At 68.3% G+C, this 55485-nt stretch carries 56 protein-coding genes, 1 pseudogene and 1 CRISPR repeat array (2 of these 58 only partly in view); of the genes and pseudogenes, 31 read left to right on the top strand and 26 right to left on the bottom strand.

Translation table 11 applies throughout. From position 1 onward, the window contains the following. Positions 1–275: direct repeats of the CRISPR family, unit length 28 nt; unit sequence GGACCAACCCCGCTTGCGCGGGGACGAC; it reaches 1337 nt to the left of the window's first position. A 95-nt stretch (positions 276–370) separates the two neighbouring features. The 3 genes from ACZ1DY_RS33420 to ACZ1DY_RS33410 form a co-directional block, all read right to left on the bottom strand. Continuing rightward, complete coding sequence (locus ACZ1DY_RS33420; protein WP_465482044.1) at positions 371–1156, bottom strand: DUF2637 domain-containing protein; 786 nt, start codon at positions 1154–1156, stop codon at positions 371–373. 177 nt (positions 1157–1333) lie between these two features. Further along, a complete protein-coding gene (locus ACZ1DY_RS33415) occupies positions 1334–1495 on the bottom strand; it encodes a hypothetical protein (RefSeq protein WP_465482043.1) in 162 nt (53 codons plus the stop codon). Between the two features lie 220 nt (positions 1496–1715). Then, the gene (locus tag ACZ1DY_RS33410; RefSeq protein ID WP_257484954.1) at positions 1716–2495 is read right to left on the bottom strand and encodes a hypothetical protein; all 780 of its coding nucleotides are present in this window, start codon (positions 2493–2495) and stop codon (positions 1716–1718) included. A 221-nt stretch (positions 2496–2716) separates the two neighbouring features. Here ACZ1DY_RS33410 and ACZ1DY_RS33405 point away from each other — a divergent pair, with 221 nt between their 5' ends. The 3 genes from ACZ1DY_RS33405 to ACZ1DY_RS33395 all read left to right on the top strand — a co-directional run bounded on the left by ACZ1DY_RS33405 (position 2717) and on the right by ACZ1DY_RS33395 (position 5162). Further along, the gene (locus ACZ1DY_RS33405; RefSeq protein ID WP_465482042.1) at positions 2717–4090 is read left to right on the top strand and encodes an MFS transporter; all 1374 of its coding nucleotides are present in this window, start codon (positions 2717–2719) and stop codon (positions 4088–4090) included. 641 nt (positions 4091–4731) lie between these two features. Beyond that, complete coding sequence (locus ACZ1DY_RS33400; protein WP_465482041.1) at positions 4732–4938, top strand: heavy-metal-associated domain-containing protein; 207 nt, start codon at positions 4732–4734, stop codon at positions 4936–4938. Between the two features lie 5 nt (positions 4939–4943). Beyond that, the gene (locus tag ACZ1DY_RS33395; protein WP_465482040.1) at positions 4944–5162 is read left to right on the top strand and encodes a CDGSH iron-sulfur domain-containing protein; all 219 of its coding nucleotides are present in this window, start codon (positions 4944–4946) and stop codon (positions 5160–5162) included. 51 nt (positions 5163–5213) lie between these two features. Here the strand turns inward: ACZ1DY_RS33395 and ACZ1DY_RS33390 are convergent, their stop codons facing one another. Beyond that, positions 5214–5495 (bottom strand): metal-sensitive transcriptional regulator, encoded by a 282-nt coding sequence (locus ACZ1DY_RS33390; RefSeq protein WP_465482039.1) that lies wholly within the window; start codon positions 5493–5495, stop codon positions 5214–5216. Between the two features lie 185 nt (positions 5496–5680). On the opposite strand from ACZ1DY_RS33390, the gene ACZ1DY_RS33385 reads away from it, so the two are divergent. From ACZ1DY_RS33385 to ACZ1DY_RS33365, 5 genes are all read left to right on the top strand, one after another. Beyond that, positions 5681–5962 (top strand): metal-sensitive transcriptional regulator, encoded by a 282-nt coding sequence (locus ACZ1DY_RS33385; protein ID WP_257484959.1) that lies wholly within the window; start codon positions 5681–5683, stop codon positions 5960–5962. A gap of 31 nt (positions 5963–5993) precedes the next feature. Next, entirely contained in the window at positions 5994–6200 is a 207-nt protein-coding gene (locus ACZ1DY_RS33380) for a heavy-metal-associated domain-containing protein (RefSeq protein WP_257484960.1), read from the top strand. Between the two features lie 54 nt (positions 6201–6254). Then, positions 6255–7214, top strand: coding sequence for a hypothetical protein (locus ACZ1DY_RS33375; RefSeq protein WP_465482038.1), 960 nt, complete (start codon positions 6255–6257; stop codon positions 7212–7214). A gap of 26 nt (positions 7215–7240) precedes the next feature. Then, complete coding sequence (locus ACZ1DY_RS33370; protein ID WP_465482037.1) at positions 7241–9496, top strand: heavy metal translocating P-type ATPase; 2256 nt, start codon at positions 7241–7243, stop codon at positions 9494–9496. A 531-nt stretch (positions 9497–10027) separates the two neighbouring features. Continuing rightward, the gene (locus ACZ1DY_RS33365; protein WP_465482036.1) at positions 10028–10993 is read left to right on the top strand and encodes a hypothetical protein; all 966 of its coding nucleotides are present in this window, start codon (positions 10028–10030) and stop codon (positions 10991–10993) included. 516 nt (positions 10994–11509) lie between these two features. Here ACZ1DY_RS33365 and ACZ1DY_RS33360 read toward each other — a convergent pair. Beyond that, positions 11510–12502: a class II aldolase/adducin family protein gene (locus ACZ1DY_RS33360; protein WP_465482035.1), complete on the bottom strand. Its 993-nt coding sequence runs from the start codon at positions 12500–12502 to the stop codon at positions 11510–11512. On the opposite strand from ACZ1DY_RS33360, the gene ACZ1DY_RS33355 reads away from it, so the two are divergent. After that, positions 12501–13763 carry an MFS transporter gene (locus tag ACZ1DY_RS33355; RefSeq protein WP_465482034.1) on the top strand — a complete coding sequence of 421 codons (1263 nt, stop codon included), beginning with the start codon at positions 12501–12503 and terminating at the stop codon, positions 13761–13763. The genes ACZ1DY_RS33360 and ACZ1DY_RS33355 overlap by 2 nt on opposite strands. Before the next feature lie 9 nt (positions 13764–13772). On the opposite strand, the gene ACZ1DY_RS33350 is transcribed toward ACZ1DY_RS33355, so the two are convergent. Both ACZ1DY_RS33350 and ACZ1DY_RS33345 read right to left on the bottom strand, forming a co-directional pair. Then, a complete protein-coding gene (locus ACZ1DY_RS33350) occupies positions 13773–14423 on the bottom strand; it encodes a TetR/AcrR family transcriptional regulator (protein WP_465482033.1) in 651 nt (216 codons plus the stop codon). Positions 14424–14497: 74 nt separating this feature from the next. Beyond that, the gene (locus tag ACZ1DY_RS33345) at positions 14498–15901 is read right to left on the bottom strand and encodes an amidase (protein ID WP_465482032.1); all 1404 of its coding nucleotides are present in this window, start codon (positions 15899–15901) and stop codon (positions 14498–14500) included. A 190-nt stretch (positions 15902–16091) separates the two neighbouring features. On the opposite strand from ACZ1DY_RS33345, the gene ACZ1DY_RS33340 reads away from it, so the two are divergent. Together ACZ1DY_RS33340 and ACZ1DY_RS33335 are read left to right on the top strand one after the other, a co-directional pair. Further along, on the top strand, positions 16092–16976 hold the full coding sequence (locus ACZ1DY_RS33340) for an SGNH/GDSL hydrolase family protein (protein WP_465482031.1): 885 nt from the start codon (positions 16092–16094) through the stop codon (positions 16974–16976). Between the two features lie 23 nt (positions 16977–16999). Then, a complete protein-coding gene (locus tag ACZ1DY_RS33335) occupies positions 17000–18019 on the top strand; it encodes an SGNH/GDSL hydrolase family protein (protein WP_465482030.1) in 1020 nt (339 codons plus the stop codon). A gap of 69 nt (positions 18020–18088) precedes the next feature. Here ACZ1DY_RS33335 and ACZ1DY_RS33330 read toward each other — a convergent pair whose 3' ends face one another. Next, positions 18089–19054: an Lrp/AsnC family transcriptional regulator gene (locus ACZ1DY_RS33330; protein ID WP_465482029.1), complete on the bottom strand. Its 966-nt coding sequence runs from the start codon at positions 19052–19054 to the stop codon at positions 18089–18091. Positions 19055–19138: 84 nt separating this feature from the next. On the opposite strand from ACZ1DY_RS33330, the gene ACZ1DY_RS33325 reads away from it, so the two are divergent. The 11 genes from ACZ1DY_RS33325 to ACZ1DY_RS33275 all read left to right on the top strand — a co-directional run bounded on the left by ACZ1DY_RS33325 (position 19139) and on the right by ACZ1DY_RS33275 (position 32858). Next, complete coding sequence (locus ACZ1DY_RS33325) at positions 19139–20032, top strand: haloalkane dehalogenase (RefSeq protein ID WP_465482028.1); 894 nt, start codon at positions 19139–19141, stop codon at positions 20030–20032. Positions 20033–20143: 111 nt separating this feature from the next. Beyond that, positions 20144–21019: an SGNH/GDSL hydrolase family protein gene (locus ACZ1DY_RS33320; protein ID WP_465482027.1), complete on the top strand. Its 876-nt coding sequence runs from the start codon at positions 20144–20146 to the stop codon at positions 21017–21019. Between the two features lie 81 nt (positions 21020–21100). After that, positions 21101–21712: an HAD family acid phosphatase gene (locus ACZ1DY_RS33315; protein WP_465482026.1), complete on the top strand. Its 612-nt coding sequence runs from the start codon at positions 21101–21103 to the stop codon at positions 21710–21712. 42 nt (positions 21713–21754) lie between these two features. Then, positions 21755–22804, top strand: a complete 1050-nt coding sequence (locus tag ACZ1DY_RS33310; RefSeq protein WP_465482025.1) for a phosphatidylinositol-specific phospholipase C domain-containing protein — start codon at positions 21755–21757, stop codon at positions 22802–22804. Between the two features lie 244 nt (positions 22805–23048). Continuing rightward, complete coding sequence (locus tag ACZ1DY_RS33305) at positions 23049–24587, top strand: ABC transporter substrate-binding protein (protein ID WP_465482024.1); 1539 nt, start codon at positions 23049–23051, stop codon at positions 24585–24587. Further along, on the top strand, positions 24584–25522 hold the full coding sequence (locus tag ACZ1DY_RS33300) for an ABC transporter permease (RefSeq protein ID WP_465482023.1): 939 nt from the start codon (positions 24584–24586) through the stop codon (positions 25520–25522). The genes ACZ1DY_RS33305 and ACZ1DY_RS33300 overlap by 4 nt, the downstream gene beginning before the upstream one ends. Next, positions 25519–27360: a dipeptide/oligopeptide/nickel ABC transporter permease/ATP-binding protein gene (locus ACZ1DY_RS33295; protein ID WP_465482022.1), complete on the top strand. Its 1842-nt coding sequence runs from the start codon at positions 25519–25521 to the stop codon at positions 27358–27360. The genes ACZ1DY_RS33300 and ACZ1DY_RS33295 overlap by 4 nt, the downstream gene beginning before the upstream one ends. Further along, positions 27357–29126: an alpha/beta hydrolase fold domain-containing protein gene (locus ACZ1DY_RS33290; protein WP_465482021.1), complete on the top strand. Its 1770-nt coding sequence runs from the start codon at positions 27357–27359 to the stop codon at positions 29124–29126. Before ACZ1DY_RS33295 ends, ACZ1DY_RS33290 begins: the two co-directional genes overlap by 4 nt. 37 nt (positions 29127–29163) lie before the next feature. Further along, positions 29164–30171: a LacI family DNA-binding transcriptional regulator gene (locus ACZ1DY_RS33285; protein WP_465482020.1), complete on the top strand. Its 1008-nt coding sequence runs from the start codon at positions 29164–29166 to the stop codon at positions 30169–30171. Between the two features lie 90 nt (positions 30172–30261). Next, a complete protein-coding gene (locus tag ACZ1DY_RS33280) occupies positions 30262–31719 on the top strand; it encodes a carboxylesterase/lipase family protein (RefSeq protein WP_465482019.1) in 1458 nt (485 codons plus the stop codon). A 50-nt stretch (positions 31720–31769) separates the two neighbouring features. After that, positions 31770–32858, top strand: coding sequence for an alpha/beta hydrolase fold domain-containing protein (locus ACZ1DY_RS33275; protein WP_465482018.1), 1089 nt, complete (start codon positions 31770–31772; stop codon positions 32856–32858). Positions 32859–32940: 82 nt separating this feature from the next. Here the strand turns inward: ACZ1DY_RS33275 and ACZ1DY_RS33270 are convergent, their stop codons facing one another. Next, positions 32941–33312: a DoxX family protein gene (locus ACZ1DY_RS33270; RefSeq protein WP_465482017.1), complete on the bottom strand. Its 372-nt coding sequence runs from the start codon at positions 33310–33312 to the stop codon at positions 32941–32943. A gap of 134 nt (positions 33313–33446) precedes the next feature. Between ACZ1DY_RS33270 and ACZ1DY_RS33265 the strand changes: the two genes are divergently transcribed. Then, the gene (locus ACZ1DY_RS33265) at positions 33447–34094 is read left to right on the top strand and encodes a helix-turn-helix domain-containing protein (RefSeq protein ID WP_465482016.1); all 648 of its coding nucleotides are present in this window, start codon (positions 33447–33449) and stop codon (positions 34092–34094) included. On the opposite strand, the gene ACZ1DY_RS33260 is transcribed toward ACZ1DY_RS33265, so the two are convergent. Then, positions 33999–34352 carry a DoxX family protein gene (locus ACZ1DY_RS33260; RefSeq protein WP_465482015.1) on the bottom strand — a complete coding sequence of 118 codons (354 nt, stop codon included), beginning with the start codon at positions 34350–34352 and terminating at the stop codon, positions 33999–34001. The genes ACZ1DY_RS33265 and ACZ1DY_RS33260 overlap by 96 nt on opposite strands. A 542-nt stretch (positions 34353–34894) precedes the next feature. Between ACZ1DY_RS33260 and ACZ1DY_RS33255 the strand changes: the two genes are divergently transcribed. Then, positions 34895–35020: a hypothetical protein gene (locus tag ACZ1DY_RS33255; protein WP_465482014.1), complete on the top strand. Its 126-nt coding sequence runs from the start codon at positions 34895–34897 to the stop codon at positions 35018–35020. Between the two features lie 60 nt (positions 35021–35080). On the opposite strand, the gene ACZ1DY_RS33250 is transcribed toward ACZ1DY_RS33255, so the two are convergent. The 3 genes from ACZ1DY_RS33250 to ACZ1DY_RS33240 form a co-directional block, all read right to left on the bottom strand. Further along, entirely contained in the window at positions 35081–36667 is a 1587-nt protein-coding gene (locus tag ACZ1DY_RS33250; RefSeq protein ID WP_465482013.1) for a succinic semialdehyde dehydrogenase, read from the bottom strand. A 7-nt stretch (positions 36668–36674) separates the two neighbouring features. Beyond that, entirely contained in the window at positions 36675–37604 is a 930-nt protein-coding gene (locus tag ACZ1DY_RS33245) for an acetoacetate decarboxylase family protein (protein ID WP_465482012.1), read from the bottom strand. Between the two features lie 106 nt (positions 37605–37710). After that, a complete protein-coding gene (locus tag ACZ1DY_RS33240) occupies positions 37711–38220 on the bottom strand; it encodes a TetR/AcrR family transcriptional regulator (RefSeq protein WP_465482011.1) in 510 nt (169 codons plus the stop codon). Positions 38221–38354: 134 nt separating this feature from the next. Between ACZ1DY_RS33240 and ACZ1DY_RS33235 the strand changes: the two genes are divergently transcribed. Together ACZ1DY_RS33235 and ACZ1DY_RS33230 are read left to right on the top strand one after the other, a co-directional pair. Further along, positions 38355–39536: a saccharopine dehydrogenase family protein gene (locus ACZ1DY_RS33235; RefSeq protein ID WP_465482010.1), complete on the top strand. Its 1182-nt coding sequence runs from the start codon at positions 38355–38357 to the stop codon at positions 39534–39536. A 41-nt stretch (positions 39537–39577) separates the two neighbouring features. Next, complete coding sequence (locus tag ACZ1DY_RS33230; protein ID WP_465482009.1) at positions 39578–40498, top strand: NAD-dependent epimerase/dehydratase family protein; 921 nt, start codon at positions 39578–39580, stop codon at positions 40496–40498. Here ACZ1DY_RS33230 and ACZ1DY_RS33225 read toward each other — a convergent pair. From ACZ1DY_RS33225 to ACZ1DY_RS33185, 9 genes and pseudogenes are all read right to left on the bottom strand, one after another. Next, positions 40462–40644 (bottom strand): annotated as a pseudogene (locus ACZ1DY_RS33225) (AraC family transcriptional regulator); the annotation flags it as partial. The gene ACZ1DY_RS33230 and the pseudogene ACZ1DY_RS33225 sit on opposite strands and share 37 nt — an antisense overlap. 348 nt (positions 40645–40992) lie before the next feature. After that, positions 40993–41277: a DnaJ domain-containing protein gene (locus ACZ1DY_RS33220; protein WP_465482008.1), complete on the bottom strand. Its 285-nt coding sequence runs from the start codon at positions 41275–41277 to the stop codon at positions 40993–40995. Between the two features lie 27 nt (positions 41278–41304). After that, the gene (locus ACZ1DY_RS33215; RefSeq protein ID WP_465482007.1) at positions 41305–41508 is read right to left on the bottom strand and encodes a hypothetical protein; all 204 of its coding nucleotides are present in this window, start codon (positions 41506–41508) and stop codon (positions 41305–41307) included. An 81-nt stretch (positions 41509–41589) separates the two neighbouring features. Beyond that, positions 41590–42021, bottom strand: coding sequence for an Hsp20/alpha crystallin family protein (locus ACZ1DY_RS33210; RefSeq protein ID WP_257484966.1), 432 nt, complete (start codon positions 42019–42021; stop codon positions 41590–41592). A 63-nt stretch (positions 42022–42084) separates the two neighbouring features. After that, the gene (locus ACZ1DY_RS33205; protein WP_465482006.1) at positions 42085–42498 is read right to left on the bottom strand and encodes a hypothetical protein; all 414 of its coding nucleotides are present in this window, start codon (positions 42496–42498) and stop codon (positions 42085–42087) included. A gap of 1177 nt (positions 42499–43675) precedes the next feature. After that, positions 43676–43810 carry a hypothetical protein gene (locus ACZ1DY_RS33200; protein WP_257489994.1) on the bottom strand — a complete coding sequence of 45 codons (135 nt, stop codon included), beginning with the start codon at positions 43808–43810 and terminating at the stop codon, positions 43676–43678. A gap of 21 nt (positions 43811–43831) precedes the next feature. After that, positions 43832–44404, bottom strand: coding sequence for a TetR/AcrR family transcriptional regulator (locus ACZ1DY_RS33195; RefSeq protein ID WP_257484968.1), 573 nt, complete (start codon positions 44402–44404; stop codon positions 43832–43834). A 10-nt stretch (positions 44405–44414) separates the two neighbouring features. Beyond that, positions 44415–45773, bottom strand: a complete 1359-nt coding sequence (locus ACZ1DY_RS33190; protein ID WP_257484969.1) for an amidase — start codon at positions 45771–45773, stop codon at positions 44415–44417. Next, entirely contained in the window at positions 45760–45948 is a 189-nt protein-coding gene (locus ACZ1DY_RS33185) for a hypothetical protein (RefSeq protein WP_465482005.1), read from the bottom strand. Before ACZ1DY_RS33185 ends, ACZ1DY_RS33190 begins: the two co-directional genes overlap by 14 nt. 89 nt (positions 45949–46037) lie before the next feature. On the opposite strand from ACZ1DY_RS33185, the gene ACZ1DY_RS33180 reads away from it, so the two are divergent. From ACZ1DY_RS33180 to ACZ1DY_RS33170, 3 genes are all read left to right on the top strand, one after another. After that, a complete protein-coding gene (locus ACZ1DY_RS33180; protein WP_465482004.1) occupies positions 46038–46934 on the top strand; it encodes an MBL fold metallo-hydrolase in 897 nt (298 codons plus the stop codon). A gap of 179 nt (positions 46935–47113) precedes the next feature. Beyond that, positions 47114–47353 carry a hypothetical protein gene (locus ACZ1DY_RS33175; protein ID WP_257484972.1) on the top strand — a complete coding sequence of 80 codons (240 nt, stop codon included), beginning with the start codon at positions 47114–47116 and terminating at the stop codon, positions 47351–47353. 107 nt (positions 47354–47460) lie between these two features. Beyond that, on the top strand, positions 47461–48687 hold the full coding sequence (locus ACZ1DY_RS33170) for a PucR family transcriptional regulator (protein ID WP_465482003.1): 1227 nt from the start codon (positions 47461–47463) through the stop codon (positions 48685–48687). Here ACZ1DY_RS33170 and ACZ1DY_RS33165 read toward each other — a convergent pair. The 4 genes from ACZ1DY_RS33165 to ACZ1DY_RS33150 form a co-directional block, all read right to left on the bottom strand. Further along, a complete protein-coding gene (locus ACZ1DY_RS33165) occupies positions 48649–49713 on the bottom strand; it encodes an FUSC family protein (RefSeq protein WP_257484974.1) in 1065 nt (354 codons plus the stop codon). The two genes, ACZ1DY_RS33170 and ACZ1DY_RS33165, sit on opposite strands and share 39 nt — an antisense overlap. A gap of 234 nt (positions 49714–49947) precedes the next feature. Further along, the gene (locus ACZ1DY_RS33160; RefSeq protein WP_257484975.1) at positions 49948–50535 is read right to left on the bottom strand and encodes a hypothetical protein; all 588 of its coding nucleotides are present in this window, start codon (positions 50533–50535) and stop codon (positions 49948–49950) included. Positions 50536–50669: 134 nt separating this feature from the next. After that, positions 50670–50930: a hypothetical protein gene (locus ACZ1DY_RS33155; RefSeq protein WP_465482002.1), complete on the bottom strand. Its 261-nt coding sequence runs from the start codon at positions 50928–50930 to the stop codon at positions 50670–50672. Further along, a complete protein-coding gene (locus ACZ1DY_RS33150; RefSeq protein ID WP_465482001.1) occupies positions 50927–53212 on the bottom strand; it encodes an FdhF/YdeP family oxidoreductase in 2286 nt (761 codons plus the stop codon). Before ACZ1DY_RS33150 ends, ACZ1DY_RS33155 begins: the two co-directional genes overlap by 4 nt. A 272-nt stretch (positions 53213–53484) precedes the next feature. On the opposite strand from ACZ1DY_RS33150, the gene dnaK reads away from it, so the two are divergent. Both dnaK and ACZ1DY_RS33140 read left to right on the top strand, forming a co-directional pair. Next, entirely contained in the window at positions 53485–55350 is a 1866-nt protein-coding gene (dnaK, locus tag ACZ1DY_RS33145) for a molecular chaperone DnaK (protein ID WP_465482000.1), read from the top strand. A 5-nt stretch (positions 55351–55355) separates the two neighbouring features. Continuing rightward, a protein-coding gene (locus ACZ1DY_RS33140) for a nucleotide exchange factor GrpE (RefSeq protein WP_257484979.1) crosses the window boundary here: on the top strand, positions 55356–55485 show its beginning. Its footprint extends 353 nt past the window's final position; 130 of the gene's 483 nt are visible here — the first part of the coding sequence; it begins with the start codon at positions 55356–55358; its stop codon lies off the right edge, out of view.

Here is a 55485-nt window from a genome sequence, read left to right as displayed (position 1 = left end):
CTCGGAGGACCAACCCCGCTTGCGCGGGGACGACGACGAAGCCCGCCAGCGCGAGAACGCCGCGGGACCAACCCCGCTTGCGCGGGGACGACGTGGAGTGGCCGACCAAGCTCTACGAGAAGCACGGACCAACCCCGCTTGCGCGGGGACGACCAGTTGCGGACCGAGCCGTGTGCCTGCGGGTAGGGACCAACCCCGCTTGCGCGGGGACGACCACCTGGTCAGGCCTCAGCTTCGCGTTGAAGGGGGACCAACCCCGCTTGCGCGGGGACGACACTAACTGACCTGGTCCTTTGAAGATCATACTGCTGGTTTTTGTTCAGTTTGGTTGTCGAATGCCCTCATGCTGATCATGACGTTGGCTCGATTCTCAGGGCATCGATTCGGCGAGTTCTCGCTCCAGGGTCTCTGCTTGTGGACGTGGGTTCGTTGGTGTCGTCGTTTGGGGCCCTGACGGTGTTTCGTACGGCGGGTGCGGTTCGGAGTTGGCTGGGGTGGTATGCGGGAGAGTGCCTTCTTTGCGCCATTTTCGGAGGACGCGGCGACCGTAGTTGTGGGTGCCGGCGACGCGGTCGAGTTCGGCGCCGGTGGGTGTTCGGCCTTGGGTCTGCTCGCGCTGGTAATGGTTCCACATCAGTTGTTCGGCGGTGGGCTTAGCCGGGTGGTCTTTCGGGTTTGGTGTAGTAGGCCGAAGGATGACCGGCGTTGGGGCGAGGGGTTCGGATTCCTCGTGAATGCGGTCGGAGGGTGATGGCATTGGTGGTTCGGTGCGGTGGCGTTCGAGCGCTCGGTTGAGGAGTTCGACGGCCAGCAGCAGAGCAAGCGGTGGGCAAGCGGCGACGGCGACACCGAACGCACTGGTCACGGGCGCCGAGGCGATGTTCGCGCAGAGCGATAGCGAGATGCCGAAGACGAAAGCGGACCAGGCTGGCCATCGAATCGAGTTGTCGCGGCTGGGTTTCCAAAGTTCGACGGTGGCAGTGGTGAGGAGGCCGTCCACGATAAGGGGCCAGATGGAGGCGGTCATCGTGTCGGCGCCGAACCGGAGCGCGAACTGACGTCCGTGGATGTAGGAGGCGTAGGCCGCGCCGAGGGCAACCAGGGCAGTGCAGCCGCATTGGATCCAGAGGGAGAGGTCCCGGCGGACGCTATTCATGACGCGGCTCCGCCGCGGTCTCGGCGGAGCCGGTTGATCCTCAGCGTGGCGGAAAGCCGCAGCTCAGAGGGGTACGACGACGCGTGGTTGCTGTCCGTACCTCGTCGGGGGTACGTACAGCTTCCACCCAAAAAGTCTCGACCGTAGCGGTCGGGACTTTTTGCATTTCGGTGGAAGTCATCGCTTGGTGATCCTTTCTGCTGTTACAGCTGTTTCCGGTACCTGATCGACCGGCAGTTCGATGGTGATGGTCACGTGGTCACCCACGCCATGCGCCTCGACGGTGAGCTGGGTGATCTCGAAGAGGCTGCGGAGCAGTGCCTGAGGTGCCTTGGCCAAGTCGAGCTGGAGATGCGGAAGCGCTTCGAGACAGTTCAGGCACCGTCTTGCGCTTGTCGCAGAACCGAGTCCTGCCGCCGGGCCACATCGACCAGTTGGCGTTCTCGCCCGGCTCGACGCTCTTGGGCGGCGCTGTCGTCCACTGTGGCCAGGTCGGCTTCGAGTAGTTCGTCCCGCGGTCGGTGTCCGGGTGCGGTTCAGTACCTGCCGTACCCCCGGGCTACTCGGCGACGACGGTGAACTGGGCGGTGCGGACCACGTCCTCGTGTTTGAAGTCCAGGAACAGCCGGTAGGTTCCCGGGCCGGGAACGTGGGCCTGGAAGGCGATCTCCGGGCCCGGCCGCGTTTCGCCGTCGCCGGGGGCACCGTCCGGGTGGACGTGGACGTATGCGAGGTCTCCCAGCCGCAGCGTGACAAGGTGCCCGTAGGCGCCGAGGTAGGGCTGCAGATCCGTGACCGGTTCACCGTCGCGGTGCACCGCGAGCACCAGCTGGCTGGTTTCCTCGGGCCGCACTTCGCCCTTGATGCCGACCTCGTAGCCGTCGATCTCGAACACGTCGGCCGGCTGGGGCACCGGGCGCGGCTCGTAGGCACCCGCCACGGCCAGGTCCGCGCCGAGCGTGAGTCCCTTTTCCGCCCCGTCCGGCCAGAAGTCCGCGAACACCCGGTACTCGCCCGCCTCCGGCAAGTGCAGCCGGACCGTCCAAACACCGTCGCCCAGCTCGGCGGGGTGCAGGTGCCAGAACCCGGTGAGGTCCCGGCGGGCGACGATCAGATGGATCTTCTTCTCGTGGGTCTCGGCGAAGGCGGTCAGCGGAGCGCCGTCCTTCCCGAGAATCCGGAATCGGTAGTCGACCTCCTCCCCGGCCGTCAGCCGCAGTGTTTCCGGAACGAGGACGTAGCCGTCCTTGGCGATCTGCAACCCCTCGGCGACGGCTCCCGCACCGCCGTGTCCGTGGTGGCCGTGTGCGTGGTGAGTGTGGTGCGTTCCCGTGTTCATCGCGATCCCCTTCCGTATACCCCTAGGGGGTGTCTTTCCCGATGTCAGGAACAGTGCCACCGACGCGGCCGGAGATCAATGTGTTCTAGCCCTCGCTACCCCCTGGGGGTATAGAGGCCGAGCGTCGATCATCTCTTGACTCATACGCCGTGCCTGTATATAACAGTGCGATCAGATACCCGTGGGGGGTATCTAGGGGAGCTGTCTGGAAGGAGGCGGACATGGGATTGTTCGCGATTCGCGACTACCGGCGGCTGTTCGGCGCGCAGATCATCGCGTTGTTCGGTACTGGCTTGGCCACCGTCGCGCTGGGGCTGCTCGGCTACGGGCTCGCGGGTCCGCGTGCCGGTGCGGTTCTCGCCACCGCGCTGACGATCAAGATGGTCGCCTATGTCGTCGTCGCACCGCTTGCGGCCGCCTACGTCGATCGGCTGCCCAGACGCTTGTTCCTCACGATCCTCGACGCGGTGCGCGCGCTGGTGGTGATCGCGCTGCCGTTCGTCACCGAGGTGTGGCACATCTATGTCCTCATCGGGGTGCTCCAGACCGCGTCAGCGGCCTTCACCCCGACTTTTCAGGCGGTCATCCCCGACATCGTGACCAAGGAGGCCGACTACACCCGCGCCCTGTCGGCATCACAGGTGGCCTCCACCATGGAGAGCCTGTTGAGCCCCGTGCTCGCGGCTGTGGCGCTGACCTTCATGTCGTTCAACCTGCTGTTCCTCGGCACCTCCGTCGGGTTCGCGGTGTCCGCGCTGCTGGTCCTGTCCACGCGCATCCCCAACGCGCGCCCCAGCTCGCACACGAACGCCTGGGATCGGGCCATGGCCGGGATCCGCACGTTCGCGGCCACCCCGAGTCTGCGCGGCGTCATGGCACTGAACCTCGTGGTCGCCGCAGCCGGCTCCATCGTGGTCGTCAACACCGTGAACTACGTCCGCGACGTGCTCGACGGAACCCAATCCGACGTAGCCTGGATGCTGGCCGCGTCCGGTACGGGGACGCTGCTGGTCGCCGTCGTCCTCCCGCGTGTCCTGGACCGGGTGGCGGACCGGTCCGTGATGCTCACCGGTGCCGCGGTGCTGGTGCTCGCGGCAAGCGCGGTGGTGACGATGTCCGCGGCGGGCGTCGCCGCGACGCTTCCGACCGGGGTGATCTGGGTGGCGATCGGCGGCGGGATGGCGCTGATCATCACGCCGACCGGCCGGGTGCTTCGCCGGACGGTCGATCCCGCCGGCATTCCCGAGGTCTTCGCCGCCCAGTTCTCGCTGTCCCATCTGGCCTGGCTGGTCACCTATCCCATCGCCGGCTGGGTCGCCACGAACGCGGGCTTCACGACCACCTGGACCGTGCTGGCGGGCCTCGCGGCGATCGGAGCGGTCACCGCACTGGCGGTCTGGCGGCGCGAGGTGAAGGCCGAGAGCGGGGAACGTACGGCGGTGCCGGTCCAGCCAGACGCCACGAAGGCCGAGTCCCGAGGTCGCGCCGCGACGGCTGTCGCTTCCGGCGGGACCGAAATGGCCACGCGGCAAGCCGCGAAGGTCGCGGTGGGCACGCTCGCGGCGGGCCAGTGCGCCTGCGTCCGCACTGTCTGAGGCTGCCGTCCCGGTAGCGCGGATTGTGGGGTAAGCAAAAAGGTGGCCTGGTGATTTGAGTGAGGGGTGTGTGGAAACAGGGGAGGCGAGCGCCCCATTTCCACGCCCCCCCCTTCGCTTCAGAACGTTCTGTGAACGTCGCCCCACGGGCCCCGTTCGTGGTCGATGCGGGCGCGCGGGCCGCTCGCCGGTACCGCAATCTCTTGCTGGACAGTGGGTTCGCCGACCCGGCCCGTCCTGTCGGCGCTCTCGATCGCGGCCGAGCCGACACCTGGATCGCCGGCCGAACTCGACGGGCCGAGGTCGGACGCCTGTTCGTGGCCAGTCCGCTGTTCCTTGCCGCGGCAACGCGTCCTTGACGGACAGGAGTTCGTTCCGTGGGACGAAGTGAACCGCTGCCGAAGTGAACCGCTGCGGGCCGCGATCTGCCAGAACTCCTCGATCCGGCAGTTCGTCATGGCCTGAGAACCCGTGCGACCGAGGCATTGTCCACCGTCGGTGCGCAATCAGCGAAGTCAATCCTCGTTGTGGGGCAAAGTCGACAGCTACTTTAAATACCCTAGGGGGGTAATGTATCGTGGTGACGTGACGGCGATCGGATCGCCGCGGAACGAAGTTGTCGAACCGAAGGGTGAGAGCTGATGGACACCACCGTGTACACGGTCAAGGGAATGACCTGCTCGGGCTGCATGAGCAAGGTGACGACGGCGGTGAACGGTGTCACCGGGGTCAGCGAGGTCGACGCGGACATCGCGACCGGCGAGGTGACCGTCGTGAGCGAGGGGCCGGTCGACGCGGAACTGGTGCGATCCGCGGTCGAAGAGGCGGGCTACGAGGTGGTCGGCTGAAGGCGATGGCCGAGAACGAAGGTGAACCGGCTGTCGTCGTCAAGGTCGTGAACAATGGGCCGTATCAGGTGAAAGGGCCCATTCGGCTGGTCGACCACGATGGCGGGGAATACGAACCGGCCGGACGCACCCATCTGCTGTGTCGGTGCGGGCATTCGGCGAAGAAGCCGTTCTGTGACGGCGCCCATGTCCGGACCGGGTTCACGGCGACCAGGGCGGAATGAGAAGCGGGCGGGTGACGTGATGTCACCCGCCCGCTCGCTGTGTCGAAGGGGTCAGGAGCGCACCAGGCGTGCGATCGCTTCGGAGGCTTCGCGGATCTTCCTGTCCGCCTCGGCGCCGCCTTTCGCGGCGGCTTCGACGACGCAGCCTGCCATGTGCCGCTCGAGGAGTTCGAGGGAGAACGACTGCAGGGCGCGGGTGGCCGCGGATACCTGGGTGAGGACGTCGATGCAGTACTTGTCTTCCTCGACCATCTTCTGCAGGCCCCGGATCTGCCCCTCGATGCGTCGCAGGCGTTTGAGCTGGCTCGCCTTGTCGTCGCCGTGATCGACCACGCTCACTCCTCGAGTCGGGATTCCGCGTACGCCCCAATCATGCCCGGCCGGGAGCCGCACTCGCAGGCGGGTTTCGGGGCTTCGTAGCGGTGGATGTGGTCAAGGCGGGGTGGCATACGTCACGGGGGTATGTCAGTTGCCCTACCCCCCTAGGGTATGTAAAGTCGGTTCCAGGAGGACGAGAGATGCACGGATACACGCAAGGCAAGGACGAATACGTGACCCGGCTGCGGCGGATCGAGGGGCAGATCCGGGGCCTGCAGAAGATGGTCGAAGAGGACAAGTACTGCATCGACATCCTGACGCAGGTGTCCGCGGCCACGAAGGCGTTGCAGTCGGTGTCGCTGGGGCTGATGGACGAACACCTCAGGCACTGCGTTTCCGACGCCATCGCCAAGGGTGGCACCGAGGCCGACGAAAAGATCCAGGAGGCGAGCGACGTCATCGCCCGCCTGGTTCGTTCCTGAGACCACGTACCGAAATCGGAGGAGAACCACGATGAGCGAGACCACCTACACCGTCACCGGCATGACCTGCGACCACTGCGTCCGTTCCGTCACCGAAGAGGTCGGCAAGATCAACGGTGTCACCGGCGTCCGGGTGGATCTGCCCACCGGCGCGGTGACCGTGACCAGCTCGCAGGAACCCGAGGTCGCGGATGTCCGTGCGGCCGTCGAAGAAGCCGGATACGAGCTGACCGCCTGATCCGCGGCCCGGCTCCCGATCGCGGGGGATCGCCCCCGCACTAAGGACTTCACGATGAACACAGTTGCGAAGCTCTCCGCCTACGGTGTGGCGCTCGCCCTGGTCGCCGGTGGCGCCTGGGGCGCAGGCACCGCTGTCGGTCCTTTCGCCGGCGCTGCCGGCCTGCCCGGTGGCGAGGACACCGGGCATGGGGACGCTCACAGCGGCACCGTCGCGGAGGCGGCGCCGACCGACGAGCCCGGCGGGCTCGCGTCGTCCAGGGGCGGCTACACCCTCACGCCCACCACCACGACGCTCACCGCGGGCACGACCCAACCCTTCTCCTTCACGATTCTCGGCCCTGGCGGCACGCCGGTCACCGCTTACGACGTCGAGCACGAGAAGCGGATGCACCTGATCGTCGTCCGCCGTGACACCGCCGGTTTCCAGCACGTGCATCCCGAACTCGCGCCCGACGGCGTGTGGAGTGTCCCGCTGGCCCTGCCTCAGGCGGGCAGCTACCGCGTTTTCGCCGATTTCAAGCCGGCGGGCGGTTCGGCCACGACACTCGGTGCCGACGTCGCGGTGGCCGGCGATTTCACCCCCGCCGAATATCAGCCGTCGCGCGTCGCGGACGTCGATGGCTACCAGGTCCGCCTGGACGGCGACCTGGCACCGGGCAAGTCGTCGAAGGTGACCTTGACGGTGGCCAAGGACGGCCGTGAGGTGACCGATCTGCAGCCGTACCTGGGCGCTTACGGGCACCTGGTGGCGCTGCGCGGTGGCGACCTCGCGTATCTGCACGTCCACCCGGACGGCGAACCCGGAGATGGCCGCACGAAGCCCGGCCCGACGGTGACCTTCTTCGCCGAAGTCCCCTCGGCGGGGACGTACCGGCTGTTCCTCGACTTCCAGCACCAAGGCAAGGTCCGCACCGCGGAGTTCACCGTCGCCACCGCCGGCACACCTGCTTCGGCGCCCCAGAACCAGACCCCACCCCCGGCGGCCGACGACGGCCACGGCGGACACGGCTGACCGCGAGCCGGAAAGGAGTGACCACGATGACTTCCGATCTGGACCAGGCCACCACGGCCGAGGTCGAACTCGCGATCACCGGGATGACCTGCGCGTCGTGCGCGATGCGCATCGAGAAGAAGCTGAACAAGCTGGACGGCGTCACCGCCACCGTCAATTACGCCACGGAAAAGGCGAAGGTCACCTACAGCGGGGACATCGAACCCCAGCGGCTGATCGAGCAGGTGGAGGCGGCCGGATACGCGGCCGCCCTGCCCGCTCCGCCGAAGCAGGAGCAGGCGGACGGGCCCGCCGAGGAGGCCGATCCGATCGCGCCGTTGCGGCAGCGGCTGATCGGTTCGGCGGTGCTGTCGGTGCCGGTGATCCTGCTGGCGATGGTGCCCGCGTTCCAGTTCACCTACTGGCAATGGATTTCGCTGACACTGGCCGCGCCGGTGCTGGTGTGGGCGGCGTGGCCGTTCCACAAGGCGGCGTGGGCGAACCTGCGCCACGGCGCGGCCACCATGGACACGCTGATCTCGATGGGCACGCTGGCGGCGTTCCTGTGGTCGCTGTACGCCCTGCTGTTCGGCAGCGCGGGAACGCCGGGGATGACGCACGCCTTCGAGCTGACCGTGGAGCGGATGGCCGGTGACGGCAACATCTACCTCGAGGTCGCCGCCGGGGTGACGACGTTCATCCTCGCCGGACGGTACTTCGAGGCGCGGTCCAAGCGCCGGGCCGGTGCCGCGCTGCGGGCGCTGCTGGAGCTGGGTGCGAAGGACGTCGCCGTCCTCCGGAACGGCAAGGAAGAACGCGTCCCGGTCGATCGGCTGACTGTCGGCGACCTGTTCATCGTGCGGCCGGGGGAGAAGATCGCCACCGACGGCGTCATCACCGAAGGCAGTTCCGCCGTCGACGCGAGCATGCTGACCGGGGAGAGCGTCCCGGTCGAGGTCGGGCCCGGTGACGCCGTGGTCGGCGCGACGGTCAACGCGGGCGGCAGGCTCGTCGTCCGTGCGACCCGGGTCGGCGCGGACACGCAGCTGGCGCAGATGGCGAAGCTCGTCGAAGACGCGCAGACCGGCAAGGCGCAGGTCCAGCGGCTGGCCGACCGGGTGTCGGGCGTGTTCGTGCCGATCGTGATCGCGCTCGCCGTCGGCACCTTGATGTTCTGGCTCGGAGCCGGTGGTTCGGTCGCGGCGGCGTTCACCGCGGCGGTCGCCGTGCTGATCATCGCCTGCCCGTGCGCCCTCGGCCTGGCCACCCCGACCGCGTTGCTGGTCGGCACCGGACGGGGCGCGCAGCTCGGGATCCTGATCAAGGGACCGGAAATGCTGGAGTCCACCCGGTCGGTCGACACGGTCGTCCTCGACAAGACGGGCACCGTGACCACCGGACGGATGGCGCTCGTCGAGGTCCACGTCGCCGACGGCGTCGATGCCGGCGAGGCGTTGAGGCTCGCGGGTGCGCTGGAGAACGCTTCCGAACACCCGATCGCGCAGGCCGTCGTGGCAGGCGCGCGGGATCGGGTCGGCGAACTCCCAGCCGTCGATGACTTCACGAACGTCGAAGGCCTTGGTGTGCAAGGGATCGTAGACGGCAAGGCGGTGCTGGCCGGACGCAGCGCGCTGCTGGAGGAATGGGCGCACCATCTGCCGGAGGCTCTCGCCGAGGCGAAGGCCGCCGAAGAGAAGGCGGGCCGGACCGCGATCGTCGTCGGCTGGGACGGGAAGGCCCGCGCGGTCCTCGTCGTCGCCGACACGGTCAAGCCGACTTCCGCCGAGGCCATCACCCAGCTGCGGGCGCTCGGGCTCACGCCGGTCCTGCTGACCGGGGACAACGAGGCCGTGGCCCGTGCGGTGGCGGCGGAGGTGGGGATCACCGAGGTGATCGCGGAGGTCCTGCCCAAGGACAAGGTCGACGTCGTCAAGCGGCTCCAGGGCGAGGGCAAGGTGGTCGCGATGGTCGGTGACGGCGTCAACGACGCGGCCGCGCTGGCACAGGCCGACCTCGGACTGGCCATGGGCACCGGGACGGACGTCGCCATCGAGGCGTCGGACCTCACCCTCGTCCGCGGCGACCTGCGGGCGGCGGTGGACGCGATCCGGCTCTCGCGGCGGACCCTGCGCACCATCAAGGGCAACCTGTTCTGGGCCTTCGCCTACAACGTCGCGGCATTGCCACTGGCCGCGGCGGGGCTGCTCAACCCGATGATCGCCGGCGCCGCGATGGCGTTCAGCTCGGTCTTCGTGGTGACGAACAGCCTGCGGCTCAAGGGATTCCGTAGCACGGCGAGCTGACGCTCGCTCGATTCGAGGCGCTCGCACGGCACTTTCGGGGCCGCGCGAGCGCCTCTTTGTTGTGCGGCGCTGATCCTCTTGTCCTCAGTGGACGGTCCTGGCCATGCCGCTCGGCCGATGGGACGAGGCTGCTACGGCAAAGGCCACCCCTCGTGCGGAAGCACAAGGGGGCCAGAATCGAGGGAGAACGCGTAGCGCGATACGTGGATATTTCAGTGGTGGTAGGCGTGCGCCACCGCGTGCCCGGAGCCGCGGCCGATGAGCCCCTTGCTCACCGCACGCTGCACGCGCGGCTGGGCGAGGCCGCGGCCGCGCACGTCTCGCGCACCATCTCCGAGGTGTCCTGAACGACCCGGTGTTTGAAGGAAGAACACCGGGCATCCGTGCTCGACGGGCGGCCTGGACGATGCCGGACCGCCGGAGAGGGGGGAACCGGAAGCATCCCGCACGCTCGTCGGTCCGCCAAGGCAACCACAGCGACCAGTCGTGCGTGCTCCGGAAGACCGCTTCCCGTGTTCCAAGGGGTATTCCATGCGTAAGGCCGTACTAAGCGCCGTACTCGGTGCGTCGCTCGCGTTCGCCGTCACCACCGCCCTCCCCGCCACCTCGGCGGCCACACCCTCGGCCGCGTCTTGTACCTGGGTCGCCTCCGACCTGCCGGTCCCCGCCGGAGCCAGCGGTGGCTCGGTGGCCGTCGCCGGGCCGAACGGGTACCTGGCAGGGGTGGTGTGGAAGGAGAACAAGCGGGTGAATGTGCTGTGGCACCACCGCGAGGTCGCCGAAATGCCGCCGCCGCCGAACGGTGCGGTGGTCCAGTTCTCCGCCATCAGCGGCCGCGGCGAGATCGTGGGATACCAGTCCTCGGCCGGCGCCGGCACGGGGTTCCGTTACCGCGACGGCGTTTACGAGACCCTGCCGAGCCCGCCCGGGGTGCGGGCCACGGCCACCGCCATCAACGAGTCCGGTGACATCGTGGGGTACGTCGGCGATGGACGAGTGCCCTACCAGGTCATCCTCTGGCCGGCGAATGCTCCCGGCAGCTACCGGATCATCGCCGACGGCCGAGCTGTCGGCATCGACGACGCGGGCCGGGTGGTGACCGAGCCAGGGCTGGTGTGGTCGCCCGACGGCTCCAGCCGGAAACTGGCCGGGTACGGCGATCTCGTCATCCAGCGATACCAGGGCGAGCGGATCGTCGGGTTGTCATGGGCCCATGGTGAGCAGCTCATCGAGTGGGACGTGAACACCGGTGCCGTCCTTGGCAAGACGCCGGGGACCACCGCGATGGGCATCAACGCGAACGGCCTGCTCGCGGCGTGGTATTTCAACGACGGCGGCTCGCACACACTCGGCATCTGGCGGAATCGGGCCTTCCTCGGCGACTTCGCCCCCGCCAGCAGGATCTCCGCAGTCACCGACGACGACCAGCTCGCCGGTTCGCACGGCCCGGCGTCCCCATGGGTGCCCGCTACGTGGAGCTGCGTTTCCGCGCCATGAGGTGACAGTTCTGGCGACGGCGACGGTCGTTCACGTCGAGGTTGGGGAAGATCCGTGGCGGGCGGTCCATCTGCCGAGTCTCCGCGCAGAGGCGGGAACGCGAACCTCTAGTAGGTGAGACGTTTCCCGCCTCACTTCACCGTGGGTCCCCCGTGCCCGCGACAGGGCGACTGTCGCCGATCGAATGAAGGCAGAGCAGCAAGATCGATCCCTTCAGATGCTTCGCCGGAAGGGTGCGAAAGCCACTTTCGCAACGTTGAAGGTTGCGAAAGTGGCTTTCGCAACCTCGGCCGCGCCCGTCCTCGCGACCGCCCAGCTGTCCTGACGCGAGGCCCCACCTGCTCACCCCGGGCCGCCCTCCACCGGAGGCCTCCTGGTCGGGCGCGTCGCTCCCGAATCCTGTGCCTCGCTTCGCGAAAGTCCGCCAGGTGAGTTGGTGGACTACCGCGCCGGAACCCCAGCCGAGGCTGCTGCTGACACACCGGGTTCCCAGGCGGCCGGGGTGATGGCGGTGACTCAATCGAAGAGGTCTGGCTGCTCGGCGATGATCTGGTCCCAGAGCGGGCGCAGCTGGAACCAGCCGGACAGCGGGCCGCCTGTCTGTTCACGAACCTGAGTGGCGGTTTCGTGGTCGATCGACCGCGGGGTTCCCGCGGCCATGGCGATCAGTTGTGCCTGGCAGGATCGTTCCATCGTGATGAACCACCACGCGGCCTCGGCGACGGTGTGCCCGACGGTCAGCACGCCGTGATTCGCGAGGATGACGGCCTTGTGCGGGCCGAGCGCCTTGCCGATCCGTTCGCCTTCTTCGGTTTCGTTGACCACGCCGCGGAAGTCCTCGTACAGGCCGTGGTCTTCATAGAAGGCGCAAGCGTCCTGGGTGATCGGGTCCAGCGGGCGGACCAGGCTGGCGAAAGCCTTGCCGTGCAAGGAATGCGCATGCGCCGCCGCGACCACCTCCGGCCGGGCCTTGTGCACTTCGGAATGAATGCAGAACGCGGCGCGGTTCACCGGACGCTTGCCCTCGACGACGGTGCCGTCGTGGCCGACGAGGATGAGGTCCGAGACGGAGATCTGATTGAAGCTCATGCCGAACGGGTTGACCCAGAAGCAGTCCGGGTGCTCCGGGTCTCGTGCGGTGATATGCCCGGCGACGCCTTCGGAGAAGCCGAACTTGCCGAACAGGCGGAAGGCGGCGGCCAGTTCTTGTTTGCGGTGCAGCCGTTCTTCCTCGAGCGTGGCGAAGGTGGGGAGACGGGGAGGCTCGACGCCGTCCGGTGTCGGGCCGATCGCCGTTTGAGCGGGGCCGGGAACTGTCGCGGTCACGGGAATCGCCTCCGGTTCGATGCACGAATGTATCGGATGCAGATATGTATCGTGAACCGGCGGCGGCGCGCGTGTCAACCACGCCTTGACAATCGAGTGGCGGGCGCTGACGATACATTTTCGTATCGGATACAGGGTCGTATCACTCGCCGGGGCTGGATCGAGACACCGGGAAGGTGCCATGGATACCCATGACGTGCGGTCCTTGCCGACCGCCCGGCCGGACCGTCGCAGCGGACTCGTTCCCCTCTTCATCTTCCTGTTCCTGGGAAACGTCGCCGTCTATGGGTTTCTCAACGGCACCGGCACGTTGGCCGCCTTCGAGGTCGGCAGGCTCGGCGGCGCCGGTGCCTGGGGAGTGGTGGCGACGTTCGCCGGGCTCAGCGCGGCGCTGGGGCCACCACTGAGCGGTGCGCTGTCCGACCGGACCCGCTCGCGGTTCGGACGGCGTAACCCGTGGCTGATCGGTACTTCGTCGGCCGCGTTGCTCTCGGTGCTGGTCCTGACCGGTGCGCCGACGAGTGTGCTGGTGATCGGCCTCGCGTACTGCGTGGCGCAAACGTTCGCCTATGGCTTTCATGCGATCCTGGCCGTCCTTGTCCCCGACAGGGTGTCGCGTGACAGACGCGGCACGGCGTCGGCCGTGTCCGCGGCCGGGCTGGCCGTGGGGACGGTCGCGGGAACGCAGGTGGCCGCGGCGCTCTCCGCCGGTTCCGCGTATCTCGCGCTCGGTGTCGCGCTCGTCGTGGGCGCGGTCCTGCTGGTCGCGTTCACCAGGGACCCGGTGCCCGTGACAGCGCCCGCCGAGCATCTTGCGGCAACGGGGGAGCGGCGCAGTCCCGCCCGGTGGGCGGCCGGCTTCTTCGCCGCGTTGGCCGGGCACGACTTCCGGTGGGTGTTCATCGGCCGGATGCTGATGTCGCTGTGCTATTTCCTGGTCGCCGCGTTCATCGTCTTCATCCTCGGCGAGTACATCGAATTGCCACCAGGAATGCCGGTACTGTCGGCGGTCGCGGCCGTCAGCCTGATCAACACCGGCGCGGCGGCGGTGGCGGCGCTCGCCGGCGGGTGGCTGTCGGACCGGTTTCGGCGGTACAAGGTGTTCGTCTTCGCGTCCAGCGCGTTGTTCGGGCTGAGCCTGGTCATTCCGGTGGTGTCCCGTAGCTGGCAGATGTATCTCGTGACCGCGTTCCTGCACGGGATCGCGTACGGCACCTACCTCGCGGTGGATACTTCCCTGGCGACGCTGGTGCTGGCCGAGGCGCGGGATTTCGGCCGGGATCTCGGCATCGTCAACCTCGCCCAGGCGATCCCGCAAATCGCCGCGCCCGCCATCGCGGCCGCCGTCGTGGCCCTCGGCGGCTACCAGGTCCTGTTCGGCGTCGCCATCGTGCTCGGGCTACTCGCGGCGATGTCGGTGCTGCCCATTCGATCGGTCCGCTGAGAGCACGGACTACTTGCGGGTTCGTGACGACGTGCCGCGCCGGGCACGCTGTGGCTTCTCGTGCGACACCGCCGCGAACAGGGGCGCCAGAAAGGTCCGCTCCAGAGTGCCGAGTGGCAGCTCCGACGGCTCGACCAGACTTTGCATCATCCCGCCCTCGTGCACGGCGGTCAGCATCCTGGCGAGCAGGTCGAGGTCGATGTCGGGTTTCCGGCCCGCCCGCCGGAAGAAGTCCTGCAGGAACGGGACGATCTGCTCGCGCAGCCTGCGGTCGTATTCGGCCAGCTTCTCGGCGGTCGCCGGATTGCGAATCGCGTAGAGCGAGAATTCCGCCGAGATCAGGAACCAGTGTTGTTCGTCCTTCTCCTGCTGGAACATTCCCTCGAACAAGGTCGCCAAGGGATCTTCCGCGGCCTCGGAGCCCGCCAGCGTGTCGGTCCAGAACGCGACGACCCGATCGGCGTGCTGGTCGAAGAGCCGGAAGAACAGCTCTTCCTTGTTCGCGAAGTTCGAGTAGAACGCGCCCCGCGTCAGGCCCGCACGTTCACAGATGTCCTCGATCGAGGCTCCGTGGAAACCGCGTTCGGCGAAGACCTCGTACGCGGCGTCGATCAGCGCGGCGGTGGTCCGCGGTCGCCGTTTCGTCGGGCCTATGGGCATGGAAGAACCTCAATCGGGTAGCGGTGCCGCGCTGGTCATCCGTCGCCCACTATATCGGATACGGTTCTGTATCTTCACCAGCAAGCGGGTTTGCGGCCCGACCACGGCCGGGCGTCCTCCAGTTGTGCGGCGAGAGCGAGAATGGTCGCTTCGTCCCACGGCCTGCCTGCCAGCGACATGCCGATCGGCAACCCCGCCGAGGGCCAGCAGACCGGCACCGTGATCACCGGCTGGCCGGTGATGTTGTACAACGCCGTCCACGGGGCGAAAGCGGCTTGGCCGGCGAAGTCCTCGGCGGGGTCGTCCTCACGGGCGGCCCCGATCGGCCGCGGCGGGAGGGCGACGGTCGGGACCAGGACGGCGTCGAAGGGCTCGCCGGCCAGCATCATCTTCCGCCCCAGCGCCCGCACGGAATCGACCGCGCGCAAATACGTTGTGGCGGACGTCTTCGCTCCTCGCTCCCGCAACCAGCGCGTGTACGGCCGGAGTACGGCGTCGGCCTCCGGTGGCAGGTCCACGGCGGCGGGCGCGGCGGACCAAACCGTCAGGAAGTCCTCCATGGAGGCCGCGATCGGGGGTGGCGTCAGCTCCTCGACCTGATGGCCGAGCGAGATCAGCAACTCCGTCGCCGCTTCGTAGGCGGCGCGCACGGAGGGGTCGAGTGTTCCGCCGGTCGTGTCGGTCGCGCAGTAGCGTCCGATGCGCAACGTGCCAGGTGTCCGCCCGGCGAGGTCGAGGAAGGTGTGTCCCCGCGGCAGCCGCGCCGACCCGCCCGTGCCGTCCGCCATCGCGTCGAGCAGTGCCGCCGCGTCACGCACCGTCCGTGCCAGCGGACCCTGGTGGACGAACGAGCCGGGATCCAAGGTCGCGGGCCCGTTGCTGACCCGGCCACGGGTGGGCTTGATGCCGACGAGCCCGCAGACCGCGGCGGGGATGCGGACCGATCCGCCACCGTCGTTGCCGTGCGCGAACGGTAGAAGCCCGCCTGCCACGGCCGCGGCCGCGCCTCCGCTGGAACCGCCCGCGGAGCGGGTGAGATCCCACGGCGTCCGCGCCGGTGGCCCGATCGCCGACTCCGTGTAGTTGGGCAAGCCGAACTCGGGGACGTTGGTCTTCCCGAGGCTGATCGTGCCCGCGGCGCGCAGGGACACGACGACGTCGTCGTCGAAATCGGGCACCAGGCCCAGGCCGGCGACGCTGCCGAAAGTGGTCCGGACACCCTTGGTGTTGTTCAGATCCTTGATCGCGAGGGGAACGCCGTGCAGCGGGGGAAGGGCATCACCGGCGCGAACGCGCTCTTCGGCCAGTTCGGCTTCGCGGCGGGCGGACTCGGCGGTCACCGTGAGAAAGGCGCCGAGACTTTCGTTGAGCAGGTCGATACGCGTGAGGTAGTGCTCGACGAGTTCGACGGGACTGAGCTCGCCGGTACGGATCGCGGAAGCCTGCTGGAGCGCCGTCAGGTCGTGTAGCCGGCTCATGATCGTCCCCGTTCCCGCGTGGCCCGACGCGACGATACAGCACTGTACTCGATACGGATACGTATTCGGTTCCTTGTTGACAGACCCCTTCTCGTCACCAAAGATACAAAGCTGTATGCGATACAAAGCCGTATCCTTTTCGCTGGGGCTTCCCCTCGCCTCGCGAACGAGCACAAGGAGCCCCGCCGCGATGACGTCCCCTCCGCCCGCGTCCCCTCGCCGTCGACGCTTGTTCACCATCGCCGCCGCGGCACTCTGTTTGAGCGGAATCGTGGCCCCGGCGGCGGAAGCGTCCGGGTCGATCGCGAACGAGTACGTCGCGCTGGGCGACTCCTTCGCCGCGGGGCCGCTGATCTTCCCGCAAGAGACGTTCGCCCCGTGCTTCCGGTCCACTGTGAACTATCCGCATCTGGTGGCGAAAGCACTGGGGGTCAAGACCTTCCGTGACGTGACGTGCAGCGGCGCGACGACCGCGCACATCCTTTCCGATCGGCAGGCCGGCGTGCCGGTCCAGCTCGACGCGGTGTCCAAGACGACGTCGCTGGTCACGGTGACCATCGGGGCGAACGACATCGGTCTCGCCGGGCTCGGGCTGAGCTGTTTCAATGTGTTGCCCGAGCCGATGGGTGTGTCCTGTATGGACACCCAGACCGCGGGCGGGATCGATCGCGGGGCGAGGAAGGTCGACTCGGCCGCGCCGCTGATCGCCGCCACACTCGACGCGATCCGCGCCAAGGCGCCGCGCGCCAGGATCCTGGTCACCAGCTACACGAAGTACATCCAGCCCGACGGCTGTCATCCGATCCAGCCGGTCTGGCCGAGGGACGCGAACTACATGCAGGGTCTGGTCGACCGGCTCGCCAAGGTCACCGCACGGGTCGCGGCCGAGCACCATGCCGAGTTCGTCGACCTGATCACCCCCGCCGCGGGGCACGACGGCTGTCAGCTCACCCAGAACTGGGCCAACGTCGTCGTCCCCGGCACCACCCTCGGGCTGGTTCCCCTGCACCCCACCGCTCTCGGGGAGCGCAACTTCGCCCGCCTGATCGTCGCGCACCTCGCCGGCGCCCGCTGACCGAACAACGGAACGGAGTTCCAGTGCAACGACGAACGCTCGGCCGCACGATGGCCGCCTTGCTGGCCGCGTTGACCATGGCCGCGTCACCCGCGACGGCGGTCGCCAGTGCTCCTGGCGGACAACTCGATCGATTCGACGAATACGTGGCCTTGGGTGATTCCTACACGTCAGGGCCGTTGATCCCGTGGCTGCGGTTGGATTCGCTGTCGTGCTTCCGCTCGACGGGGAACTATCCGTCACGGCTCGCGGCCAGGATCAAACCGTCCCGGTTCGTCGACGTGAGCTGCGGCGGTGCGGACACGCCGGACATGACCCAGCCGCAAGGGCCCGGGGTGCCGCCACAGCTCAACGCGCTGAGTGCCCGGACCGACCTAGTCACCATGGGAATCGGCGGCAACGATTTCGGCAGTTTCGGTGAACTGACCAATACTTGCATGGCGCTCCGGAACCAGAACCCGGTCGGCGCACCCTGCCGGGAGCATTTCGAAGCCGACGGAGGAACGGAACTCGCGCGCCGAATGGCGGCCGTCGAGGACAGGATCGTCACTGTGGTGCGCGAAATCCGGACGCGATCACCGCACGCGAAGGTCGTCTTGGTCGGCTATCCGCGCATCGTTCCGCCCGAAGGCTACTGCCCGGACATCATTCCCTTCGCCGATGGCGACTACGACTTCTACGACGAATGGGAACGGAAACTGAACACCGCGGTCGAGAAGGCCGCACAGCGGACCCGCGCGGAATTCGTCGACACCTACACGCCATCGCTGGGCCACGACGCCTGTGCCACCGGGGGCGCCGCGTGGATCAACGGCGCGAGGTTCAGTCTGGTCGCCGCGCCGATGCACCCGTTCGGCGCGGCGATGGCCGCTGAGGCGGCGCTCATCGCCGACGCGCTGGAAGGAAAACGCACGACTTCCGGCACGCTCGACCGGGTCGTCACCGAGGCGGCGGCTCAGCAACAGGCCTTGCTGTCGCACGCGACCCCCGCGGAGCTTGCCCGCCACCGCGCCACGGCGGACCGCGTTCGCCCGGCAGGCTGAGCACCCCCGGAGTGGCGGACCTCGATCGAGGCCCGCCACTCCGGCGGCGGCTGGCCCGATCGGCTCGGTTCAGCCCGGTACCGGCACGCCCGCCCGTTTGACCGGCCGCACGATCGGCGCGGTTTCCCACCGTCCGATGGCGGGGAGTTCGGCCACCGGACCGGTCAGGTAGGCGTGCAGGGCCCGGGGGCTCGGCGTCAGCACGACCGCGTACAGGTTGGTCGGCCCGGTCGTGGAGCCGACGAAGGTCACTTCGTCATGGCCGGCGAGCGCCGTGCCGACCTCGACGAGCGCGGACGGCGTCACGGACAGCCAGAGGATCGCGACGGTGCCGCGGCCGATCAGCGCGTCGTCGAAATCGACTCTGAAGAACAGCGCTCCGGAACGGCGAAGTTCGGCGATCCGGCGCTGTACCGCGGTCTGGGAGAGGCCCACGGCGCGAGCGAGGTCTCGGTAGGTGGTGCGGCCGTCACGGGTCAGTTCGGCGATGAGCGCGCGATCCCCGCCGCTCAGTGTCACGGTCCCGGCAGGCTCCGGCGGCGGGGGCCGTAGTGCGCGCACCTGCTCGGCGGTGAGCGGGCCGATCTTGTTCAGGATGTTGACGCCTCCGCCATAGAAGGTGTGCAGGAGCCAATGCGCGCTGACCCCGGTCACCCGGCGGGTCCGCGGTAGTTCGCGCAGCAGCGTGGACTCGCCGCCTGCCGCGGACCGGGTGGTGCACACGATCTCGGTGGCACCGGAGGTGAGCTGCACCCAGCGCGTCTCGGGATGCGCGGACACCGCGGCCGCGACGGCGGCGGCGGATTCCGGGGCGCACTGGATCCGCAGCAGCCATTCCTCTTCGCCGACCACCAGTGAGTCGGTGAGGCCGACGACGCGGATCTCTCCGCGCGACCGGAGCCTGGTGTATCGGCGGGCGACGGTCTGGTCGGAGACGCCGATGGTGTCGCCGATCAGGCTGAACGACGCCCGGCCATCGATCTGCAGCGCATGGAGGATCTTCATGTCGAGGAGATCAAGACCGTCGGAAATCACCGATCAAGTCTGCGTCTTGTCGGATACCTGCGCAATTCGGTGTCTGTGTGTCGGGTCGGGGGCGCGCTGGCGGACCGTGTGGACATGACCAAGTATCAGGCCCCCACATCCGGCTCGGCCGCGGATCCGCACCCGAGGAAGACCGTCGACGCCGACGGCGTGCGCATGAGCTACGTCGACACCGGAGCCGGCGAGCAGACCGTCGTGTTCTTGCACGGCAATCCGACTTCGTCCTATCTGTGGCGCAACGTCATCGCCGCGCTGACCCCCACCCGCCGCTACGTCGCGCCGGATCTCGCCGGGATGGGCGCCTCCGGCCCCACCCCGGACGGCTCCTACCGGTTCGGTGATCACGCCAGGTACCTGGGCGCGTGGTTCGACGCCGTCCTGCCGCACCAGGAGGTCACCCTCGTCGTGCACGACTGGGGAGCCGCGCTCGGGCTCGACTGGGCGTGCCGCCACCCGGAACGCGTCAACGGTCTCGCCCACCTGGAGGGAGTGATCCAGGGGCGCCGCTGGGCGGATTTCCCGCCAGGTGGTGACGCCATGTTCCGTGCGGTACGCGGCGAACAGGGCGAGAAAATCGTCCTGGACGACAATCTCTTCGTCGAGAAGATGCTCCCGATGGGAACCCTGCGGACGCTTGGCGAACAGGAGATGGCCGCCTACCGGGCGCCGTTCGCCACCCGGGAATCTCGAGTGCCGACCTTGGCGTGGGCCCGGGAAATGCCCTTCGACGGCGAGCCTGCCGACGTCGCCGCGATCGTCGCGGCGAACGGAGAATGGGCCGCCCGGAGTGGGATCCCCAAACTGCTCGTCGCGGGCGACCCCGGAGCCGTGATGACCGGAGCCGCACTCGACTACGCCCGGACGTGGTCCAACCAGAAAGAGGTCACGGTCAAGGGCGCGCACTTCCTTCAAGAAGACTCTCCGGCGGAAATCGGCCGGGAACTGGAAGTGTTCCTCAGTGGACTGTGACGGCCGGTCCTCGCGGAACCGTTGACAACGGTTGCCGGTTCATATCTGATACAGACCAGTATCGGATACGACGTCGTATCCGTTGATGTCTGGAAGGACGCAGGTTCCGGTATGCGTAGACGCGCGTTGGTCGTCGCCGTTCTGACCATGGTTTCGCTTGTTGTGGCCGCCTTGCCCGCCCAGTCCGCTACGCCGCTGAAGTACGTGGCGCTGGGGGATTCCTACAGCGCGGGTTCGGGAATCCTGCCGCTGGACCTGTCGGTCACTCCGCTGTGCGCCCGGTCGACCCGCAACTATCCGCACCTGGTGGCGTCCGCGATCGGCGCGCGGCTGACGGATGTCACCTGTGGTGCCGCGCAGACCTCGAGTTTCACCCAGGCGCAGTACCCCCTGCTCACTCGCCCGCAGTTCGACGCGCTGACGCCCGACACGGACCTGGTGACGCTGACCATCGGTGGCAACGACGCCAACGTCTTCATCGGCGCGATCCTGGCCTGCGTGTCCGCGGGCGTGCTGTCGTGGGGCGCGGGCAACCCGTGCGAGAAGACCTACGGCGCCACCTTCGACCGTCAGGTCGACGAGACCGTCTACCCCGCGGTCAAGCGGTCGTTGACGGAACTGCGCGCGAAGGCTCCGCGGGCGCGGGTCGCCATCGTCGGGTATCCGTGGATCCTGCCGTCCGCCAAGGGCTGCTTCCAGAAGATGCCCGTGGCGGTCGGCGACGTACCTTATCTGCGCGCGCTGCAGGAGCGGCTCAATCGCGTCATCGAGAAGGCGGCCAAGGAAACGCGAGTGACCTTTGTGGACATGGCCGAGGCTTCGGAAGGGCGCGACGCGTGCGCGCCGCTGGGCACCCGGTGGGTGGAACCGGTGCTGTGGGGGACGAACTTCGTCCCCGTGCATCCGAACGCCGCCGGTGAGGAAGCGATGGCCAAGCGGGTCATGGCCGTGCTCGGCCTCACCGGTCGCATCGTAACGAGTGCATAGTCGTATCCGATACATAATCGTATCTTCGTCGTCCTGGCCGATTCACCTCTCGGCCCGCTGGGACGCTTACGGTCCGGTCTCGTGAAAAGTCCCTTCGCACGGAAATCCGTGCTCGCCGCCGCGCTCACCCTCACGATCACGTTCGGTGCGACCGCCACCGCGGGAGCCGCGCCGGCACCGGATCCCCGTGGCGGTCACCGGCTGTTTCCGTCCTGCGAACAATGGCTCTCCGACGTCCGCACCGCGCTCGAACCGGCCGAGCGGTACCTGAAGGAGCGGTTGGCTCACCAGGGCGGAAAGCCGGTCAACGTCTTCGACATCGACAACACGACCCTCGAAACCCAGTACCACTTCGACCTGGTCACCGTCCCGGCCGTGCCGTCGTCCCTGCGTCTGGCGCGATCCGCCGGACAGCAAGGGGCGGCGGTCTTCTTCGTCACCGGGCGGCCGGAACCACTCCGCGCGGTCACCCGCGCCAACCTCGAGCGGGTCGGCTATCCGGTCGATGGGCTCTATCTGCACCCCATCCTCGACCTCGAACCGGTCGCGACGGTCAAAACCCGGGCGCGCGCGAACATCGAGAAGCAGGGCTACACGATCGTGGCCAACATCGGAAACCGGAGGAGCGACCTGACCGGCGGGCACGCCGAACGGACCTTCAAGCTCCCCGACTACTTCGGACTGCTGGGCTGAACCGGAACCTGGAGGACGCACGTGCGAATGACACGAAACCCGGTGACGGTAATCGTCACCATCCTGCTCCTGAGTGCGACGCTGTGGAGCGGGACATCCTCGGCCGCCGGCCCGGATTCGGCGAAGCTGTCGCACACGACGACCGTGGGCGTCCACAACGCCTACGAGCCCAGCACTTTCCCCTATCTCGCCCAGGCGCTGGACGCGGGCGCCTCGCTGATCGAAATCGATCTGTGGCCGAAAGCCATCGGTCAGGGCTGGCTGGTCAACCATCTGCTCCCGTTGGGAAACCACAACAACTGCGTGGCGGCCGACACCACCGCCGATCTCTACCGTGGCCCGCGCAACCAGGATTTCGCCCACTGTCTCGACGACATCCGGCTCTGGCTGGAAAGCCATCCCGACCACGATCCGCTGATCCTCAAACTCGAACTCAAACCCGGATTCGCCGCCCACCGTGGCTACGGCCCGGCCGACCTCGACGCCACGCTGCGCAAGCATCTCGGTGATCTGCTGTACCGCCCGGCGGATCTGCTGGCCGGGCATCCTTCGCTCGACGCCGCGGCGCGCGCCGACGCCTGGCCCGAACGATCCCGGCTGCGCGGCAAAGTCCTCGCCACGCTCATCCCCGGCGTGAACGAACAGCTCAATCCCTTCGACCCGCTCAAAACCGACGTCGAATACGCCGGATACCTCCGTGATCTGCAACGGAACGGCATGATCGAACAAGCCCAGATGTTCCCCGTCGTCCTGCACGCCGCCCCTGGCGATCCACGACGCCGCTACGCCGACCCCGCACTCCGGCCGTGGTTCGTCATCTTCGACGGTTACGCCCGCGACTACCTCACCAGCGCCGTCGACACCGCCTGGTACGACCGCAACCACTACCTGCTGATCATGACCGTGGCGCACGCCCCCGCGCCCGCCCTCGACAACCGCCACCCAGACCCGGCCCGCGCACGCGACCGCGCCGCCCGTCTCGCCGCCGTCCACGCCTCCGTGCTCACCTCCGACTGGAGTGATCCCGCCATCCTCGGCGCCGAACTGCCGCGGGGGCACCGGCCGGCGGCAATGGACCCGAAGGAGTATTGAGGGGTAAGGCAAAGGCGTCCGTGAAGGCCTCCTTGAGGACCCAGAGTCCCTCAAGGAGGCCTTCCGGACTTACCGCCCGACACGACACGTGCCTTACCCCTCGGGCGACGGCTCGCTGATCCGAGGTCCGACACCGATGTAAAGTGCTTTTTGTGAACCACTTGACAAGCGAGGGGGCCTGAGCTTTCCTGGTGGAAGACCAAGCGCGGACGGTGTGGTCCGCCGGGTGTCGGAGGAGGTAGTGGTGCTGAGTCGACGGCGAGTGCTCGGTGGGTTCGCGGCGGTGGCCGTGGCGTCGGTGGTGCCGGCGTGTGCCGGTGGCGGCACGCGTGCCGGTGGCGCCGGGGCGGAGGACGGCGTGCTGACGGTCGCGTATCTGGATCCGCCGAACAGCCTGGATCCGGCGAAGACGAACCAGGCGTTCGCGATCTATCTGCAGCCCGCGTACGCGTCGTTGATCAAGCGCCGGCCGGACGGGAGTCTCGTGCCGGGGCTGGCGACGTCTTGGCGCTATGTCGGCGAAGGGAACCGGAAGTTCGAGCTGACGCTGCGCGAAGGGGTGCGGTTCAGCGATGGCGAGACGTTGACGGCCGAGAGCGTGAAGAAGTTCTTCGAGTACGTCGTTTCGGCGGCCGGGCCTCAGGCGAACGCGTTGAACGGCGTGACGGTGACGGTCTCGGGGCCGTCGACGGTCGTGCTGGACCTCAAGGAGCCGAACCCGGTACTGCCGGATGCGCTGACGAACGAATCCACGCTCGGCTGCGTGATCAGCCCGAAGGCGCTGGCCGATCCCGGGCAGCTGGCGACCCGGACCGCCGGCGCGGGTCCGTACCGGCTGGAGCCCGCGGAGTCCATGGCGGGCGATCGGTACACCTACGTGCCGAATCCGCATTATTCGGGGCCGGACAAGCGGCACTATCAGAAGATCGTCGTCAAGGTGATCGCGAATCCCAACGCGGCGATGAACGCGTTGCGGGCCGGTCAGGTCGACGCCACCGTCGGGCAGTACAGCTCGGTCTCGGTCGCCAAAGAGGCCGGAATGCAGATCATCCACACGCCGGTGGTGTTCCAGGGGCTGATCCTGTCCGATCGGGACGGGGTGAAACTACCGCCGCTCAAGGATCTGCGGGTGCGTCAGGCGATCAACTACGCGATCGACCGGGAGGCGGTCTCCCGTGCGCTGGTCGGCGAATACGGTTTGGCGACCGAGCAGACCGTGCTGCCGGGCAACGACGGTTATGTCGCGGAGAACAGGGACTACTACCGCTACGACCCCGAACGCGCGAAACGGTTGTTGCGTGAGGCCGGTTATGGCGACGGGTTCACCATGCCGGTCTTGACCACCGTCATCACCAACAGCATGTCCGAGGTGCTGTCCGATCAGCTGGGCAAGGTGGGCATCAAGCTCGAGTTGCACAACGCGGACATGAACACCTACATGCGGGATCTCACGGCCGGTACCTATCCGGCGGTTTCCGCCGGATACGGGGCGCAGTCGATCTGGCTCGAAGGCAAAGGACTGTTCGGGCCGGACGCGCCGTTCAACGGCTTGCGCACCCGCAGCCCGGAGCTGGACTCGCTGTATGCGCGGGCGGCGGGCGCCGACCCCGGGACCCGTGCCGAGCTGGATCGGCAGATCGTGGACTTCCTGGTGAAGCAGGCGTGGTTCGCGCCGGTGTTGTTCACCCCGGTCTTCTACTTCGCGCGACCCGGTCTGGGCGGGATCGAAGTCAGCCCGAAGGCGCCCTTGCCGAGCCTGATCGACTGGTATCCGGCGAAATGATGCGGGCGTTTCTGCGGTGGCTGACCAGTTCCGCGCTGCTGGTGCTGGTGGTGTCGGCGCTCACGTTCGTTCTGGTGTCGCTCACCCCCGGCGACGCCGCGCGCAGCATCCTGGGCACGTCGGGGACCGAGGCCCAGCATGCGGAGCTACGCCGGCAGCTCGGCCTTGATCGTCCTTTGTGGACCCAATATGGCGATTGGCTGTGGGGGGTGCTGCACGGAGACCTCGGTACCTCGCTGTTCACCGGCCAGCCCGTGGCCGCCGTCCTGAACGACCGGCTCGGGGTCACGCTCACCCTCATCACGGGATCGCTGGTGGTCGCGCTGCTGGTGGGCGGCGGGCTCGGTGTGTTCAGCGCGGTGAAGCGGGGCCGTCTCGGCCGGGCGGTGGACGTCTTCTCGCTGCTGGGCCTCGCCATCCCGAACTTCTGGCTCGGGTTGGTGCTGGTGGCCGTGTTCGCCTTGGCGTTGCGGGCCTTTCCGGTCAGCGGATACGTGCCGGTCTTCGATTCGCCCGAACTGTGGCTGAGTTCGATGGTGCTCCCGGTGGTGACACTGGGGTTCGGCGCCAGCGCGATGCTGGCGAAGCAGACACGCGACGCGGTTCTCGACGAGCTGGGCAAGGACTACGTCGTGATGCTCCGGGCGCGTGCGGTGCCCGAGCGGTCGGTGATCCTGAGGCATGTGCTCAAGAACGCCGCGGTCCCCATCGTGACCGTGCTCGGGCTGCTGTTCGTCGGCCTGCTCGGCGGGTCGGTCTTCGTCGAGTCCCTGTTCGTGCTGCCCGGGCTCGGCAGCAGTGTCGTCAACGCCACGACCAGCCACGACCTCCCGATGGTGCAGGGCGTGGCGCTGTACTTCACCGTCATCGTCGTGCTGGTCAACCTCGTCGTCGAGATCGCCTACCGCAGGCTCAACCAGAGGAGCAGGAGATGAAGCGCATGCTGCGGCGGCCGTCGACGTCGGTGCCGGCCGGTTTTCTCGTCCTCGTCGTGCTCGCTGTCCTGCTCGCCCCGGTACTGGCTCCGTACCCGCCCCTTCAGCAGGATCTCTCGGATGTCCTGAGTGGACCGTCGGTGGACCACCTCCTCGGTACCGACAGCCTTGGCCGCGATGTGCTCAGCCGCCTGCTGTTCGGCGGCGGCTCGACGGTGGCGGGGGTGGTGCAGGCGCTGGCCGCGTTCCTGGCGGTGGGGATTCCGGCAGGGCTGCTGGCGGGGTACTCGGGAGGCTTCCTCGACGCGGCGATCCAGCGGACGGCCGAGATCGTCTTCGCCGTTCCCGCCATCGTCCTGATCCTGGTGGTCCTCGCGGTGTTCCCGAACAACACCGCCGCCATGATGCTCACCCTGGGGGTGCTCGGCGCCCCCGCGCTGATGAGGGTGCTGCGCGGCAACACCAAGATGATCCGCGAAGAACTCTACGTCCGCGCCGCGCGGGCGAGTGGGCTGACCGAGTTCCAGATCATGGTGCGGCACGTGCTGCCCCGGCTGTCCGGTCCGATCATCGTGCAGGCCTCGCTGTTCGCCGCGACCGCCGTGCTGATCCAGACCGGCCTGGGCTATCTGGGCATGGGGATCCAGATCCCGGACCCGAGCTGGGGGAACATGGTCGCCGAGGCGTCACAGGTCATCGACCGGCAGCCCTGGCTGCTGGTGCCCTCCGGTGTCCTCATCGGACTGGTCATCCTGGCCTTCGGCCTGCTCGGTGACGCCGTTCGCGACGCCGCGGCGGAACGGTGGTCGGCGCCAGCGCCGAAAACGGCGGCGAAGCGGACGGTCGTCCCGTCGGGTGCCGCCCCCGATCACGGCGCGCTGCTGTCGGTTCGCGGTCTGTCCGTCGCTTTTCCGTTCGCAGGGCGGGAAACCACGGTGGTACGCGACGTGCGCTTCGACGTGCTGCCGGGTGAGACGGTGGGCATCGTCGGTGAATCCGGATGCGGCAAGACCGTCACCACGATGGCCCTGCTCGGGCTGCTGCGCGGCGGCGGGTACGTCAGCTCCGGCAGCGCCTGGTTCGACGGGGCCGACCTCTGCGCGCTACGGCCGGCCGAACTGGCGAAGATCCGCGGGGCCGGGATCGGGCTCATCTCGCAGGATCCGATCACGGGACTCGACCCCGCCTTCACCGTCGAGTCGCAATTGATCGAAACCGTCCGGCTGGGCGGCGCCGGCCGTGGTGAAGCCCGGGAGCGCGCACTGGAGCTGCTGCGGATGGTGCGGTTGCCCGATCCCGAGGCGGTCGCGAGACGGTATCCCCACCAGCTGTCCGGCGGCATGGCACAACGCGTCGGCATCGCGCTGGCGCTCGCGTCGCGGCCGCGGCTGCTCATCGCCGACGAGCCGACCACCGCGCTGGACGTCACGGTCCAAGCCGAGATCCTCGATCTGCTCGCCGCGCTGAGCCGGGACACCGGGATGGCGGTCGTGCTCGTCACTCATGACTGGGGCGTGCTCGCCAAAGTGTGCGACCGGGCCGTGGTCATGTACGCCGGCGAGGTGGTCGAACAGGGCACCGTCGACGAAATCCTCGACACGCCACAGCATCCGTACACCCGGGGACTGCTGGAGTCCAACCCCGCGCTCGCCGTTCCCGGGCATCGGCTGCCCGCGATCGGCGGCTCGGTGCCGAGCCCCGCAGAGTGGCCGGACGGGTGCCACTTCCGGGCGCGGTGCGCGCTCGCGACGGACGACTGCGGTGCTGCGCCGATCCCCGTCGTCACGACCGAACCGGGACACGAATCCCGGTGCCTGCTGACCGGAGCGGCCTCATGATCCCCTTGCTGCAGGTCGAGTCGCTGACCGTCGCCTACCGGACCGGACGCCGCACGCCGCCGCTGGTCGCCGTCGACGAGGTGGACCTGACGGTGTCCGCGGGACAGACCGTCGGCATCGTCGGGGAATCGGGATCTGGCAAGTCCAGTCTCGGTGCCGCGGTACTCGGGATGGTGCGCCCGGCCGCGGGAACGGTGCGCTTCGACGGGCACGACATCACCGCCGTATCCGCGAAACGGCGCCGCGAGCTGGCCAGGGAACTGCAGGTGATCTTCCAGGACCCGTACGGCTCGCTCAATCCCGTCAAGACCGTCGGCCAGACCCTCGCCGAACCGGTCCGGCTCGTTCTGGGCAGGTCCCGCGCCGAGGCCCGCGACGTGGTGCACGCCGCGCTGGACCGGGTCGGCCTGGACGCGGACGCCGCACACCGGTATCCCGCGCAGTTCTCCGGCGGGCAACGGCAGCGGATCGCGATCGCGCGGGCCTTGGTGATGTCGCCGAGGTTGATCGTGTGCGACGAGCCGGTCAGCGCGCTGGATCTGTCCGTACAGGCACAGGTGCTGAACCTGCTGCGTGATCTCCAGGACGACCTCGGCATGAGTTACCTGTTCATCTCCCACGATCTCGCCGTCGTCCGGCATATCTGCGACGAACTCGTCGTCATGCGCGACGGCAAGGTGGTCGAGCGGGGCGACACGGAGTCGATCTACCGCGCGCCACGGCATCCGTACACGAAGGCCCTCCTCGACGCCGTGCCACGCCGGAAGGCCGAGGAGCTCGAACACGACCGAATCCGAACACAAACACACGAAGGAGTTTCCATGCCCGATGTCGACCCTGTCCTGTTGACGCTGATCTCCCAGGTCGAGGACGACTTTCCCGAACAACACCCGGCGAGCCGGACCCAGCAGCGGCAGCGGATCAACCAGATGACCGACCGGCTGCTCGCCAAGGCCGCCGAACCCGCGCCCCCGGTGCGGTCGATCGCCGACCATGTGATCCCGGTGCGGGGAGGCCGGATCGAGGCCCGGGTGTTCACGCCCGAAGCGGACGGGCCGGTGCCGGGGCATCTGCATATCCACGGTGGCGCGTTCTGGCAGGGCTCCGCGGTCGGGAGCTCCGAGGACATCGCCTGCCGTGAACGAGCCGTAGGCGCGGGCGTGGTCGTGGTCTCGGTCGAGTACCGGATGGCACCCGAACACCAGTTCCCCGGACCGGTCGAGGATTGCTACGCGGCACTGGAATGGCTGTACGCCGAACATGCGACGCTGGGCATCGACCCCTCGCGTATCTCCGTCGGCGGCGCCTCCGCGGGAGGGAACCTCGCGGCCGCGGTAGCGCTGCTCGCCAAGGAACGTGGCGGACCGCGGCTGGGGTTCCAGCTGCTCGAGGTGCCCGTGCTGGACCTCACCGGAGGGCACCTCGCCGACAGCGGGGTCCCCGGTGGGGACGCCGACCTGCCCCGGGTGCGGGACATCTACCTGCCCGATCCGGATTCGGCCACCGACCGTCTCGCTTCGCCGTTGCTGGCGGATGATCTGGCGGGCCTCCCGGCCGCGCACATCATGACCGCGGAGTTCGACGTCCTGCGCGGCGACGGCGAGGCGTACGCGCGCCGGCTGCAGGCCGCCGGCGTGACGGCCACCGTGCACGAACTGGCCGGGCACGTGCACGCCTCACCGATGTTCACCAGCGTGTTCCCGCCCGCACGGGCTTGGCGGACGGAGGTGATCGAAAGGCTGCGCGAAGCTCACCAGCGGGCGTGATGGAAGGATAGGCCGGGGGACAGGGAGGAACGGGGCCGTGGGAAACGGGAAAGTGACGATCTACGACGTCGCTCAGGCGGCGGGTGTCAGCATCGCCACGGTGTCGCAGACGCTGAACCGGCCGGGGCGGGTCAACGCCCGGACGCGCCAGCGCGTGCTCGACGTCATCGACGAACTCGGTTTCGTGCCGAAGGCGACCGCCGTCTCGCACGCCCGCAAGGCGGTCGGCCGGATCGGCGCGGTGGCGCCGTTCACCACCTACGATTCGTTCCGGCGGCGGCTCACCGGCATCCTCACCGAAACCCAGTCCCACGAGCGCGAAATCGTGGTGTACGACCAGGTCTCCGCCGCGGCGGCGTCCTCGCCACTGCTGAGTTCCGTGCCGGTGACCCAGCGGCTCGACGGATTGCTCGTCCTTGGCCTGCTCCTGAAGGACGACCTCGTCGACCGGTTGCGCAAAGCGGGACTGCCGACCGTTCTCGTCGACAGCCAGCACCCGGAGCTCAGCTCGGTGACGATCGACGACGAACACGGCGGCTACCTTGCCGGACAGCACCTGACCGGCAAGGGCCGTGGGCGGATCGGCTTCGTGACCGAGCCTCGACCGGTCTTCGCCGACCCGAACCTTCAAGGTAACCATCGCGAAGCCGGGTTGCGCCGCGCGGTCGCGGAGGCCGGATACGACGCGGACACCGTCGAGGTCCATCACACGGAGAACTCCGTCGCCGGGGGCCGGACGATCGTCCGGGAACTGGTCGACGCCGGACGTCTGCCCGAGGCCTTGTTCGCCCTTCACGACACCCTCGCCGCCGGAATCGTCCTCGAATGCCGACATCAGGGCATTTCGGTACCCGACGACTTCGCGGTGATCGGATTCGACGACGGCGACCTCGCCGAAGCACTGGAAATCACCACGATCCGGCAACCACTCGAAGAATCCGGCAGGTTGGGCGCGAAACTGCTCAACGACACCCTTTCCGGTCAGCTCGGCACGGTCCAGCATATCGCGTTGCCGGTGCGGCTGATCGAGCGCGCCACCGCCTGACCAGCCGGTCGCCAAGTAAATCACCTGCCGGACCATTCACCTCCGGCGGTCGATTCTTGCTACCCGCTTGACGGGTAAGAATGGAAATTCATGATTGTCAAGACAGCGTCCGGAAACATACGCGGCGCCGTAATCGACGGAATCGCCGAATTCAAGGGAATCCCCTATGCGGCGCCACTCGGCGGAGGGCGCCGGTTCGCGCCGCCGCAACCCGCCGAGCCGTGGGACGGCGTACGGAACGCGACGGAATTCTCGGTCGCGCCGCCTCAGGCGCCGCCCGCCGGGCCGATGCCCGCCGTCTGGTCGCCGGGAGACAGTACCGATTGCCTGAGTGTCAACGTGTGGACGCCGCAACCACAGACCGGAGGGTTGCCGGTCTTCGTGTGGGTGCACGGCGGGGCGTTCCTCGGCGGCGTGTCGTCGGCGCCGGGTTACGACGGCGCTCGTTTCGCCGCCGGTGGCGCCGTCGTCGTGACCTTGAACTACCGAGTCGGCTTCGAAGGCTTCGGCTGGCTTCCCGACGCGCCGTCGAATCGCGGCATCCTCGATCAGATCGCGGCCCTGCGCTGGATTCAGGACAACATCGCCGCATTCGGCGGTGACCCCGCCAACGTCACGATCGCGGGCGAGTCCGCGGGCGGGGCCTCGGTCGCGGTCCTTCTCGCTTCTCCTGTGGCGCGGGGTCTTTTCCGCCGCGCGATCGTCCAGAGCGCGTCGTCCCGGTTCCTCGAAGAAGACGAAGCGCGGCGGGTCACCGAGATCATCGCCGCGGAGCTAGGCGTCACCGCTTCGGCGGCGAGTTTCACCGAGGTCACCCCGGAACGCGTTCACCGTGTGCAGAACAGCCCGGTCGCCGTGATGGCCGAGGACCGTAGCGCCTGGACGATGGCCGAAGCGATCACGCCGTACTACCCGATCGTCGACGGTGTCGTGCTGGAGCAGGCTCCGTGGCAGGCGCTGCGCGCGGGAGCGAGCCGGGACATCGACGTCATCGCGGGGTTCACCCGCGACGAATACGCGGCCTTCGCCAAGTTCCAGGACCTCCTCGGCGTGGACCCTCGGCTGATCGCGCGCGATGTCCGTCTGCCCGAGACCGCCGTCGACGAGTACCGCGCAGGAAGTCCCGGTATCACCGATGGCGACCTCGTCGTCCGGATGATGTCGGACTCGTTGTTCCGCATGTCGTCCCTCTGGTGCGCCGAAGCACACGCCGAAGCGGGCGGCAGGACCTTCCTCTACGAAGTGACCTGGGACGACACCCCGTTCGGGGCCTGCCACGGCATCGACATCCCGCTCGTCTTCGGAACCATCGACGAGAAAAGCGCGCCGCTCCTTTTCGGCGGCGTCCCGGTCGACCTCGACGGGTTCGCGAAGCTCTCCGACGAGGTCCGCAAGGCGTGGGTCACGTTCGCCGGAACCGGCGATCCCGGCTGGCCCCAGTACGAACTGGACAGCCGGCTCACCCGGCTCCTCGGCTCGACGGTCGGCACGGTCGCGGATCCGGAAGGAGTATCCCGCCGGATCTGGCGACCGCACTACAGCGGATAACGCCCCCTCGCGCTCACTGCAAAGCATTTCATCCTACGAACAGGACTATCGTGACCAGCTCATCGACCCGACTCGGCCGCTTCCGGAAAACCCAGGTGGCCGCGACGTTCCTCTCGCTCACGCTGCTGATCGCGGCCTGTGGCTCGAAAACCGACACGGCCTCCGAAGCGCCATCGGCACAACCGTCCGCCGCTGCCGCAGCGGGTTCGCTGTGTGGGCCCGACGGTAAAGCGAACATGCCGTCGGGCATCCCCGAGGCGGGACCTCAAGCCGCCCCGGCCCAGGGGAAGGCCGCGACGCCGACGCACAAGGACATCGCCTACGCCACGACATCTCCGGCACAGAAACTCGACCTCTACCTTCCCGAGGGGGCCACCGGGAAGACCCCGCTGCTGATCGACATCCACGGCGGAGGATTCCTGCTCGGCGACAAGGCACAGGAAGGCGAGTTGCTCGCCCCCGACCAGCTCGCCCAGGGATACGCCGTCGCCAGCATCAACTACCGCCTCGGCTGCGAAGCGCAGTTCCCCGCCGGAGTGCAGGACGTCAAGGCCGCGATCCGATGGCTGCGCGCCCACGCCGCGACCTACAACCTGGATCCCGGCAAGTTCGTCACCTGGGGCCAGTCCGCCGGTGCGTACATGTCGGCCATGGCCGCGGTCACCGGAGACCAGAAGACCATCTTCGACGACGACAGCCTGGGCAACGCCGGTGTTTCCAGCGCGGTACAGGGCGCCGTCGCCTGGTACGGGCCCTACGACTTCGGCGCGCAGGACAAGCAGTTCGAGGAACACCGGCCCGCGTCCTGCAAGACCGAGGTCCTCAAGCACGGCCCGGCGAACGCCCCGGAAAGCACCTGGCTCGGCGGCGCGCTCGACACCGTGCCCGACAAGGTGAAACAGGCCAACCCGGCCACCTACCTGCCGACCGCGCGCTCCATCGCGCCGATCAGCTTCGCGGCGGGAGACTCCGACTGCCTCATCCCGCACCAGCAGTCGCAGGACCTCCACGACGCGATCAAGGCCGCCGGTGGCCAGGCCACCCTCAGCATCGTGCCGGGGGCCGGGCACGGCCCAGAGGTGGACAAGGCCGAGATGCAACCCGCGCTGAAGTTCGTCGGCGGCCTGTTCGGGAAGTGACCGTAGCCGTCTCCCCAGCGGGGCCGATCTCTCCGGGATCGGCCCCGCTGGGGCGCTCTCGTCAGGGACCACAACGGCGCGGTCAGGCCGCGTACCGGGCCACCAGGATCGCCCAGGCGAGGTACGCGCCGTTGACCACCAGCCGCGCCACCGCGCCGGCGGGGCGTTCCAGGAACCGAGGCCGGTCCGCCCGCGCGTGCCACAGTGCGTCCACATGGGACACCAGGTAGCCGGACAGGAGAGCGGCCGCGGTCCATCCCCCGGCGGGCCGGGTGGCCGGAAGCAGCACCGCCACCCCCACCGCGATCTCCGCGACACCGGTGACCGCCACGAGTAGCCCGGCCCGGCCCAGCCACGCCGGGACCAGGGTCCGGAAGTATCCCGGGACCACGAAGTGCGCGACACCCGTCACCGCCAGGAATATCGCCAGCCCGACCGCACCGATATCGTTCATGGCACGATGATGCGGACGAACCAGAGCTGGGCGCTTGAACAAAACGATCGTCGTATCGTCTACGGGTCCGGCGCCGAGACGGCGATGTTCGCCGAGTCGTCCGCGTTCGGTGCCGCACAGCACAGCCTGCCCGCGTGGAAGGTCGTTCTGCCGATCGGTGGCCACGCCGAACTCGTCCGTTCGGGACAGCCTCCCGTGACCGCCGCCGGGCTGATCGTGCCACCGCAGCTCGCCCATTCCTGCGCGGTGGCCTCGCCGTACATCGCCTTGTTCGTCGACTCCTGGCTGCTGCCGCCCGGGCCCGGCCCGATTCGGCTCGACGTCACCGCCGTACGCCGCATCGTCTCGGCGCTCGGCGCCACCGACGAAGACGGCATCGGCACCACCGTGGACTTGACCGCGGGTTACGCGGAACTTCGCATCCTCGCCGAGGCTCCGTCTCCGCTGGACTCGCCGAGGTCGGCCTGTCGGCGCCACGGCTACGTACCCTGGTCCGGCAGACCGTGGGGATCCCGCTCGGCCGTCTGCGGCAGTGGGCACGCCTTCGCGCGGCGATCGCCGAACTCCCGGATGCCACCGTGGCCATGGCCGCCGCCACCGCGGGCTTCGCCGACCAAGCCCATTTCAGCCGGACGGCACGCGGCCTCATCGGGCGAACGCCGGCTTCCCTGCGGCCGCGGCCCGGCTCAGCCGAGCCGGTAGGCGACCGTGACGGCCAGTGTCGCCGTGGCCAGAGCGAGAGCGGGCAGGACGGCGCTGAAGTGGCGATCGCCCACCCGTAGGTGAGCGATCAGTGCCCCGATGAAGAACAGCACCAGCCCGGTGGCCGCCGCCAAGCCGATCGGGGGAAAGACGAATCCCGCGATCAGCCCCACCGCGCCGGCGCCCTGCAGGGTTCCCAGCGGGACCATCCAGGACTCCGGCACCTGGACCTGCTTCGCCGCGGCGACCGGGATGGGGTGCCGCGTGTAGTTCATCCAGGTTCCGGCCGCGGCGCCGAGCGCGGTGACCACGGTGAGGACGACGTAAAGGACGAACACGGGAATCCTCCGGTGAGCGATCGGCCTTGCCCGGTCCTCTACGGCTGTAGAGGCCTCTACGATCGTAGAGGCTGCTTGCCGGAGCCATCCACTCGGCGCGACGGGAACGCACGGGCTGACCCACCGCGTGGGCGCTGGTGAGGGTCACGAGGGTCTGGTATTCCCGCTGGGATCCCGGCCAAGCGCAGAGGCATGTGGTGGTGGACGATCGCGGCCTTGAGCGCCTCGCGGTTGGTCTTGTAGCGATTCGGCTTTGCCGGACATGCTGATCGTAGGCACCTGTGGTGATCGATTCGGCGAGGCGGCCGCGTGAAACGCCGGGCCGGTGGTGGTCCCCTCAGGCCCCGATCTCACTGGTGCCGATCGGCCGCTTCTGGATTCGGCTGCTGGTCACCAACGTGCGCAAGGACCTCTTCGAAAGGAACCGCGGTGTACGGCGCCGATGTCCTATGCCGGCGGTTCGACCTGTCCGGAGCGTGGTCATGCCTCGCGACCGGTACAGTCGGCTCCCGTAGCCGGTCCGGAATCACGAGGCAGCGCACATGACGAAACCACAGGAGCCGTCACCCGAGAACGACGACGAGGAGCTGAGCGGCACCTCTGAAATCGCGGACATGCATTTCGAGTTGCAGGGCAATATCGACATTTTCGGGCAGCAGACGGACTGATCGGGCCTGCGTTGCTGGACGCCGGGGATTTCGTGCTTGTTCCCGGATCAGGTGTGGTGGTCATCGGATACCCAGTGCCCGCAGTGATTTGAACGCCCGGGTCAGGATCCGCGCCCATTGCTCGTGTTCGATTCCGCGGGGCGGGGTGAAGCCTTGGAGTCGCTGGTGGGCGACGGTCTGGGCTTCGGTGTATTTGAGCAGTCCGTCGGCGCCGTGGCGGCGGCCGAGGCCTGAGTCGCCCATGCCGCCCATGGGGGCGTCGATGCTGCCCCAGGCGGCGGCGAACGCCTCGTTGACGTTGACGGTGCCGGCGTGCAGCCGTCGCGCGACCTTGCGGGCCGCTGCGCCGTCGCGGCCCCAGACGCTCGCGTTGAGGCCGTACGGGGTGGCGTTGGCCATCGCCACCGCGTCGTCGACGGACCGGTAGCGGTAGATCGAGACGACCGGCCCGAACGTCTCGTGGTCGAACAGTGTCATCTCCGGTGTCACGTCGGTCAGGATCGTCGGCTCGTAGAACAGCGGTCCGAGGTCGGGACGGGCGCTGCCGCCGGCCAGCACCGTCGCGCCTTTCGACACCGCGTCGTCGACGTGCGCGCTGACGGTCTCGAGCTGTGAGGGGGTGGTCAGCGAGCCCATGTCCATCGAGAAGTCGTAGGCGGCACCCAGGCGCAGAGCCCGGGTGCGTTCGACGAACGCGGCCACGAACGCGTCGTGGATCTCCTCGGCGACGTAGAGCCGCTCGATGGACACGCACAGCTGCCCGGCCGAGGGGAAGCAGGCGGCGACCGCACCGGCGGCGGCCTTGTCGATGTCGGCGTCGGCGAGCACCACCATGGCGTTCTTGCCGCCGAGCTCCAGCGACGCGCCGATGAGCCGCTCACCCGCGTCGCGCGCGATCCGGCGCCCGCTGGCGGTGGAGCCGGTGAACATCAGGTAGTCCGCGCCGGCCATGAGCGCGTCTCCGATGGAGCTGCCACGGCCGACCACCATCTGCCAGACGTCGGCCGGTAATCCGGCCTCGCGCATCAGCTCCATGGCCCACAGCGCGGTCAGGGCGGTCTGGGTGTCGGGCTTCTGCACGACGGCGTTGCCGGCCATCAGGGCCGGGATGGCGTCACCGGCGGCCATGCTGAGCGGGTAGTTCCACGGCGAGATGACCGTGACCACGCCCTTGGGGTGGTGCAGCTCGGTGGTGTGGGTCAGCACCGGGATCGCGCCTTTGCGGCGCTTCGGCGAAAGCAGCCGCCGTGCGCTGCGCGCGTAGTAGCGGGCGGTGATCGCGATGTCGCTGACCTCGAGGAAGGCATCGCGGCGGGTTTTGCCGCTCTCGGCCTGCATCAGGTCGAGAGCCTCCTCTTGCCGCTGGAGGACGAGGTCGTGGAAGCGCAGCATGATGCGCTTGCGGTCGGCCACCGGGGTGGCCGACCATCCGGCCTGGGCGGCGCGTGCCCGGGCGAAGGCCTCCTCGACGTCGTCGGGGGTGGAGACGGGCAGGTCCGCGAGCGGTGCGCCGGTGTAGGGCGAGGTCGTGGTGACCCGCTGGGCGCCGGGGCCGGCGGTGACCAGGGTGGCCAGGCGCTCGACCCGGGCCGGGGTCAGTGAAGCCGGAAGGGTGATGTCGGCGTGGCGCGTGTTCGTGGTGGTCATCTCGTCCTCAGCTCCGGTCCTGGACGGAGGTGGGCACCGGCATGTGCAGTGCCAGCTGGCCTTCGGTGGTGACGTCGAGCTGGATCGTCCGGATCGGCTTCAGCGAACGCAGGTCCTGGCTCATCCGGCCCTCGCCGAGCTGCAGGTCCAGGCCGCGGGGGAACCGGGTGGTGCCTGAGGAGAGCATGTTGATCTGGCTGGTCGTGGCGTGCCAGGCACCGTCGATCGTGGTGTAGGAGGTCAGGGTCGAGACGTGCTCGCCGGTGGGCCGGACGGTCTGCTTCGGGGTGGGCGCCGAGAGGGCGAGGTCGAGGCCGCCCTGGTCGTTGGCGACCCTGGCGGAAGTGCGCTCGGTGTCGATGTCGACGTCGAGCTGGGTGACCCACTTGGGGAAGCCGTAGCCGTCGTGACCGCGGACCTGCGCGATCTCGGTGTTGACCGGAAGCGAGAGCACGTAGGAGTGCAGTGAGTCGTTCTTGAGCCCGGTGACCAGATCGAGCAGGCCCAGCCCGCCGCCGTGCCGGGCAGGCTTGACGGCGATGCCGACGGCGGCCTCGGTGTAGAAGTCGATGTCGCATACGTCGTACCGGAAGGTCATCACCGAGACGATCCCGAGCCCTGGGGCGATCTCGAGCGGATCCAGCTCCTGTGGCAGGCGGCCCCGGATCGCCTTCGTCGGCGCGAGCATCGTGAGCCGGGTCGTGGAGATGCGGTAGTAGAAGTTCGGTGTCAGGGTGGGCCCGATGCGGGAGTCCACGCGGGTTTTCGGCATCCGGCGGAAGAAGTCGACGCTGCTTACCCTCGGGTCCCGCGCGACCTCGTCGAGGTCGGTGTTCATCCGGAACCGGTCGTAGAGGCCGCCTTCGGGGACGGTGACGAGATGGCCTCCGAGGTCGACCTCCACGGTCCGGTCGGTCAGCTTGCCAGGCGGTGTCATGCGCACTCTCCTCAATGTAAGCGGTGTCAACACCGAGGGTTGCACGGGATGTGAGCACTGTCAACACTGGAGGGGGTGAAGGCCTGTGGCCAACGCGCGGCAGGCGTCAGGGTGTGACCGACGCGATGGCGAGGAAGGCTCCGCGCACCCGCTCGGCAACCTCCTTGTCCGACGCCGCCTGCAGCTTGCCGTCGAGGTGCAGGCAGGCCAGGCCGTGCGCGAGCCCCCAGCCGGCCGATGCCAGGGCCGAGCTGTCCACCTCGGGGGAGACCCGGTCGAGTGCGTCGGCCAGCAGTTCGTGCAGGGCGTCGGCGGCCTTGACCCGCTCGTCGTCCGCGTCGTCGCACGGCTTGCCGAACATCACGCGGAAGAGGGCCGGGCGCCGCAACGCGAAGGCGACATAGGCGACCGCGAATTCGGCCAGGTCCGCAAGCGAGGTGGGCGGTGTGCGTCCGTCGCCCAGGTCTGCCAGGAGGTCCCGGAAGCCCTCGACGGCCAAGGCGGACTCCAGCGCGTCGCGGTCCTTGAAGTGACGATATGGCGCTGTTTGGGACACGCCGGCCCTGCGCGCGATGGCACGAAGCGAGAAGGGCTCGCCGGCTTCGAGCATCTCCATGGCGGAGGACAGCAGCGCTGCCCGCAGATCGCCGTGATGGTAGCCACCCTGCCCTGAAGTTGACACTGCTTACTTCACCCTCCTACGCTGTTGTGAGCACTGTAAACATACCGTGTCCGGAGGAATCGAGGCCGATGTCCGCACCCACGAACCCGCGTCCCTTCGACGTCGTGCTCTTCGGCGCCACCGGCTTCACCGGCGGCCTGACCGCCGAGTACCTCGCCGCCCGTCTCCCTCGCGAAGGGAGGCTCGCCCTCGCCGGGCGCAACCAGGCCAAGCTGGAGGCCGTCCGTGGCCGTCTCCTCCGGAGCGACCAGCAGAGGGAGGACATCGCGCTCCTCCACGCGGACTCCTCGGATCCTCGGTCCCTGGCCCGCGTCGCCGAGTCCGCGCGGGTCGTGATCACCACGGTCGGCCCCTACCTGGAGTACGGCGAACCGCTCGTGGCCGCCTGTGCCGCGGCCGGCACGGACTACGTCGACCTCACCGGCGAGCCCGAGTTCGTCGACCGGATGTACGTCGAACACCACGCCACGGCCGAGCGGACCGGCGCTCGTATCGTCCATGCCTGCGGCTTCGACTCGATCCCGCACGATCTCGGTGCGCTCTTCACCGTCCAGCAGCTGCCATCCGGGGTGCCGGTGACCCTCCGGGGCGTGGTCCGCACGAACGCCACCATCTCCGGCGGCACGCTGCACTCCGGTCTCGGCCAGCTGTCGCGACCGCGCGCCATGCTGCGGGCCGCGGCCGGACGCCGCCGGCTCGAGCCACGACCGCGGGGACGACAGGTGCGCACCCGCATCGGCCGCCCCCAACGCGACCGCGTGCTCGGGACCTGGCTGATCCCGCTGCCCACGATCGACCCCGACGTCGTCCGGCGGTCCGCGCTCGCCCGCCCGGACTACGGACCCGACTTCACCTACTCCCACTACGCCGGGGCCCGACGCGCCACGACCGTCGCCGGCGCAGTCGCCGGCTTCGCCGCCGCCCTGGCGGCAGTGCAGATCCCGCCCCTGCGCCGCGCCATCGGCCGACGCATCCCCCAAGGCGAGGGACCATCGGCGCAGCGGCGCGACCGCACGTGGTTCACCGTCGACTTCCTCGGCGAGGGCGGCGGTGAGACCGTGCACACCCAGATCAGCGGCGGAGACCCCGGCTACACCGAGACAGCCAAGATGCTGGCCGAGTCGGCGCTGTGCCTGGCCTTCGACGACAACCCGCCCACCGCCGGCCAGGTCACCACCGCTACCGCGATGGGCGAGAACCTGATGCGCCGGCTCCAGGACACCGGCATCGGCTTCACCGTGATCACCTGAGCTGTCCTCGACACCGCCCCGACATTTCACAGGAGACCCGAATGCAGACCGTCCTCGGCGCCGGCGGACCGATCGCCGACGAGCTCGTGAACGAGCTCCACCGCAACCACACCAAGGACATCCGCCTCGTCAGCCGCAAGCCCACCCGGGTCGACGACACCGACGAGCTGGTGGCCGCGGACCTCACCGATGCCGCGGCCACCAGCCGTGCTGTCGCGGGCAGCGAGATCGCCTACCTCACCGTCGGCCTGCCCCTGGATTCGCAGCTGTGGGAGCGGAAGTTCCCCGTCATCATGCGCAACGTCATCGACGCCTGCGCCGAGCACGGGACGAAGCTCGTCTTCTTCGACAACACCTACATGTATCCCGGAACGCCGGCGCCCCAGACCGAGTCGACGGCGTTCGCGCCGGCCGGCCGCAAGGGACGTGTCCGCGGCGAGCTCGCCACCATGCTGCTGGAGGCCATGCGAGCGGGCCGGGTCCAGGGCCTCATCGGCCGCGCCCCCGAGTTCTACGGGCCAGGCCGGACCACGAGTTACACGAATTCGCTGGTGTTCGACCGGATCAGGGCGGGCAAGCGGCCGTTCGTCCCGGTCAACGCGCGCGCCAAGCGTTCCCTGATCTGGACTCCCGACGCGAGCCGGGCGCTGGCCCTGCTCGGCAACACCGCGGATGCCTATGGCCAGACCTGGCATCTGCCGGTCGACCCGAACCGGCGGTCCTATGCCCAGCTCGTCGAGCTGGCCGGCGAGGTCACCGGCCGCAAGATCGGCTACACGGTGCTGCCGATGCTCGCCTTCCGCCTCGGGCGTCGCTTCGTCAAGCCGCTCGACGAGATGTCCGAGCTGCTCGCCCGCTACCGCGACGACAACATCTTCGACAGCTCGAAGTTCGCGGCCCGTTTCCCCGACTTCCGGGTCACCACCTACCGGGAGGGAGTGGAGCGGATCCTCGCCGACTGACCGCCCGGCCAGTCACCCTGTCGGCTGGGCCGTGACGCGGTGCCGAACCGGTTCCGGTACTCCGACGGCGTGACGCCCGTGGCGCGCTGGAAAAGCCGCCGGAAGTTCGACACGTCGAGGTAGCCGACGCTGCGCGAGATCCGAGCGACCGGGGCGTCACAGCAGTCCGGCCTGGTGCAGGTGGATTGCCGCGGCGATCAGGCCGCTGCTGCCGAGGACGGCTCCGAGCGGGATCCGGCCTGGCCGATCTCGCCTGTGTTGCTAATCAGCATCGGCACCTGGGGCGGGGTCCGGCGCGGGGTGGTCCGTACTAGCTGCGCGGCCGAGACCACCCCACCGTCGTCACCCCGATCGCTTGGGCCAAAGTCCGCACCTGCCGCCTTCCAGCACAACTGGTGTTCACCGCCGACGAGGCCCTCGACCGCGTCGACCTCCTCGCCGGACTAGACGCCACACGCACTCCATTGCCCTCCGGCTGACGGCCGTAGGCTCGATTACGGCTTCTCGCCGTCCTCGGAGCCTGGACGCCATCGGAGGTAGGGCGACGCGCTCCGTCGCTTGTGGACACGGACGGGAATGGCGACGCCGCGCGACCCGGTCGTCCGCGGCGCTTGGGCGCGAAGCGTCCGGTAGGCCGCCAGGACGGCGGCGAGGCGCTCGGGATCCGGGAACCGGCCATCGGGGTGCAGCCTGCGAACGAGACGGCGATACGCCGTCGCGATATCGGCCGAGGTCGCGTCGCGAGCCACCCCGAGCACCGTGTACGGATCGGCCGTCATGATCCATCACCTGCCCCTGAAACCCTGTCAGTGCCAGGGTTCCCGGTCCGCGAGCGCGGGAACACCACGTCGCTGGTCGGCCACGTCGGCGGGATCGGCCTCCGGTATCCGGTTCGCGTCGAACGCCGTGGCCATTTCCTCGTCGAAGTGTTCGCCGGGCTCACCGTCCCCCGCGTGGGCGAGCCGGTGCTGGTCGGCCACGTCCGCCACGGGCTTTTCGTCGTCGAGCATCGCGGTACTCCTGCGCTGAGGGGGCGCGGCCCGCACCGCGGAAGGGCGGGCCGCTCCGCGTCGAGAGGAACTCGGGAACGGTCAGGGCTTGATCTGCTTGGCCTTTTCGCCACTGGTGACGGCGATCTTGCGTGGCTTGGCCTGTTCGGCGATCGGGATGCGCAGGGTAAGCACCCCGACGTCGTAATCCGCGCTGATGTCGTCGGTCGTCAGCGTGTCTCCCAGGAACAGTTGACGGCTGAACACCCCGCGAGGCCTCTCGGCCACCTGGACCTCGGCGTCCCCGCCCGGTTCGAGGGTGCGTTCGGCCTTGACCGTCAGTACGTTGCGTTCCACGTCGATTTCGATCGAATCCGGCGAGACGCCGGGCAGGTCGAACGCCACCACGTATTCGTTGCCGGACCGGTAGGCGTCCATCGGCATCATCACTTGGCGGGAAGCGGTGCCGTTGGCGCCCAGGAACTGCTGGGTGAGCCTGTCCAGCTCACGGAACGGATCGGTTCGCATCAACATCACAATTGCCTCCTTCCTCGTATCGCCACTTCTTCGTGGCGAAAGCGTGTGCCTTCGTTCTTTTCAACGGCGGCTCGCCGCTTCGTGTTCCTGTCCGGCCGCCGTGGTGTCCGGCGAGGAATCGCCGAAGGAGCTGAAGCGGAAACGAATCCGGCCGGCTCCGTCCGCGATGCGGTCGGCAATCGGTTCGATGATCCCGGCCGTGCCCGGCTCGTCGAGGCGGGCCAGCAGACGGGCGAGTTCGTCGGGTGCCTCGACCGGTTCGACGGGTGTCTGGATCAGTGTGCGATGCAGGATGCCGACGTCCCAGCCGCTGGTGTTGCCGCTGCCCGCGGGGACCGCGACGGTGGCGTCGAACAGCCAGCGCGGGGATTTGCCGGGAATGGACGGGGTGGCGTGCGCGGTCAGCCCGATGACCTGGTCGGCACGGAGAAGACCATCGCTGAGAGTGCGTATCCAGACTTTGTTCAACCCCATGAATGCTCCATCGGTTCGTGAGCGGAGTCCGTGTCAGTCGCGGGTGAGATCGTCCAGGTGGTGTCTGCGGGCGGCGACGGCGACCATCGCGACGATGCCCGTGACCACGGTGCTGAAAACGATCACAGCTGTCATGCTTTCCGTCCTTGTGGAGAGGCGTGGTTCGTTAGCACTCTCGACCCCCGAGTGCTAATTCTCTCATAGCACGTCGCGTGCGGGGCCGCAAGTATGCGGGCTTGACATCCTCGGCAAGGCGGGTTACATAGTTTTTCAGAGATGGCTTGACCTGGCTTCGGTCCCTACGACGTTCCGGGGAGTGATCGACATGCGGCACGGTATCCGCCGTACAGCGGTGAACGAAGCGTTCGCCGAGCTGGTGTACGCGGACCGGGTGTGGCTGCGCACCGAGTTCGAGTCGATCATCGCGGCCTCTTTTGCCGATGTCTCACGCATTCCCCCTCGGCGTTCGCGGGGCGTAGCTCCGTCCGAGCGATCACGGGCCGCTCGGATCGCACGGCCGGCGCGTTCACCGACAGCGTGTCCGTGTCCGGCGATCCACGTTGGTGAGCGCTGGATGCGGCAGCGTTCACCTCCGGTACCCGGTTCGTGAGTCCGGCACGGCTGCGTGAAAGGCAGGTGATGTCATCGAGCGCGACTTTCAGGACTGTGACACTCCAGCGGCCCCGCCGCGCGCTGCGGCGGGGCCATTACAAGCCGGATGGGTTCCACCAGTGGTAGACCGCGTGGCACTGGCCGTCGGCCGCCTGGAAGAAGTCCATCCCGCCGGGGCCGGGGTGGTGCTGGGCAGACCGCGGTAGGGGTTGAGGCCGCCGGTGCCGGTGTACCCGAAGTACGGCCGCTCGGCCCGGTTCTGCCGTGGCGTGCAGCGCGCCGAGGGGATCGGGCCGGTGCCGCACCTGGCGATGCCGGTCGAATACCGTGCTCTGTTGCGGGACGAGCTCGCCGTCGTGGTGTGGGCGGCGCGTTCCACAATGGACCGTCGACGGCGACGGGGGCCGCCCGCCGGATCGGCTCGTGTTCGATCTCGCCCCCGCGCCGGGCACCTCGATCGTGCGCTGCTGCCGCGTCGCCGAACGACCGCGCACGCCCTGCTGCGCGTGTCCGGACGGCGGTGTCGTCCACTGTGGCCAGGTCGGCTTCCAGAATGGACGTGCGGTCAGGTCCGAAGATGCGGGTCGGCGAAGAACCGTCCGACTGCGTCCAGCAGCTCGTCTTCACGATCCGGGATGACACTGATCGACCTGGTTGTTTGAAGATCACACTGGCGAATTTCATTGAGTTCGGTCGCCACACGTCGGATCGAAATCCTTGATCAGGTCCGCTCAGTGGCCCCGCCGAAGAGTGTCGCCACCAGTTTCCGGGCGTATTCGGGGCCGAGTTCGCCCGGCCGGAACAGGATGCGGTACATCATCGGCGCGACCGCGCGGTCGAGCACCGTCTCCACGTCCGGCGCCTGTTCGCCCCGTTCGGCGGCCCTTGCGAGGATCACTTCGATCTGCTCGGCCGCGTATGCCGAGCACTGGCCGGCGTTGGTGCCGTCCGGGTCACCGAGCAGGGCGTCGCGGATGTAGGCGCGTCCCGGGGGCGAGGACATTTCGTCGAGGAACTGTTCGGCCCAGGCCTCCAGGTCCGCGACGAGCGCGCCTCGGTCCTCCGGTGGTGCCTCCGGCCTCAGGCGGGCCACGGCGACGTCGGAAAGCAGCTCGCGGAGATCGCCCCACCGGCGGTAGATCGTCGAGGGCGTGACCCCTGCCCTGGCGGCGATCTGAGGCACGGACAACGCGTCGCGCCCGGCCTCGGCCTCGAGCTCACGCACGGCCGCGTGTACCGATTCCTGGACCCTGGCGCTGCGACCTCCGGGACGCACCATCGACCTGCGGCTCATGCCGTCCAGCTTAAGCCGTCGAGCACGTGCTCAGGTCTTCCGCCAACTGGGCTGACCGTTCGTAGGCCCGGCCGGCGCGCAGCAGCACGTCCTCCGCGTACGGACGGCCCATGAGCTGAAGGCCGATGGGCATCCGGGCGCTATCGCGGCCGGCAGGCACCGTCAGCGAAGGCAGTCCGGTGATGTTGGCGGGAGCCGACAGTCGTACGTAGGCGTCGGCCACGCTTTCCGTGCCGCCGTCCGGCCAAGTCACGCTTTGCTGCCCGATGGGTACCGCGGTCACCGGCACGGCCGGTGCGGCGATCATGTCGACGGACTCCATCAGGCGCAGCCATTCCCGCCGCATCAGGGTTTGCGCCCGCTGGGCACGCAGGTAGTCGCCGGCGGACACGAGTTCTCCCGCCTCGAGAAGTATCCGCACGTCGGGTCCGTACAGCTCCGGCGTCGTGCGCAGCGTCCGTTCGTGGTAGGCGGTGGCCTCCGGGACCATCAGTCCCCACTGGGTCGCCTGGATGTAGCGCGCCATGGGGATCTCGACCTCGACCAGCTGGGCTCCGAGTGACTCCAGCCGGGTTATCGCCGCGCGCACGGTGGACTCGACCTCGGGGTCGACGCGGTCGAAATAGTGGTTGCGTGGAACACCGATGCGCAGACCGGCGATCTCAGTGTCCACTGTGTACGGTCTGCCGCCCGTCAGCGCGGACAGCACGAGCCCCGCGTCCGTCACCGTGCGGGTGAGCGGGCCGACGTGGTCCAGCGACCACGACAGCGAGACCACACCGTCGCGCGGCACCAGGCCGAACGTCGGTTTGAGCCCGACCACGCCGTTCAGCGCCGCGGGTGTCCGAATCGAGCCACCCGTGTCGGTGCCCAGTGCGAACGTCGCCGTGCCCGACGCGACCGCGACGGCCGATCCGCCGCTGGACCCGCCCGCGACGCGGCCGGGATCCCAGGCGTTGACCGTCTGCGGCGTGACGAGGCCGTAGGCGAACTCGTGGGTGTGGGTCTTGCCGACGACCACCGCGCCCGCCGCCGCGAGCCGGGCCGCGACCGCGCTGTCGGCGGTGGCACGGTGCCCGGCCCGCACGCGCGAACTGCCCGTGGTCGGCAGCCCCGCGACGTCGATGAGATCTTTCAGCGCCATCGGGATCCCATGAAGGGGGCCGTGCAGGATCCCTGCGGCGATCTCCTGTTCGGCGCGGCGCGCCGACTCGCGCGCGGAGTCCGCGGTCACGGTGACGTAGGCGCCGAGGCGAGGGTCGGCCCGCGCCAGGCGTTCCAGCACCGAATCGACGAGTTCGACCGGCGACAGCTCCAGTCTCCGTATCGCGTGCGCGGCGGCGTCGAGGGTCAGCTCATACGGCTCCATCGTGGTCTTCCCTTCGGTATGGCGCGGTGTCCTCGAAGTCCAGCTCGCGCAGGACCGAGATGACGGAATGGATGTGGTTGGCGGTGGTGGCCACGTCGGCGTGCCGGTCGGCGGGCAGGGGTAGCCCCGCGCGGGCGGCCAAGCTCGCCGCGTCGGAAGGGCCGAGTTCGGGCATGTCAACTCCAAAAGCCAAATATTTGCTTTAAGCGACAGTAGGGCATACAGTCAGCTAAAGCAAATATGTTGCTTTTAGATGGAGGAGAGATGGGCGGATCCTGCTGGACCGTGGGGGACTTCACCGTGCGGCGCGTGGACGAGGTGGTGCTGCCGCCGGCGACCGGCCCCTGGCTGCTGCCCACCGCGACGCCCGAGGTCGTGGCCGGGTACGGGTGGCTACGCCCCGATTTCGCCGACGACGACGGCACGCTGCGCTTGGCCACCCACAGCTTCGCAATCTCGGCGGGCGGCCTGAAGATCCTGGTGGACACCGGGATCGGGAACGGGAAGCGCCGAGCCAACCCCGCTTGGCACGACCTGCGGACCGGCTACCTCGACGAGCTCGCCGCCGCGGGGTTTTCGCCGGAGTCGGTCGATTTGGTGGTGCTGACCCATCTGCACGCCGACCACGTGGGCTGGAACACACGGCTGGAGGCGGATGACTGGGTGCCGACCTTCCCCAACGCCCGGTACCTCACCTCCCGCGTGGAACGGGAATTCTGGGCGGGTTACGACATGGACGAGCCCCGGCGGCAGATGTTCCGGGACTCCGTGCATCCCGTCGAGGACGCGGGGCTGCTGGACCTGATCGACGTGCCCGCCGACGGGGTGGACGTGGCCCCCGGCGTGCGGCTCGTGCCGACGCCCGGTCATACGCCTGGGCACGTTGCCGTCCGGCTCGCCAGCGGTGGCGAGACCGCTTTGATCACCGGCGACAGCCTCCACCATCCGGTCCAGATCCCCCGGCCGGACATCGGCAGCTGCGTGGACATCGATCCCGTCCGCGCCGAGGCCACCCGGCGTTCACTGCTCGCCTCACTCGCCGACACCGGCACCCTGGTGCTCGGCACCCATTTCCCGCCGCCGACAGCAGGTCAGGTCGTCTCGGCAGAGACCGCTCTCGCCTGGAACGCACGAGCGGATGTCTCTCCTGAGCGACGATGAGCGCTGTAGCGGCAATCTGACGTGATCGAGTTCGGTGGTGCACCATCCTGTTCGCGATGTCACCGTGAACAGAATTGTTGATGCTGTGCCACAAAAAGCAAAGGGAACTCGCGATCTGACCAAGATCGGTCTTGACCTCCGAGAATCGTGTGTGGCGAAATGCGGGTGAGGAGGTCCGCATGACGCGCTATCTCGTTCGACGGCCGACGGACCCACCCTTGCCGGGGCTGGATTCGTTCGCGGACGATGCCTTGGCGCGGCGCTGGTTCCTGTCGCCGAGGTCGTACGCGGTCGCTCGCTTCGAGCGGCTGCGCGCCGGGTTCTCGCTCAACTACGCGGCCGTGCGCCTGGCGACCGGGGTGACGGACCATCTCGCGAGTCTCGAACTCGGGTTCCGCCTTCCGGCTCGGCGTGGGTGAGTCGGCAGGATGCCGGGAGGCGCGCGTTCGGATAGCGCAATACGGTTGCCCTCACGGTGATGACAGGCTCGGTGATGAGGGGTTGGCGATGGTGACGGGAAGCTTCGATGAGTGACCCGGCGTTCGCTGAACTCGTCGCCTGGGCCGAGAGCCGGTTGTCCCGGCTGATCGACGAGGTGTTCGCCGCGGTGTGCGAGCGCATCGACCTGTATGGGGACGAGAAAATCGTGCCGCGTGCCGACCTGCATCGGTCGATCGCGGTGAACCTGCGGTTCATGGTCGGCGCGCTGGGCGACTCCGCCAGGTCGATCGAGGAGGCGGCGCCGGGCGAGACGGGTCGCCGTCGCGCGCGCCAGGGGGCGCCGTTGCCGGAGGTGCTGCAGGTGTACCGGATCGGCTGCGCGATGCTCTGGGACCTGCTGGTCGAGCATGTCAGGGACATGACCCGGCCGGACGCGGCCGACGGTCTCGTCGACGTGGCGAGCCTCTTGTGGCGGGTCGCCGACGAGCACGCCGTGCGGCTGACCGAGGCGTATCGGGCGGCCAGCGCGGAGTTGCTGATCGCGCAGCATCGGCGTCGGTCTGCTTTGGCCGCGGCCCTGTTCACCGGTCAGCGGGTGTTCGACGCCGGCGCGTGGGAGGCCGGGCGGTTGCTCGGCCTGGCTGTGGACGGGCAGCTGGCCGTGGTGGCCGCGGAGACCCGGGGCCTGGCCGAGGAGAGCCTGCTCGGTGTCGAGCAGCGGCTCGCCGAGGCCGGGATGGTCTCGGCCTGGCAGCTCACTACCACGATGCAGGCAGGAGTGATCTCGCTCCGCGATGAGCAACGCGACACGATGATGTCGATCGTGAAGGACGTCGCGGTGGCTCGCACCGGGGTGAGTCCGCTGTACCGGTCGTTGACCGAGACCCCGCGGGCGCTGCATCTCGCCCGGACCGCGCTCGCCGGTCTGCCGCCTGGACAGCCCGCTGTGCGAGCCTTTGGCTCCAGTCCTCTCGCCGCGTTCGTCGCTTACGACCCCGACGAGGGACGCCGCCTGGCCGCCGAGGTCTTCGGCGCGGTGCTCGACCTGCCATCGGAGGAGCGCGACGTCCTGCTCGAGACGTTGCGTGCCTACTTCGATCAGGGCGGCTCGACGGACGGGGCCGGGCGTGTCCTGCACTGTCACGCCAACACCGTCCGGTATCGGTTGCGCCGGATCCGGGAACTGACCGGCAAGTCGTTGACCGACCCTCGTGATGTGGCGGAACTGGTGACCGCGGTGCAGGCTCTGAGCCTCGATCCCGCCCGTGGTGGCTCAGCCGACGGGGCGTCGGCGGAAACCGGTGAGCCTTAGCTCGTCGTCGGCCGATCGGCATGGCCCGCGGACGACGACCGAGGCCGCGATCCCGGCGGTGACGCCGATCAAGGTGTCCACGAGCCGTGCGGTGAGCAGCGTCGCCGGCTCGGCGGGGGAGGCCAATTCGGTCATCACCATGATCAGCGGGGTGAAGAACCCCAACGCCAGGCCGTAGTGCCGCGCCATGAACAGCTCGGTCGGGAACAGCAGCACCATCACGACGACGGCGAGTGACGTGGTGCCGAGATGCAGTTGGAGCAGCCCGGCGGTGACGACCAGCCCGGCCAGTGTCCCTCCGACGCGATGCAGGCTTCGGTGGACGACGCTGCCGATGCCGGGGTGAAGAAGGCTGCGGGTGTCCGCCACCGCCAGCGGCACCGCGGCGGAAGCCATGGCCCAGTTGGCATGGTCGACACCCAGCAACAGGCCGGCGGCGCCCGCGGTCAGGACGGCGAGGGCGTACCGGACGGCGTGGACGAACGAGCACGACAGTCGCCGTCCCCGGCCGCACCAGCCGCGGAGGCAGCGCGCGGCGATCGGTCCCTGGGCACGTCCGGCCACGGTGAGTCCGATGAGGACGGAGAACACCACGGTGCCCGCGCAGATCGACAGCGCGGCCAAGGGTGGGACCCGCGCCGGAACCGTGGCCGTTGCGCCGAGCGCGAAGATGCCGAAGAAGGGACCGCGCGGGGTGAGGCCGAGGCGGGTCGTCACGAGGGCACCGGCGAAGGCGAAAGCGGTCACGGTGGAGACCAGGATCCATGGCTGTGCCTGGTTCCCGGACAGGAACGACCCGATCCCCACCGCGGTCGACAGGACCGCTCCGGCTTGCGCCTGGTGACGCAGCCGGGAACGGCGAGTGCCGGTCCGGCCGTACATCCCGGTGAAGGAGCCGAACACGGCATAGATGATCAGCTCCGGATATCCGAGGACAACCAGGGCCAGTCCGGGGACGAGCAAGCCGATCGCGACCCGGCACGCGTGTGACCAGTCATCCGGTGCGGGGCCCAGGTGCGCCGACATGCGTGCGAGAGCCGACCGAGGCGATATCGTGCTTCTCCTTCGGGGATGCCGGGAAGGACTGTCAGCGGAGCCGTCGTTCCTCGTCCTCTTCGAGCCGGTGCTTCTCTTCCTCGCTTCGCTCTTCCTCTTTTTCGATTTCTTCTTCGTGCGGTGTTTTGTTGGACATGGTGTCAGTATAGGAAAATCCACAGGGATGAATATCGTCTACAAAAATGTTTGTTTCCGATGACAGGGTCAGTCGGTGTATACGGTCTGCCTGATGTGAACGCGGTGGCCGGATCGCCAGGAAGGGGTCACGACGAACTTCACCGGTGCTCCGGGGTCGCAGGTTTCCCAGGGTGCTTGCCGTCGGGCGTCGAGTGGTGCGCCGATGGTCGCTTGGAAGTCCCACTGTGCGTTCGGCAGCCTGCCGGCGACGGCGGCGATCCGAACGAGGAGTTCACCGATCTCGGGCCCATAGGTGCCGGGGTCCAGGCCAAGGTGACGGCACAATCCGGCAGGTGATGCCGATTCGGAGAGCAGGATCCTGGCCACCCGGCTCAGTTCGATGGCGATCCGCTCGGCGTCGGCGGGTTCGCCTGTGCCGGCGAGCGAGATCGCGACCAGCCGACGGCAGGACTGTTGCAAGAGGTTCGCGAACCGAAGAGACAGATGCTTGTGTCTGTTCTCTTCCTCGTCGGCTTGCAATCCCGTAATACTGGTTGAGAGTTGCCGGCGCAAGCGCAAGTTGATATCTCGCATCCGGTCCAGCTCGCTGCGCAGAGACCTGGTCCAGGTGGACAGTATTTCGATTTGTCTCTGCGGTGGTTCGTCGTCGTTCATGTCCTGGGAAACCTCGATTCGTCGGCTGAGGGGCTGGGTCGAGTTCGTCGGCGCCCACGATGATCGGCGAGGTGCGGGGGTCGTAGGTGCCCAGCAGATCGCTTCGGCACGGATCTTCGGCATCGCTTCGCCGTTCAGGAAGTCCTGCAGGACGGACGGTTCAGCGGTGAACGGTGTCGCACGACGGCGTCCACGACGTAGCTCGCGTCCGGGGTTTCCATCGCCAGCCGCGCCCGTAGCGCGACCGTGGTTTCGGTGCTGTGGACGTAGAACTTCCACTCCTGTTCGTTCGCTTCGCCCGCGAACTCCTTGCTGCTCAACGGGAATCCCGAGTGGGCTCGCGCGCTGACCTCGTACTGGCGGATGTCGTCCAGGCGGAGCGGATCGGGTCTCATCGGGAACGCTCGACCGTCACCTTCAGATGCTTCATCAGTGGCTGATCGCTCTGGGTGCTGTAGTCGCCGATCGCGCACAACACGTTCATCTCCGGCATGTACCCGGCGGCGCAGCCGGGCGGGATGTCGTACGGCACCGCGAGGTAGCCCTTGAGCGAGCGGGTGGTGCCGTCCTTGGCGGTGCTCGTGATGTCGACCGGGTCGAACTCGGACAGACCGCGCTCGCGCATGTCCGCGGAGTTCAGGAAGATCAGCGTGCGCAGGTTCTTGATACCGCGGTAGCGGTCGTTGTCGGAGTAGATCGTGGTGTTCCACTGATCGTGCGACCGCATCGTGCCGAGTGCGAGCGTCCCCGGGGCGGGGACCACGTCGGGAACGTCCGCGGTGGAGAACTCCGCCCTGCCCGACGGCGTGTGGAAGACCCGTTCGCGTGCCGCCTGGTGGAGCCGGAACCCGAGGGGTTGCCGCACCCGTTCGTTGAAGTCTTCGAACCCGTCCAGTGCCCGCGACATCGTGTCGCGGATGCGGTCGTAGTCGCCGACGTAGTCCTCCCACGGCGTCGCGCTGTCCGGCAGCGTCGCGCGCGCCATCCCGCCGATGATCGCGGGCTCGGACAGGAGATACGGCGAGGCCGGCGTCCGCTTGCCGACCGAGAGGTGCACCATGCTCATCGCGTCCTCGACCGACGTGGCCTGCGGCCCCGCCACCTGGAGGTCTCGTTCCGTGCGGCCGAGGCAGGGCAGGATGAGGGCCTGCTTCCCGTGTTCGAGATGGCTGCGGTTGAGCTTCGTGCTGACTTGCACGGTCAGCTCGCATTTCGCCAGCCCGGCCGCGGTGTAGGGCGTGTCCGGGGCGGCGAGCACGAAGTTGCCGCCCATGCCGACGAACACCTTCACGTCACCGCGGTGCATCGCCTCGATCGTGTTCACGGTGTCGAGCCCGTGGTGCCGTGGCGGCGTGATCCCGCAGACCTCGGCGAGCCGGTCGAGGAAGTCGGCGGACGGCCGATGGTCGATGCCGCACGTCCGGTTGCCTTGGACGTTGCTGTGCCCGCGTACCGGCGAGGGCCCGGCGCCCGGGCGGCCGAGGTTGCCGCGCAACAGCAGCAGGTTCACGATCTCGCGCACGGTGTCCACACCGTGTTCGTGCTGGGTCACGCCGAGGCACCAGCTGATGATCGAGCGCTCGGCCGAGCGGTAGACCCCGGCCGCGGCGCGGATCTGGGACTCGGTCAGGCCCGACTGCCGCTCGAGTTCGGCCCACGAGATCTCCTGGCAGGCGGCGCGGTACTCCTCGAAACCGGACGTATACGCCGCGAGGAACCCGGTGTCGAGTACCTCCGGGTCGGTCTCGGCCATCTCCAGCAGGGCCTTCGCCATCCCGCGCAGGAGGGCCATGTCGCCGCCGATCCGCGGCTGCAGGTTCAGGGTGGAGGTCGGGGTGGCGCGGAAGGTGGCCATCCGCGCGAAGTCGTGCGGGATGATCGTGCGGGTCGCTCCCGCCTCGACCAGGGGATTGACGTGCACGATCTGCGCGCCCCGGCGGTAGGCCTCGGCCAGCGCGGTGAGCATGCGCGGCGCGTTCGAGGCGGCGTTGACCCCGAGGATGAAGAGCGCGTCGGCCTCCTCCCAGTCGTGGATGTCGACCGTCCCTTTACCCGTGCCGATCGCGGCCTGCAGTGCCCTCCCGCTCGCCTCGTGACACATGTTCGAGCAGTCGGGGAGGTTGTTCGTGCCGTACTCCCGCACCCACAGCTGGTACAGGAACGTGGCCTCGTTGCCGAGCCTTCCGGAGGTGTAGAACGCCGCCTGATCCGGTGAATCCAGATCGCGCAGTGTGCGGCCGACGAGGTCGAACGCTTCCTGCCAGGAAATTGGGACATACCGATCAATTCCGGCGTCATAGCGCATCGGTTCGGTCAGTCTGCCGTGTGCCTCGAGTTCGGTGTCACTCCATTTCCGGAGTTCGGACACCGTGTGCTCGGCGAACAATTCCGGGCCGACTCGTTTCCGGGTCATCTCCCAGGCGACGTGCTTGATCCCGTTCTCGCAGATGTCCAGATGGAGGCCCTTGGTGTCGTCGGGCCACGCGCAGCCGGGACAGTCGAAGCCGCCGTTCTCGTGATTCATCCGCAGGATCGCCTGCGGACCCGCCACCAGCTCCTTTTCCTGCACGAGGAACTTCGTCACGCTCTTCGCCGCGCCCCAGCCCGCGGCCGGATGGTGGTAGGGCTTGAACTCCGGCTCGCGTCCGTCCGGCCCGTCCCCTTGTCGCTCTGTCACCGTCATCCTCTCGGCATGCCTTCGTTCCGGTTCTGATTCAAGCACGAGAGGCGCATTCGGGCATCACCGAGCACAATTGTGAACGGCCCGTTGTGACCGGATGACAAACTTTTTAGTGGCGTCCCACAACGCTGGCGGAAAATGCCTGGTCGCAATTCAGGCGCACATCTTTCCGTCTTGACGCCCTTATCGGGGCTCAAGTAGACCGGTCACGAATTCACTGTTCCCGACACGGGAATTCGTGTGAGCGACTGCGCTGGAAGGAACACGCCGTGGCGAAAGCGGTAGGCATCGACCTGGGGACGACCAACTCGGTGATCGCGGTGCTGGAGGGCGGCCAGCCGGTGGTGATCGCCAACGCCGACGGCGCGCGGACGACGCCGTCGGTCGTCGCCTACACCGACTCGGGTGAACGGCTCGTCGGCCAGCTGGCGCGCCGTCAGGCGATCTTGAACCCGAAGGGCACGATCTCATCGGCGAAGCGGTTCGTCGGGCGCCGCCACGACGAGGTCTCGAGCGAGCTGGACGCCGTCGCCTTCGACGTCGTCCCCGGCTCGGACGGGGCGGTCCGCTTCGACGTGCACGGCAAGCGGTACGCCCCTGAAGAGGTGTCGGCGCTGGTCCTGCGCAAGCTCGTCGACGAGGCATCGAAGTTCCTCGGTGAGAAGGTGACCGAGGCCGTCATCACCGTTCCCGCGTACTTCAACGACGCACAGCGTCAGGCGACCAAGGACGCCGGCCGGATCGCCGGGCTCGAGGTGCTGCGGATCATCAACGAGCCCACCGCCGCCGCGCTGGCCTACGGTCTGGACAAGAAGCAGCAGGAGACCGTGCTGGTCTTCGATCTCGGCGGCGGCACGTTCGACGTGAGCGTGCTCGACATCGGCGACGGTGTCGTGGAGGTGCGGTCCACCGCGGGGGACACCCATCTGGGCGGTGACGACTTCGACCGGCGCGTCGTGGACCACCTCGCGGACGAGTTCGAGCGGGACAACGGGATCGACCTGCGCAAGGACCCCCAGGCCCTGCAGCGGTTGTTCGAAGCGGCGGCGAAGGCCAAGGAGGAGCTGTCGTCGGTCACCCGCACGACGATCAACCTGCCGTTCATCACCGCGGACGCCTCCGGGCCGAAACACCTCAACACCACGCTCATGCGGTCGACGTTCGACCAGATCACCGCGGACCTAGTCGAACGGTGCCGCGGCCCGGTCGAGCAGGCGATCTCCGACGCGAAGCTCTCCCCGAACGACATCGACGAGGTGATCCTGGTCGGCGGATCCACGCGGATCCCGGCGGTGCAGGAACTGGTGCGCCGCCTGGCCGGTGGCAAGGACCCGAACATGACGGTGAACCCGGACGAGGTGGTCGCGCTGGGCGCGGCGGTCCAGGCGGCGATCATCAAGGGTGAGGCCAAGGACGTCCTGCTGCTCGACGTCACGCCGCTGTCGCTCGGCATCGAGACCCTCGGCGGCATGATGACCAAGGTCATCGAGCGCAACACCACGATCCCGGCTCGGCGCAAGGAAACGTTCAGCACCGCCGAGGACGACCAGTCCGCCGTGGACGTCGTGGTGCTGCAGGGTGAACGCGAGAAGGCCGCGGACAACCGGGTGCTGGGCCGGTTCCGGCTGGAGAACATCCGCCCCGCTCCGCGCGGTGTCCCGCAGATCGAGGTCGTCTACGACATCGACGCCAACGGCATCCTCAATGTTTCCGCGCAGGACAAGGAAACCGGCGCCGAACAGCGCATCACCATCAGCGAGAGCTCCAATCTGGACGGTGCCGAAGTCGAGCGGATGGTGGCCGACGCCGAGGAGCACCGGGCCGAAGACGCGCGGCTCCGCGAGCTGGTCGACGCGCGCAACACGCTCGACCAGGCCGCCTATCAGGTCGAACGACGGCTGACCGAGCTCGGCGAGAGCGTGGCCGTGCACGACAAGGCGCGTGCCGAGATACTGGTCGGGGACGCGCGAGAGCTGCTGAAGAACGACCAGGAAGCCGGCCTCGACCGGCTCCGGTCGCTGACCGCCGAGCTGCAACAGCTCTACCACGGTCTCGCCGCGGTCACCCCCGGGGAAGCCAAGCCGCCCGCCGACGGTGACGACGACGTCGTCGACGCAGAGTTCACGACGTCCTGATCGCGATGACGACAGAGGACACCGCGCACGACGACCAGGTCGACGAGACGGCGCTGCGCGAACAGATCAAGGGCCTGGAAGACCACGTGCGGCGCGTCTCGGCGGATTTCGACAACTACCGCAAACGCACGGCGC

The sequence above is a fragment of the Amycolatopsis sp. PSD-21 genome, from assembly GCF_055561455.1.
The sequence above is the reverse complement of the archived record's forward strand: the minus strand, read 5'-3'. Positions and strand labels throughout refer to the sequence as shown.

Excerpts from the sequence above, each read along its gene's own strand:
- ACZ1DY_RS33420 (WP_465482044.1), bottom strand. The coding sequence starts at position 1,156 with ATGAATAGCGTCCGCCGGGACCTCTCCCTCTGGATCCAATGCGGCTGC.
- ACZ1DY_RS33410 (WP_257484954.1), bottom strand. The coding sequence starts at position 2,495 with ATGAACACGGGAACGCACCACACTCACCACGCACACGGCCACCACGGA.
- ACZ1DY_RS33405 (WP_465482042.1), top strand. The coding sequence starts at position 2,717 with ATGGGATTGTTCGCGATTCGCGACTACCGGCGGCTGTTCGGCGCGCAG.
- ACZ1DY_RS33400 (WP_465482041.1), top strand. The coding sequence starts at position 4,732 with ATGGACACCACCGTGTACACGGTCAAGGGAATGACCTGCTCGGGCTGC.
- ACZ1DY_RS33395 (WP_465482040.1), top strand. The coding sequence starts at position 4,944 with ATGGCCGAGAACGAAGGTGAACCGGCTGTCGTCGTCAAGGTCGTGAAC.
- ACZ1DY_RS33385 (WP_257484959.1), top strand. The coding sequence starts at position 5,681 with ATGCACGGATACACGCAAGGCAAGGACGAATACGTGACCCGGCTGCGG.
- ACZ1DY_RS33380 (WP_257484960.1), top strand. The coding sequence starts at position 5,994 with ATGAGCGAGACCACCTACACCGTCACCGGCATGACCTGCGACCACTGC.
- ACZ1DY_RS33375 (WP_465482038.1), top strand. The coding sequence starts at position 6,255 with ATGAACACAGTTGCGAAGCTCTCCGCCTACGGTGTGGCGCTCGCCCTG.
- ACZ1DY_RS33370 (WP_465482037.1), top strand. The coding sequence starts at position 7,241 with ATGACTTCCGATCTGGACCAGGCCACCACGGCCGAGGTCGAACTCGCG.
- ACZ1DY_RS33365 (WP_465482036.1), top strand. The coding sequence starts at position 10,028 with ATGCGTAAGGCCGTACTAAGCGCCGTACTCGGTGCGTCGCTCGCGTTC.
- ACZ1DY_RS33355 (WP_465482034.1), top strand. The coding sequence starts at position 12,501 with ATGGATACCCATGACGTGCGGTCCTTGCCGACCGCCCGGCCGGACCGT.
- ACZ1DY_RS33360 (WP_465482035.1), bottom strand. The coding sequence starts at position 12,502 with ATGGCACCTTCCCGGTGTCTCGATCCAGCCCCGGCGAGTGATACGACC.
- ACZ1DY_RS33350 (WP_465482033.1), bottom strand. The coding sequence starts at position 14,423 with ATGCCCATAGGCCCGACGAAACGGCGACCGCGGACCACCGCCGCGCTG.
- ACZ1DY_RS33345 (WP_465482032.1), bottom strand. The coding sequence starts at position 15,901 with ATGAGCCGGCTACACGACCTGACGGCGCTCCAGCAGGCTTCCGCGATC.
- ACZ1DY_RS33340 (WP_465482031.1), top strand. The coding sequence starts at position 16,092 with ATGACGTCCCCTCCGCCCGCGTCCCCTCGCCGTCGACGCTTGTTCACC.
- ACZ1DY_RS33325 (WP_465482028.1), top strand. The coding sequence starts at position 19,139 with ATGACCAAGTATCAGGCCCCCACATCCGGCTCGGCCGCGGATCCGCAC.
- ACZ1DY_RS33320 (WP_465482027.1), top strand. The coding sequence starts at position 20,144 with ATGCGTAGACGCGCGTTGGTCGTCGCCGTTCTGACCATGGTTTCGCTT.
- ACZ1DY_RS33300 (WP_465482023.1), top strand. The coding sequence starts at position 24,584 with ATGATGCGGGCGTTTCTGCGGTGGCTGACCAGTTCCGCGCTGCTGGTG.
- ACZ1DY_RS33295 (WP_465482022.1), top strand. The coding sequence starts at position 25,519 with ATGAAGCGCATGCTGCGGCGGCCGTCGACGTCGGTGCCGGCCGGTTTT.
- ACZ1DY_RS33290 (WP_465482021.1), top strand. The coding sequence starts at position 27,357 with ATGATCCCCTTGCTGCAGGTCGAGTCGCTGACCGTCGCCTACCGGACC.
- ACZ1DY_RS33280 (WP_465482019.1), top strand. The coding sequence starts at position 30,262 with ATGATTGTCAAGACAGCGTCCGGAAACATACGCGGCGCCGTAATCGAC.
- ACZ1DY_RS33270 (WP_465482017.1), bottom strand. The coding sequence starts at position 33,312 with ATGAACGATATCGGTGCGGTCGGGCTGGCGATATTCCTGGCGGTGACG.
- ACZ1DY_RS33255 (WP_465482014.1), top strand. The coding sequence starts at position 34,895 with ATGACGAAACCACAGGAGCCGTCACCCGAGAACGACGACGAGGAGCTG.
- ACZ1DY_RS33250 (WP_465482013.1), bottom strand. The coding sequence starts at position 36,667 with ATGACCACCACGAACACGCGCCACGCCGACATCACCCTTCCGGCTTCA.
- ACZ1DY_RS33245 (WP_465482012.1), bottom strand. The coding sequence starts at position 37,604 with ATGACACCGCCTGGCAAGCTGACCGACCGGACCGTGGAGGTCGACCTC.
- ACZ1DY_RS33240 (WP_465482011.1), bottom strand. The coding sequence starts at position 38,220 with ATGGAGATGCTCGAAGCCGGCGAGCCCTTCTCGCTTCGTGCCATCGCG.
- ACZ1DY_RS33235 (WP_465482010.1), top strand. The coding sequence starts at position 38,355 with ATGTCCGCACCCACGAACCCGCGTCCCTTCGACGTCGTGCTCTTCGGC.
- ACZ1DY_RS33230 (WP_465482009.1), top strand. The coding sequence starts at position 39,578 with ATGCAGACCGTCCTCGGCGCCGGCGGACCGATCGCCGACGAGCTCGTG.
- ACZ1DY_RS33220 (WP_465482008.1), bottom strand. The coding sequence starts at position 41,277 with ATGACGGCCGATCCGTACACGGTGCTCGGGGTGGCTCGCGACGCGACC.
- ACZ1DY_RS33215 (WP_465482007.1), bottom strand. The coding sequence starts at position 41,508 with ATGCTCGACGACGAAAAGCCCGTGGCGGACGTGGCCGACCAGCACCGG.
- ACZ1DY_RS33210 (WP_257484966.1), bottom strand. The coding sequence starts at position 42,021 with ATGTTGATGCGAACCGATCCGTTCCGTGAGCTGGACAGGCTCACCCAG.
- ACZ1DY_RS33205 (WP_465482006.1), bottom strand. The coding sequence starts at position 42,498 with ATGGGGTTGAACAAAGTCTGGATACGCACTCTCAGCGATGGTCTTCTC.
- ACZ1DY_RS33195 (WP_257484968.1), bottom strand. The coding sequence starts at position 44,404 with ATGAGCCGCAGGTCGATGGTGCGTCCCGGAGGTCGCAGCGCCAGGGTC.
- ACZ1DY_RS33190 (WP_257484969.1), bottom strand. The coding sequence starts at position 45,773 with ATGGAGCCGTATGAGCTGACCCTCGACGCCGCCGCGCACGCGATACGG.
- ACZ1DY_RS33185 (WP_465482005.1), bottom strand. The coding sequence starts at position 45,948 with ATGCCCGAACTCGGCCCTTCCGACGCGGCGAGCTTGGCCGCCCGCGCG.
- ACZ1DY_RS33180 (WP_465482004.1), top strand. The coding sequence starts at position 46,038 with ATGGGCGGATCCTGCTGGACCGTGGGGGACTTCACCGTGCGGCGCGTG.
- ACZ1DY_RS33175 (WP_257484972.1), top strand. The coding sequence starts at position 47,114 with ATGACGCGCTATCTCGTTCGACGGCCGACGGACCCACCCTTGCCGGGG.
- ACZ1DY_RS33170 (WP_465482003.1), top strand. The coding sequence starts at position 47,461 with ATGAGTGACCCGGCGTTCGCTGAACTCGTCGCCTGGGCCGAGAGCCGG.
- ACZ1DY_RS33165 (WP_257484974.1), bottom strand. The coding sequence starts at position 49,713 with ATGTCGGCGCACCTGGGCCCCGCACCGGATGACTGGTCACACGCGTGC.
- ACZ1DY_RS33160 (WP_257484975.1), bottom strand. The coding sequence starts at position 50,535 with ATGAACGACGACGAACCACCGCAGAGACAAATCGAAATACTGTCCACC.
- ACZ1DY_RS33155 (WP_465482002.1), bottom strand. The coding sequence starts at position 50,930 with ATGAGACCCGATCCGCTCCGCCTGGACGACATCCGCCAGTACGAGGTC.